The organism is Terrabacter tumescens (assembly GCF_014646815.1).
In the GTDB taxonomy this organism is placed as follows: Bacteria; Actinomycetota; Actinomycetes; order Actinomycetales; family Dermatophilaceae; genus Terrabacter; species Terrabacter tumescens.
Genome location: NZ_BMNZ01000012.1, coordinates 1 through 57,671, shown reverse-complemented (window position 1 = coordinate 57,671; position 57,671 = coordinate 1). Strand labels below are relative to the sequence as shown.

Here is a 57,671-nt window from a genome sequence, read left to right as displayed (position 1 = left end):
CCGAAGGCGATCTTGTTGCCGAGGATCGCCGGCAGCAGCTCGCCGCCGCCGTCGTAGGAGATGTACGAGACCTTGGTCGGGTCGATGCCGACCGCCTTGGCCAGCTGCATCGGCAGGAGGTGGTCGGGGCCGCCGGGGCTCGAGCCGCCGCCGACGTTGATCTTCGACGGGTCCTTCTTCCACGCGTCGACGAGGCTCTTGAGGTCCTTGTACGGCGAGTCCTTGGAGACGACGACGGCGCCGGCCTCCTCGATGAGCTTGGCGATCGGGGTGGTGTCGTTGAGGGTGGCCTTGCTCTTCTGCGTGTAGGCCGCGCCGACGACGCCGAGACCCATCTGCATGGCGAGCTTGCCGTTGCCCTTCTCGTTGACGACCCGCTGGAGGCCGACGGTGCCGCCGGCGCCCGGCAGGTTGAACACCTGCACGGAGCTGGTCACCTTCTGGCTCTCCATGACCTGGGCCACCGTCCGGGCCGTGGTGTCGTAGCCGCCACCGGGGCTGTTGGGGACCATGATCTGCAGGCCCGTCGCCGGGCCCGCAGCCGCGCCGGTGGAGGCGTCGTCCTTCTTGGCGGTCGCGCCGCACGCCGACAGGGCGAGGGTCCCGACGGCGGCCAGGGCGACGAGGGCGCCGATGCGCCGGCGGGTGGGGACTGCGCTGCTGGTGCCGGAGGTGCCGGGACGGGCAGTGTGGTGAGTACTCATCGTTGAGATCTCTTTCGCGTTCTTGGGCTGGAACGGCATGATCGTGCCCGCGTCCCGGAGCGGTGTCGCCGTTGTGTCACCAATGAAGGTTGAGTTCGTTGTGGTCAAGCAGAGCAGGCGCCGTTTCGGCCGATGGTTCGGCGGGCTGACCCTCACGGGGCAGCTGTTCGCCGTGCAGCTGCTCATTCTGCTCGGCGTGCTCGTGGCGGTCGCCCTCGTCTCGCTGTCGCAGTCGGAGGCGACGTTCACCCGCACGGAGGGGCGCCGGGTGTCGGCCGTCGCCGAGCAGCTCGCGAGCACCCCGATCGTGCGCACCGAGATGTCGCCCGGCGGGGTGCCCAACGTGCTGCCGAGCCTGGTGCAGTCGATCGTGACGCAGTACAACATCACCTCGATGAGCGTCGCCGACGCCGCCGAGGTCGTACGCGTGTCGTCGGACCCGACGCTCGAGCGGGCGCCGATGCCGCTCGGGTCGAGGGCGGTGGCCGACGGGGCGAGCTGGACGGGCGTCATGGAGCTCGGCGGCGAGCGGATGATCGTCGCGCAGAGCCCGCTGCTGTCGGTGCCCGACCCGAGGGTCAAGGAGCCGCAGCTGCCCGTGGGCACGCAGCTCGGCACCGTGATGATCGCAGTGCGTATGCCGTCTGCCTGGGATCGCCTGCTCGGCAACTCCTCGTACCTCCCGACCTATCTCGGCATCGCGCTGGTCCTGGGTGGCGTCGGGTCGTGGCTGCTCGCCCGACGGATCAAGCGGCAGACGCTGGGGCTCGAGCCGGCGGAGATCACCGGACTGGCGGAGAGTCGTGAGGCGATGCTCTTCGGGCTGGCCGAGGGAGTGGTGGCGCTGGACACGAACGAGCGGATCACGTTGGTCAACAACGTCGCCCAACGGCTGCTCGACCTGCCGGAGCACGCGGTGGGGATGCGCCTCGACGACCTGTCGATCGGCCCGCGTCTGCGTGACGTGCTGCGTGGTGTCACCGACGACGGAGCGGACGGGGTGCAGCGCGACCAGGTGGTGCTGCGCCGCGGACGGGTGCTCGTGATGAACCGCATGGAGGTCGCCAAGGACGGTCGGCCGCTCGGGTCGGTGACGACGCTGCGCGACCGGACCGAGCTCGCAGACCTCGAGCGCGAGATCGGCTCGTTCCGAAGCACGACGGAGCTGCTGCGAGCCCAGGCGCACGAGTTCGCCAACCAGCTGCACACCATCTCGGGGCTCATCCAGCTCGGGGAGTACGACGAGGTCGTGGCCTACGTCGACTCGGTGAGCGAGCACCGCGCGCAGCTCGACCTCACCGTCGCGCGGCGCATCCGCGACACGGCGGTGACCGCGCTCGTCATGGCCAAGGCCGCGCAGGCCACCGAGCGCCGGGTCGAGCTGCGGGTCTCGGACGACACGTCGCTCGGGCGCATCGGGGCGCGTGACTCCGCCGACGTCGCAGCGGTGGTCGGCAACCTCGTCGACAACGCCATCGACGCGGCGGCCTCGTCCGAGGGCGACGACAAGTGGGTGGAGCTGACGATCCGCCAGGACGCGAGCTCGCTCGAGGTGAGCGTCGTCGACTCGGGGCCGGGCATCGCGCCCGAGCTCGTCACCGAGGTCTTCACCCACGGCTACACCACCAAGGCCGCGCGTGCCGGCGAGCGCGGCATCGGGCTGGCGCTGACGCGCCTCATCTGCCAGCGTCGGGGCGGCGAGGTCGAGGTCGAGAACACCCCGACGGGTGCGAAGTTCGTCGCCCGGCTCACGGTCGAGGCGGGGTCGGGCGCCGGTACGGGTTCGACGGATGACTCGACCGACTCGCCGACTGATTCCGTTGCGGCCGTGGAGGAGAAGCGATGACCCGGGTGCTCGTCGTCGACGACGACTTCATGGTGGCGCGCATCCACCGCGGCTTCGTCGAGCGCGTCGCGGGCTTCGAGGTCATCGGCACCGCCCGCACGGGGGACGAGGCGCTCGCGCTCGTCGCCGAGCTGAAGCCCGATCTCGTGCTGCTCGACCTCTACCTGCCGGACGCCTTCGGGCTCGACGTCGTCGCGCGGCTGCGGGCGGCGGGCGAGACGTGCGACGCCCTCGTCATCACCGCGGCCAAGGAGGCCGACGCCGTGCGCGGAGCTCTGCGCCAGGGCGTCGTCGGCTACCTCCTCAAGCCGTTCGCCTTCGCCGACCTCGAGCAGCGCCTGCTGACGTATGCCGCCGAGCGGGCACGCGACCTCGGTGACGACCTGACACAGGCCGAGATCGACGCCGCCTTCACGTCGTCGCAGCCCGTCGGGCGAGGACCCGTCGCGGCGCTGCCGAAGGGACTCAGCGCCGAGACGGCCGAGGCCGTGGAGCGCGCGCTGCGGGAGTCCGGCGAGTCGCGCGAGACGCTGTCGGCGACGGAATGCGCTGAGGTCGTAGGGATCTCACGCGTTAGTGCGCGCCGCTACCTCGAGCACTTCGTCTCGTTCGGGCGGGCCGAGGTGACGCTCCGCTACGGCTCGACCGGTCGCCCGGAGCGCCGCTACCGCTGGCTCTGAACCCGGCCACCAGCGTGACTGCGCGGGTCTCGGGGAGGGGGCACACGGCATACGCCACAGGGAGATTCGTGGAGAAGTGCGGCCCGCCGACCTCAGGGGAAGGTCGGCGGGCCGCTGCGGACGGCCGACCACAGGGGAAGATCGGCGGGCCGCGTCGCAGGCACCCTCGGGTGCAGCTCGGGGTGGGCGGTCAGCCCAGATGGGCGGCGTCGAGCGCCGACTGGAGGCTCTGCTGGTAGGCCTCGCTCGTGTAGGTGGCGCCGCTGACGACGTCGATCTTGGCCGACTGAGCAGCGAGGGCCTCGCGGCGCAGCGTTGGCGCGGCGCCGGCGCTGATCGACACCGACGTGCCGGAGCTGTCGGTCAGCTGCAGCGCGTGGACGTTGGTGATCTTCGTGCCCGTGAAGCTGACCCGGACCTGGACGGAGCCGTACTGCGTGCCGACGACGGCGCCGTCGACCGTGCCCGAGCGGGGCGCCGCGGCGGGAGCCTTGGAGGCCTTGCCGCCGGACGAACTCTTGGAGCTGCCCTTGCTGCTCGTGCTCGTCGAGCTGCCGGACGGCTGGGGCGGGGCGGCTGCGACGGGCGTGCCGGCCTTGGCGCCGGACAGGACGTGGACGCCGGTGACGGCGGCGTGCTTGGGCGTCAGGCCCGAGGCCCAGGACGCGCCGATGGTGACGACGCCGGCCAGGCCGACGAGGGCGGTCGTTGCCTTCCTCACCAGGAGAACCTCTCGTCGTGGATGTGGGACTTGGGGATGCCGCCCTCGAGGAGGCTGCGGTGGACGAGGTTCATCCAGCCGCCGGGGCCGCAGAGGTAGGCCTCGTGGCGGCGCAGGTCGGGGACGAGCTCGGCGAGCCGCTCGGCGTCGGGGACGGGCTGACCGCCGGAGTGGCCGAGGGAGTGGTCGGGCGGCAGCCACGAACCGTTGACGGGCGGGCCGACGAGCAGGAGCAGCTTGTGGCCACCGACATTCGTCAGGTGCTCGAGCTCGTCACGCAGGGCCAGCTGCGACACGTCGTTGGCGCGGTAGACGACGGTGACGTCGCCGGGGCCGGCGTGGCCGTGGCGCACGAGCTCCTCGAGGATCGAGCGGACCGGAGTGACCCCGATGCCGGCGGCGAGGAGCAGGACGCGACGGCGGACGCGCTGGCGGGAGGTGAAGGCGCCGTAGGGGCCCTCGAAGAGCACGCGGGTGCCGGGGCGCAGGTGGGCCAGGCGGCTCGAGTGGTCGCCGAGCTCGCGGACCGTGATGCGCAGGTGGCGGCCGTCGGGCGCGCTCGAGATCGACCACGGGTGCGCGGTCGCGAGCAGGCGCGGGCTGACGAAGCGCCAGTTGAGGTACTGCCCCGCGCGGACCGGGAGCTTGTCGAGGTGGCGGCCCTTCATCCACACCGACCACACGCCGGGGGCCTCCTCGACGAGGTCGGTGACGCGCAGCTGGTGACGCAGGCTGCGGGCGACGGGGACGAGCAGGCGCCACCAGAGGACGCTGGCCGCGACGAGCACGAAGAGGGTCCACCAGTAGGTCCGAACCCACTGCGACGCAGTGAATTCCGACCCGATCGAGAGCTCGTGCGGCACGGCGAGGACGACGGCGGCATACGAGGTCAGGTGCACGAGGTGCCACCACTCGTAGGACAGGCGGCGTCGGGCGATGCTGACGGAGGTCACGGCGATGACGACGAGCAGGGCGGTCGCGATGAAGGCGAAGAGCAGGTCGCTGCCGCCGGTGAGCAGGCGGAAGCTCTCGACGACCGGGGCGAACGGGCCGTGCAGCTCGTCGCGGGCGGCGTAGCCGAGGACGATGGCCCCGACGTGCACGAGCACGAGCGGCACGGTGATGCGTCCGAGGATGCGGTGCGCCTTGAGCGCGCGGTCCATCCCGTAGACGCGGTCGATCCACGGCACGCGGGCGGCGAGGAGCAGCTGGATGAGCAGCAGGTCCATCGCGACGAGGCCGGTGAGGCGCCCGACGGCGATGAGCGTTGTGCTGCTCGGGCCGGCGACGAGGTCGTGGCTGCCGCCGCCGAGGAGGAACTGCGCCATGACGGCGAGCAGGCTCGCGATGGCGAGGGACTCGAGGAGGTCGCCCGTGCGGGCCTGCCAGCGGCGGAAGTCCGCGCCGGCACGCAGGGCTCGACGGACCCGGCTCGGGGTCCCACGGTGTGGTGCGATGGTGGTGCTCACATAGACGATGGTGCTCAGGTGATCTCAGAAAGTTATGAGACGTGCGAAGGAGAGTTGCGGCATGACCGTTCCGTCGCTGCGCCCGCGGCTGCTGCTCGTCGAGGACGACCCCGACCTGTCGCAGATGCTCGCCGAGCTGCTCGACGAGGAGGGGTATGCCGTGACGGCCGTTCGCGACGGACAGGCCGGCCTGCACCGTGGCCTGGTCGACGAGTGGGACGTGCTCGTCGTCGACCGTGGCCTGCCGGGGATCGAGGGCGTCGACCTGGTGACGCGGCTGCGCTCGCGGGGGATGGCGGCGCCGGTGCTCTTCCTCACCGCGCGGGGGACCGTGGCGGACCGGGTCGAGGGGCTCGACGCGGGGGCGCAGGACTACGTCGTCAAGCCGTTCGACGTCGAGGAGGTGCTCGCGCGGCTGCGGGCGCTGCTGCGGCCGGTGGGTGGGGCTGCGGGGGAGCTCGTCGTCGGGTCGCGACGGCTCGTCGTCGGGGAGCAGCGGCTCGTCGGTGACGACGGCGAGGTCATGCTCTCGGGGCGTGAGGCGCGGCTGCTGGAGGTGCTGGCGCGCCGCCCGACGCGGGTCTTCACGCGGGACGAGCTGCTCGATGCGGCCTTCGACAACGCCGACACGCTCGGTGCCGTCGACACGTACGTCTACTACCTGCGCCGCAAGCTCGGGAAGTCGGTCATCGACACGGTGCACGGCGTGGGTTACCGCCTCGGTGCCTCGTCGTGAGGTGGCCCTGGACGGATCGGTTTCGGGCTGAAGCGGATCCGCTGCGGCAGGCGTCGCGGTCGGTGGCGCTACGGGTCGGCGCGACGACGGCGCTCGTCGTGCTGCTCGCCATCATCGGCACTGCCGTGCTCTTCGACCGGCAGCAGCTGGGTGAGATCCGCGGGCGCACCGAGACGGCGGCGCGGACGGCCGACGACGTCGTCGACGCGCCGCCCGGCACGTGGCTGGTCAAGCTGACGGAGTCCGGTCACGAGGTGACCCGCTCGATGCCGGCCGACCTTGCTGCGGCCGCGCTGGGGGTCGGTCCCGACGTCACCGGGCAGACGAGCCTCACCGCCGACGGGCGGTCGTGGCCCGCGTGGGCCGACCAGCGCGACGGCGTCACGTACGTCGCCGTCTATGACATCCGGCTGCACACCGGTGAGGAGCAGCGGCTGCTCGTGTCGACGATCGCCGCGGGCGTGGTGGGCGTGCTGCTCGCCGCGCTGACAGGCCTGCTCGCGGGGCGCCGGGCCGTCCGGCCGCTCGGCGAGGCGATGGAGCTGCAGCGACAGTTCGTCGCCGACGCCTCGCACGAGCTGCGCACGCCTCTCGCCGTCATCAGCACGCGCGCGCAGCTGCTGCGCCGGCACGTCGCGGCCGATGCCGTCGGCGGGGGAGACGGGACGGTGGCCGCGCGCCGCCTGGCCGAGGTCGACCAGCTCGTCCACGACACCCAGGCCATGGCCGACGTCGTCTCGGACCTGCTGCTCTCGGCGCAGCTCGAGCACGTCGACGAGGTAGCCGAGCGGGTCGACCTAGGGGCGCTCGCGTCCGAGGTTGTTACATCGCTGAGGCCGTATGCCGCCGAGCGCGGCGTGACGCTCGTCGACGAGAGCGCTGGTGCTGCGGGTGGTGGCGGCTCGTGCGTCGTGGACGGCGTCGGTCCGAGCCTGCGACGGTCGGTGCTGGCTCTTGTCGACAACGCGATCTCGCACTCCGACAAGGGGTCCCAGGTGGAGGTGCGGTCGTCGATGGCGGGCGGCGAGGTGCGGGTCGACGTCGTCGACCACGGCCATGGCGTCGACGTCGAGGACGTCGAACGGCTGAGCCGGCGCTTCTCCCGCGGCGACGGGGCATCCGGCGGTCGACGCGTCGGCCTCGGGCTCGCGCTCGTGACCCAGATCGTCCGCTCGCACGGCGGCCGGCTCGGGGTCGCCGAGACGCCCGGTGGGGGAGCGACCTTCACCCTGCTCCTGCCGGCTGCCGTCGAGCGCTGAGGACCGCACGGGGCCAAGGGTCCTGGGCTCGACGGTGCGGAGACAGAAGAGCGGGCGCACCGTCAACTCGTGGTGCGCCCGCTCTCGGTTGACCGTCAGCTCATCGGAGACCGATGTTGACGTAGTAGGTCTGGCCGTCGTCGAGGCTCACACCCACCCGCCAGTAGCTGCCGGCCATGGTCTTGTCGGTCTTCCAGTTGTACTGGTACTGCGCGCCGTCCCAGCTGTACGTCCCGCCCACCGTCTCTGCGGCCGTGTAGGCCGACTCGTTGACCGCTGCGGACGTGGCCCCGCCCTTGACCGGGTTCAGCCACTTCGGAGCGCTGCCGGCCTGGATGACCTGACCAGCGGCGTTCTTGAGCTGGAACTTCATCGGGATGTTCTGGCCGGCGTTGAAGACGCTGGTGGCCAGGCCCGTCTGGTGCGCAGTGTCGTTGACCGGCTGGAGGAACAGCGTGGTGCCGTAGCCGTAGACCACCGTGTAGGTCGCCTTCACCGTTCCCACGTTGCCCGCCTTGTCGGTGGCCGTCGCCGTGTAGGTGAAGGTGCCCACGCCGTTGGCCATGCCGCCGGTCTTGGTGACCGTCGGTGAACCCACGACCCCGCTCGTCGCGTCCGTGGCGTTTGCCGTGGCAGCCGGGACGGCGCCGAGGGTGTACTTAGCTCCGTCCGTGACCCCGCCGATGGTGACGACTGGTGCGACGGTGTCGATGTTGATCCCGCCGACGGTGGTCGCGCCCTTGTTGCCGGCGTTGTCGACTGCCGTGCCCGTGGCCGTGTTCGTGCCCTGGGCCGAGAGCGTCACGTCGGGCTGGCAGTTGGCGATGCCGCTGACCGCGTCCTTGCAGTCGAAGTGCACGGTCACTGGAGCGTTGTACCAGCCAGCCGCGTTCGGGCTCGTGGTCGCCTTGCCGGTGATCGTCGGCGCCGTCTTGTCGACGAGGACCGTCACTGTCGTGGCCGTCTCGGCGTTGCCGGCCTTGTCGACGCTCCAGAAGGCGACCTGGTGGGTGCCCTCGCTGGTGACGCTGACCGTGTTGCCGGCCTGCTGCGCGCCGCCGTCGACCGTGTAGTACGTGCCCGCCACGCCCGACAGGTTGTCGGTCGCGCTGAGCTTCACCGTGACGTCGGCACTCTGCCAGTTGCTGGGTGCGGCGGCGTCTGTGCTCGGGGCGTGCCGGTCGATCTTGATGCCCTTGACCGTGGCGCTCGCCGTGTTGCCGGCCTTGTCGCTCACCGAGGCGCTGGTCGACAGGGCGTCGCCCTCGCTGGTGATCGTGCTGTTGGCCGGAGCGGCTCCGTCGATGCCCGAGAGGGCGTCGGCGGCGGTCCACGTCACGGTGACGTCGCCCCCGTACCAGCCGTTGTCGTTCGGGCCGCTGGTGGCGGCGCCGCTCAGGGTGGGGTCGGTCTTGTCGACGTTGATGCCGGTGATGGCGAAGGTGTCGCTGGGGTTGTCCGCGGCGTCGGTGGCGGTGCCACCGGCGCTCTGGTTCTCGCCCTCGCCCAGCGTCTTGGCGGCGGGGCAGGACAGGACGCCGGAAAGGCCGTCCTGGTCAGCGCAGGTGAACGTCGCGGTGACGTCCGCCTTGAACCAGCCCCTGGCGTTTGCCTCGGCCGACAGGCTGCCGGTGAGGGTGGGCTTGGACTTGTCGACGTTGACAGTGGTCTGGTCGGTGGCCGAGTTGCCAGCCTTGTCGGTGGCCTTGCCCTCGACCTTCTGCGCCACGCCCTCACCCTTGGTGACGGGGGCCGTGCAGCTGGCAATGCCGGATCCGCTGTCGGTGCAGGTGAAGGTCACCGTCACGTCGCTGTTGTTCCAGCTGCGCGAGTTGGCCGCCGGTGCCTGCTTGTGGCTGATACCGGGCGCCGTCTTGTCGATCTTGACGGTCACGTTCTGCTGCGCCTCGACGTTGCCGGCGACGTCCACGCTCCACACCTGGAGGGTGTGAACGCCCTCGGTGTCGATCCTGACGCTGGTGCCGGTACCGACGGGGTCCTTGTCGAGCTGGAAGTGCGTCGCGGCGACACCGGACAGGTTGTCCCCCGCGGTGAGCTTCACCGTGACGGCACTGTTGCTCCAGTCCGAGATGCCGGAGACCGTGGTGCTCGGGGCGTGGCGGTCGATCTGGACCGGGGCGCTCTTTGCGGAGGTCTCGTTGCCGGCGAGGTCACGGACCGAGGTGCCGGCAGTGAGGCCGGTTCCCTCACCGTCGATGGTGCTGTCGGCGGGGGCCACGCCGTCGAGGCCCGAGAGGGCATCTGCAGCGGTCCACCGGATCGTGACGTCGTCCTTGTACCAGCCGTCCGTGCCCGGGTTCGGCTCGGTGGTAGCAGCGCCGCTCAGCGTCGGCGCCGTCTTGTCGATGTTGATCGGCCCGACGGTGGTGCTGTCGCTGTTGCCCGCCGCGTCAGTCGCGGTGCCCTTGACGGACTGTGCCCTGCCCTCACCCAGAGTCACGGGAGAGGAGCAGTCCGCGATGCCCGAGCGATCGTCGTCGCAGCCGAAGCCGACGGTCACGTTCCCGGCATACCAGTCGTTGAGGTTCGCCTTTCGGTCAGGCGCACCGGTGATGGTGGGCTTGACGGTGTCGATGCTGACCGTGGCGTTGTCGACGTGCGTGTTGCCTGCGTTGTCGACAGCGGTGCCGGGGACTGCCTGGTCCTGGCCGTCGGTCGAGACCTTCGCGTCGTCCGGGCAGCTGGCCACTCCGGAGAGGTCGTCGTCGCACGTGTAGGCGACGGTTACCGGCGTCTTGTTCCAGCCCTTCACGTTCGGGGCCGGGGAGACGGTGTGGCCGATGGTCGGCTCGGTGAGGTCGATCTTGACCGTGGCGGACTTGGCCTCCTCGACGTTGCCAGCCTCGTCAACGCTCCAGTACTTCAGGGTGTGGATCCCCGCGGCGCTGATGGTCACAGACGTGCCCTTCAGGCCGTCGTGACCGTCGACCTGGTAGTAGGTCGCGTCGAGGCCCGAGAGCCCGTCGCTCCCGTCGAGACTCACCGTGACGGCGGTGTTGTTCCAGCCTGTCGGCGCGTTGGCGCCGGTGACCGGGGCGTGGCGGTCGATCTTGACCGCGGCGCTCGACGCCTTGGCCTCGTTGCCGGCCCGGTCCGTAACGCTTGCCGATGCGATGAGGGCCTTGCCCTCTCCGGTGATCAGCGTGTCTGCCGGGCTTGCGCCAGCCGGGATGCCGGACAGCTCGTCGGACGACGTCCACGCGACGCGGACGTCACCGCGGTACCAGCCTTTCGTGTTGGGGGAGGACGTCGGTTCGCCGCGCAGCGACGGTGCCGTCTTGTCGACCCGGATGTCGCTGACGGTTGCGGTGGCATCATTGCCGGCCGCGTCGACCGCGGTGCCCGTCACGGACTGGTCGTCGCCCTCACCCAGCGTGGAGTCGCCGGTGACGCTGTCGATGCCCGAGAGGGTGTCTCCGCCCTTGAAGTGCACCTTGACGTCGGTGTAGTTCCAGCCGAGGTCGTTGGCGTCCGGGGTCCGGGAGCCGGTGATGGTCGGCTTGGTCTTGTCCAGGCTCACCGTTGCCGGGTCGGTCGCGGTGTTGCCGGCCTCGTCCGTGGCGGTGCCGGTGACCGGCTGGTCCTTGCCCTCCTTGGTGACCGTCTGGGGAGCGGTGCAGCTGGCGATGCCCGACAGGTTCACCTGGTCGTCGCAGGTGAAGGTGACGGTGACGTCGAGGTTGTTCCAGCCGTTCTTGTTCGCCTCCGGGGAGAGCGTGTGGGTGATGGTCGGGTTGCTCTTGTCGATCTGAACCGTGACGGTCTTCGCCTTCTCGACGTTGCCCGCCTGGTCGGTGCTGAAGTAGGAGAGGGTGTGCGCCCCCTCGGAGTCCAGCTTGACGGTGGTGCCGGTCTGCTCGCTGCCGCCGTCGAGGCTGTAGTGCGTCGCGGCCACACCGGACAGGGCGTCGTGCGGCGTCAGGGTCACATCGACGCTGCTGTTGACCCAGCCGCTCGGGGCCGAGACGTCGGTGTTCGGCGCGGTCTTGTCGATCTTGACCGGGGCGCTCGTGGCCGACGTGGTGTTGCCGGCCCTGTCCGAGATGGTGGCGGAGACGGTCTGCCCCCTGCCCTCGGTCTCGATGACGGCGTTCGGGGGCACGTCGCCCGCGAGGCCCGAGAGGACGTCGTCGGCGGCCCAGACCTGGGTGACGCTCCGGTTGTACCAACCCTCGCCGTTCGGCAGCTCGGTCGGGGCGGCGCTCAGGTTCGGCGCCGTCTTGTCGATGTTGATGCCGCTGACTGTCGTGGCGGCCGTGTTGCCGGCGTTGTCGGTGGCGGTGCCCTCGACCGACTGGTCCGCGCCCTCGCCGAGGCGCTGCGGGCCGGTGACGGTCTCGATGCCGGACAGGCCGTCCTTGCCGTCGAAGGAGACGGTGACGTCGTCGTCGTACCAGTCGGCGGGGTTGGCAGCGCGATCCGGACCGCCCATGATGGTCGGGGCCGTCGTGTCGATGTTGACGGTGGCTGTCGCGGAAGTGCTATTGCCGGCGTTGTCGGTCGCCGTGCCCTTCGCCTGCTGCGCCTTGCCGTCGGTCGACATGTTCACCGGTGGCGTGCAGTCCTTGAGACCGGACAGGTCGGTCTGGTCCTCGCACGCGAAGCTGACCGCGACGCCGGTGTTGTTCCAGCCGTGGGTGTTCGGTCCCGGGGACTGGTTCGGCGTGATGCTGGGGGACGACAGGTCCACCTTGACGGTGAACGACCCGGCGTCCTCCTTGTTGCCGGCGTTGTCCACTGACCAGTAGCTCACCGTGTGCACGCCCTGGGCGCCGACGGTCACGCTGTTGCCCTTGGTGGGCGTCGGGGCGCCGTCGACCGCGTAGTAGGTGCTGTCGATGTCGGAGAGGTTGTCGCTGGCAGCGAGTCCGACGGTCACTGGGCCGTTCACCCAGCCGCCGGGCACGCCGGTCGCCTTGGTGCTCGGGGCGGTGCGGTCGATCTTGATGCCGTCGACGATGGCGTATGCCGTGTGGCCGGCCTGGTCGGTCACCGACGCGGAGGCGGAGCGGTTGGAGCCCTCGCCCGAGACGACCGTGTCGACGGGGCAGGCGACGACGCCGGACAGGTTGTCGTCACACGTCCAGTGGACGGTGACGTTCCCTGCGAACCAGCCGTTGGCGTTCGGCGTGCCGACGACCGTGCCGGTGATGGTCGGGGCTGTCTGGTCGACGTTGACCTTGCCTGTGGTGACCGAGGCGCTGTTGCCGGCGGTGTCGGTGGCGGTGGCAGTGGCCGTCTGGTTCGCGCCCTCGCCGAAGGTGTGCGCCTTGTCCTGGGTCTTGACGCCGGAGAGCGAGTCGCTCGCGGTGAAGGTCGCGGTGACGTCGTCGCCGTACCAGCCGTTGGCGTTCGGCGTCGGGAGGGCGTCGACGGTGATGGCGGGCTTGGTCTTGTCGATGCTGACCAGGGCCGGGTCGGTCGCGGAGTTGCCCGCGTTGTCCGTGGCGGTTCCCGTGACCTTCTGGGCCGCGCCCTCGGTGCTGACGGCCTGGGGCGTGGTGCAGCTCGCGATGCCGGAGACCGAGTCGGAGCAGGCGAAGGTCACCGTGACGTCGCTCTTGTTCCAGCCGTCGCCGTTCGCGGCCGGGTCCTGGGTGTGACCGATCGTCGGCGAGGTCTTGTCGATGCCGAAGCTGACCGTCTTCGTAGCCTCGGTGTTGCCGGCGACGTCGGTGCTCCAGAACTTCAGTGTGTGGTTGCCCTCGGCGGTGACCGGGACGCTGGTGCCGGCGGTCTGCGCGCCGCCGTCCAGCTGGTAGAAGGTCTTGTCGACGCCCGAGAGGCCGTCGTTGGCGACCAGGGTCAGCGTCACGTCGCTCTTGTTCCAGGCCGGCGGAGCCGTGACCGTGGTGTTCGGGGCCGTGCGGTCGATCTTGACCGCTGCGCTCTGCGCGTTCGTCGAGTTGCCGGCCTTGTCCGTCGCGGTGGCGCTCGCGGTCAGCGCAGCGCCCTCACCGGTGATGGTGCTGTTCGCCGGGTTGGTCGTGCCCGAGAGGGTGTCGGTCGCGGTCCACGCCACGGTGACGTCGCCCGTGTACCAGCCCTGACTGTTCGGGTCGGTCGTCGGCTTGCCCGAGAGGGTCGGTGCGACCTTGTCGATGTTGATACCGCCGACCGTCGTGCTCGCGGTGTTGTCGGCGTTGTCGGTGACCGTGCCGGTGACCGACTGGTTCGCGCCGTCCGGGCTCAGAGTGACGGGGGACGTCGAGGACTTCACGCCCGAGGTGGCGTCGCTCGGCGTGAACGAGACGGTGACGGGTGTGTTGTTCCAGCCGTTGGCGTTCGCAGCCGGCGTGCGGGAGCCGACGATGGTCGGGGCAGTCTTGTCGAGGTTGACCACGACGGAGCCCGAGCCGATGTTGCCGACGTTGTCAGTGACGGTGGTTGTCTTGGTGACGGTGCCGTCAGTGTTGACCGTATCCGTGGTGGGGCTGACGGCCTTGACGCCGGAGCCGTCGCCGTCTGAGCCGGTCCACGTCACCGTGACGTCGGCCTTGTTCCAGCCCGCGCCGTTGGGTGCCGGGGAGACCACCCCCGATGCTGTCGGGGCTGTGTTGTCGAGCGTGTAGGAGGCCGCCTGCACGCCGAAGTTCTCATTCTGGTTGGCAACGCACTTGCCCTGGCCGTTGACATTGCGCCACGCCTTCGTCGTGTAGGACACGACTCCGCTGCCCGTGCTCGCCGTCAGCCATGGATAGGCCGATCCGCTGAAAGTCCAGGTATTGCTGTTGCCGCCCGACTTGGTCGCGATGGTGTCACCGTTACCGTCGATGACGTCCACGCACCGCGTGTTCCCGTCGGTGTTGACCGTCAGCGTCAGGGCAGCGCCCTGCTTGGCGTAGACCGTGCCGTTGGGCGCGGTGTAGGTGCCGGCTCCGCCGCTGAAGCCGGCGGACGTGACGGACGCCGCCTGGGCGGCAACGCTCGACCCTGCGGCCAGGAGCGTGATGGTGGCAGCCGTGGCACTGAGCAGACGGCGTGAAGACATGGTGGTTCCTCCCCTTTGGACGTCGACCGACTTCGGCCCCCGCGAGTCGACGTGGCCAAACGTAAGGGGACGGGGAGAGGCGCGGAGACAAAAGCTTGAAATCCGAATTGCCGTGAAGATCGGAGTCCTCAATATCCTTTTTGGGTTTTTCATCAGCATTTCCCAAGGGGCAATTCGGACGTTTCGGACCGTTCATGGGGACGTCAGCCGTCTGGAGCGCTCGCGTGCTGGTCCGCGGGCGCTTCGTGTTTATGCATTTGAACGGAGCGGACCGGGAAGGGGCGATCCGCGTTTAGAAGGTCGAACGGGAAACGTCGGCATTTCGCGTCGACCGTTCCTATCGTTTTCGACATGACCTCCACGCAGCTGGCGACGCAGCGACCCGCCCACTGCCCGGCGTGGTGCGTGCAGCGACACGGCATACGCCAGGGTGAGGACGATGCCATCCACGTGAGCGGGGAGTTGCTCGTGAGGGGGACGTCGCTGCGGCTGTGCACGACGATCGACCCGGTGACGCTGCAGAGTGACGGTCCCTACGTCCTCGTGGGCGGCGAGGAGTACTCGCTGCACGAGGCGGACGCGCTCATCGACGCGCTGACCCAGCTCGTCGACGAGGGGTTCGGGCTCACTCGCCGCGCAGGAGCCTGAAGGCGCTCTCACGGTCCTTGACGCGCAGCTTCTTGAGCACGGACGACACGTGCACGCGCACGGTCGTAGCCGACAGGAAGAGGCGCTTGGACACCTCCTCGGTGGTGAGCCCCTGACCGAGGAGCTCCATGACCTCCCACTCGCGGGCGCTCAGCTTGGCGGCGGCCGTGCTGCGGCGGGCGAAGCGGCGCTTGGCCGGCGCGCGGAACTCGTCCATGATGCGCGCAACGAGCCTTGGTGGCATCGCGGCTTCGCCGTCGAGGACGCCACGGAGTTTGTCCGCCAAGGTCGCCGGGTCGGTGTCCTTGAGGAGGTAGCCGGACGCGCCGGCCCGCAGGGAGTCGAAGAGGTCGTCGTCCTCGGCGGACTGAGTGAGCATGACGACGACGACCTCGGGCGCGGCGCGGACGATGTCGCGCGCAGCCTGTATGCCGTTGCCGGGCATGTGGATGTCGAGCAGGGCAACGTCGGGGCGGCGCTCCACTGCGAGCCGTACGGCCTCATCGGCCGTCGCGCCCTCCCCGCAGATCTCGCAACCGCTGGCTTCGAGGGCCTCCCGGATGCGGCCTCGCATGCGCGCGTGGTCGTCGGCGAGGACGACGCGCAGGGTCACCAGGTCACCGCGACGGTGGTGCCACGGCCCGGTGCCGAGTCGATGCTGAAGGTGCCTCGCACCGAGGAGGCGCGCTCCTTCATGCTCGTCAGGCCGTAGCCATCAGCATGACGGCGCACCACGGTCGGGTCGAATCCCTCGCCCTCATCCTGGACGAGAAGCCGCCGCCGCGGTCCGTGACGGTCGAGACGCACCCGCACGCGGTCGGCGCGGCCGTGACGGATGGCGTTGGACACCGCCTCACGGGTGATCCGGATGAGAGCGTGCCGCTGGTCGGCGTCCGCGTGCACCGAGTCGTCGACCTCGACCTCGAGGCTCGCGTTGTAGCGGTCCGCGACCTGGCGGGCGGCGCGGTGCAGCACGAAGCCGAGGGGCTCGTCGCTGCTGCGGCCGAGTGCGTCGACGGCGGCGCGGGCCTCGTCGAGGGCGCGGTCGCACGCGGCCACGATGCGCTGGCGAGAGTTGGGGTCGCCGCTCAACGTTTGGGCTTCCGACCGGATGTAGCCGAGCTCCTGCACGACCCCGTCGTGCAGCTCGCGGGCGAGGCGGCGCCGGTCCTCGAGGACGGCGTCCTGCGCCTGCATCGACCAGTAGCGGCGGATCTCGCGGGCGGCGCCGACGAGGAGGACGGCATACGACGCGGTGCGCAGCAGGTCGCCGGTGTAGAGCCAGTCGCTGTAGAGCGAGGGGAAGAGCAGGTAGTTGAGGCGCGCGAAGGCGGCGAGCGCGAACGCCGGCCCCAGCCAGCGGATCAGCTCGTCACGCCCTTCGGCGCGCGGCCGCGAGGTGACGGCGAAGGCGACGGACGCGACTGCGAAGCACAGGGCCGTGACGGCGTGCGCGGCGAGCAGCCCGGCGTGCCCGGCGATGACCGGACGCTGGGCGGAGGCCGGAGGCGTCTGCGCCAGGGCGCGCGGCAACGAGTCGCCCAGCGCCCACGTCACCGCCACCCCGACGGCGACGGTGACCCACGGCAACAGCTTCAGCGGACGGCTCCATCGTCCTGCCGGTCGCCGGGCGCTCGTCATCGAAGCAGCAAGGACGAGGACCGCACCGACCACCCGAACAGCGACCGGGACCCACACGCCACCACGATCGTCGTCAGGACCGATCAGCCGCAGCACGAGCGTCAGGCCGATGCCGGCCAACCCGAGAAGGAGTAGCCCTGCGGCCAGGAGCAGGTCCTGCAAGCGCCCCGTGCGCGAGTAGCGGCCGAAGAGGAGGTAGGCGACCAGCAACGCGACGCCCGTGTCGAGGGAGTCGAGCACGAGGTGCAGATCGGGGCTGTGGTAAGCGAAGAGCAGGTACGGCGTGCCCACGATGGCTGCTGTGACGGTGACGCCGAGCGCCCAACCGAGGAGGGTCGGGAGTATGCGTGAGGAGGCCACCTCAAGACCTGGTCGACCGCGACCAGGCACCCCCAACTGCCCCATCCCCGGAGTGTAGAAGGAGCCTCTGCCTCAGATGCGTGAGTTGGCGGAATTAGATCGAAAACGGTAAAGAAGTGGCGCCGTCCGCGGTATTCTTCATGTTCGTAAGCGGACAAAAAGGATGCGATCCTTGCCACTGTTTCGGTGAAGAACCCGCCCTACAAGGCGCTCAAGGATCCATCAGCAAAAAGCGCGCTGAGGGTCGAACCGTCCTGCATCGCCATGGTGACCTCGCAACGGGACCAGCGTTTCGACTCAGCCGTCCTTGGTGATCGGGCCGGGGTTCTGGGCGTCGGAGAAGTGCCACGTCAGTTTGCCGTCACCGCGCTACCAGTCGTTGATGCCGTCCGGGTCGACAGGGCTGAGGTCATAGGCGATGACGCATCGATACGGCGGCGCCTCACCATCGAAGGAGCCTTGAACGCTCGGCGGGGCGCAACGAAGCGCTCAACGCATTCTTCTGCGAAGGCGAAACCAGTAGACATCCGGGATGTCTTGCCAGCCAGTTGGAAACTGCTAACTGACCGTCGTCAGTTCCGTTCGAATCGCGGTGCAACTCCCTCGCCATTTCATTGGCTCTTACAGTCCACCCACCCCGCAGCGCGAGGTACCACTGCTGTGCATTCATCGGATCCATGATGCTTGGAGACGTTGAGAAGACCATTGGGGTGCAGCCCCCGGAGCGTGTCGAATTGTGAAGCAGCGCGGCTGCAACCGGCGTCAGCCTCTGAGCAGCAGCAGTGTGGGCTTGGAGCCGAGCTGCTGGACTGCCTGAGGGGAGAGTGCCGGCCAAGGCGCTGATCAGGATGGCGCAAGCTCCCGCAACGGGACGTATGTTCGGACTGAAGCGCATGGCGGCCAGATTCCGTTTCGGCGTCGTGGCGAGCACGGCGATCAGCAGCGTGCAGGAGAAGAGCTCGAACCCTGCGAGGTACTTCCAAAAATAGTAGCTCGGAAAATTGCTGTGACGAATTTGAATATATGCCACGAGCGAGGCTGTGAGCATGCAAGACACGATGGCGTATAGAAGTAGATTAGTGCGTAGAAATCTTGCCTTGGCTCGGAATCTCTCAATTACTGGGGACCGCCCGTAGGTAATCGCAATGCTCGCGGCTGCCGCTATGACCGCTGTCGCAAGCAGGTTTGGCGCTTCGATTGCGCCGGGCGTTGCAAGATAGCTGAGCTGCTGACCCGCCACCATGCTTTTGGCTCGAAGGACCGCGAGCCCCGCCACGGCGGTGACCCCCAGTAGCGCGATGCCTCTCACCGGCTGCTTCGCGAGGGGCTTGAGGGGCATCGTGAGAATGGCGCTCGCGAATACGGGAAGCGACATCGTCAGGAGCAGGATCCATCCATGAGCAACGGCGACCGTTGTGCCGAGCATCGCGATGCCATGCACAGTTTGATTCATGCTCGTCCACTGGACTGCGATGAAGATCGAGCACGATGTCAGGACGCACGGGAGCCAGAAAGCCGTGAACCCGCTCAGGTGAAGGACCAGTCCCGGACCCAGGGAGAAGACCGAGATGAGAGCGACTGCCAGTGCCATCGTCGATGTCATGCGCCGGCGGGCGGCGGGGATGCTTGTGAGTCCAGCCACGAGGACCATCGATGCTGCGCCGACCACCACCAGGCATGCGTGCGAATAGAGCGACACGAGACTGGCGGAGTCAGAGGCGCTGCCCGGCCATAAGAGGGCAGAAACCGATGTAACGGTCGCGTGGAAGGCTTGAGGGTAGCCGGAGTAGGGCAATTGATCGCCTGGCGGCTTAGGAAGCATCTCTTGGGTGACGCCGTTATTCCATATAGATGCGAACATGGCATAGTGCTCGGAGTTATCCCAAGCCGGCAAGAGCGCAGCCAATTGGGAGGTGTTGTCCACCCGTAGATAAGCGAACGTGAGCACGGCCATGGACACAAGGGCAGCGACCGGCGGCAAGAGGTCGGGCCAGGCCGTGACGGGTAGCAGGCGACGCTTGGTGGAGCGTCTGGGGACAAGGGCCCAGACGAACCAACCAACGGCCGCTGCTGACACGACCGCAAGGACACCCGTCACTCGTCCCTCAGGGAGGGGGATCCACCACAACATGCAATTCCAGCCGAGTGCACAAGTGCCTAGCAGGAAGACTCGCTCTGAAAGTGTTCGGCCCACTGGCAGCGCTAAGAGCGCCAGGGCCGCAAGGAGGGCCGCGGCGAAGCCATCGATCATCCCTTGCGCTCGCGCGACGGTAACGAGTGTCCCAACGGCCAGCGCCGCAGTGCCCGCAAATGCGCCACGGCGGGCATTGGCCCGAACGGGAATGATCCGTAGCGGATCGTGCGCTCCGACTTCGTGCATCGCTGCCAGGCCCCTGTGTGTGTCGACGTCGAGCACTGCCCTGTGCCGGCCCTGTCCGCCGTGGCCCACCCGACGGCGACCGTCGGACAGTCTGCCTCGTGCGAGCCCCAGACGTCTCAGATTTCGCTTGATCCGTTTCGGGACGAATTAATGGTCCGTCCAGCAATGGTGGAACGTGCCTACGATTGTTCAAGCTCGGTGAGGACCAGTGCTCCGATGTGGCGCATGCCGCGGAGGACCGCCCAAACCGTGAGGTGGTCGAGTGTCGTGCCGGGCGCCGGGTCCCAGTTCGCGATGGCTGACCACGAGACCGTGCGCTCGCCGACGGTCACGGCGCCGACGTCGGCACGCACTCCTGCGTCCGTACCGGTCTTGTTCCAGAACGTCGTCGGCAGGTCGAGCGACGAGTGATGCGCGATTGGGTCCATGCCGCCCTGCTCGACAAGGGCAGACCCGACCATCGACTGGTCGACGTTGGCCGAGAGCCACTGTCGAACAAGGCGATCGGACTCCGGCCCCACGGCAGTGCCGTTCGACAGCTGGCTCATGAGCGCGCTCAGCTCGTCGGCGGTCCCAGTGGCAAGGGTTGGTGGGTGGCCGGTGCCCCGGACGTCGCGGACGCGGTCGTGCAGGGCGGTGGCACGCAGGCCGAGGGCGGTGGCTCGGGCGGCGACCTCGGCGAGCCCGACCCGCTGGAGCAGGACGTTCGTGGCGAGGTTGTCGGAGACGGCTCCGACCAGGGCAGCGACGTCGATGAGGGGCAGCGTCTCGACCGAGAGCGTGTGCCAGAGGCCGGAGTCGCCGACCCACAGGTCGACGGAACGAGTCAGCGGCTCGTCAGGGGACAGCTCCCCAGCCGCGATGAGTCGGGCCGTCTCGACGAGGAGCAGCACCTTGCCGACGGACGCCGTGCGCAACGGCAGGTCGGCACCCGACGAGGCAAGCGGCATACCTGATCCGTCACGGACGCACACCGACCAGGTGACCCCGCCGGCGTCCGGAAGCTCGAGCTCCATGTCAGGCAAGGGATCCGAGCCACTGGAGGAGCGCGGCGTTCACCTGGTCCGGTGCCTCCTCGGTGAGGAAGTGACCGGCGCCGGGGACCTTGACCTGGCGGTAGTCGCCGGGCACGAAGGCGCCTGAGCCGTGGTTGACGCCGGCGATGACGCAGCCGTCGTCGCTGCCTTGCAGCTGCAGTACCGGGACGCGGATGGCGCGTCGGATGCGGCGCATGAAGAGCGGGCCGTCGGGGCGCACCGAGGAGCGGCCGAACCAGCGGTAGTGCTCCGCGGCCGAGTGGGCCACGAAGGGGATCATCATGGCGTCGCCGTAGCGAGAGACGTCCTCGGCTGTCGGGAAGGTGCCGAACGGCGAGGCCCACGAGCGCAGCAGGTCCGCGACGTAGTCGTGGGACCTGGCCATCTCGCGCTCGGGGACGAACGGCTTCTGGAGCCCGCCGATCCATGCCGAGGCGCGACGCTGCTTGGGGTTGGACCACGTCGAGTGCCGCATGATCCGCGGGTGCGGCATCGACAGCGAGGCGACGGCACGAGTCACGTCCGGCCGGAAGGTGGGCATGCACCACGCGATCCAGCCGCCGAGCCCCTGGCCCATGACGACGGCATCCTTCTCACCGAGCGCGCGGATGATGCTCGCGGCGTCGAGGGTCGACATGTAGGTGTCGTAGCCGCGCGGCGGCTTGTCGCTGCCGCCGTAGCCACGCAGGTCCATGGCTGCGACGTGGTACCCAGCGTTCGCCAGGGCGACCATCTGGTGGCGCCACGCGTACCAGAACTGCGGGAAGCCGTGGAGCATGAGCACGAGCGGCCCGTCGCCCATCTCGGCGACATGGAAGCGGGCGCCGTTGGCGGAGACGTAGCGGTGCTCCCACGGTCCGTCGATGTTGACGAAGGCAGCGTCGACGGACATCGGGGAGGTTGAGGTCTTCGGTCAGGCGTCGCGCGACGGGTCCGGCGTGGTGACCGCCGTCGTCGACGGGAGGTCCTTGCGGTCCCACTCGGGACGCGGTGCGGGGACCGTGGTGCCCGGGTGCTCGGCCGCCGACTTGAGCGCGGCCACCGTCGTCTGAGCCTCGGAGATCGTCTTCTCCGGCGTCGGGTTGACGGTCTTCATCTTCTTGACACCGAGCATCGCGAGGACGCCGGCCACGAGAAGCATGAAGACGGTGACGATGAGGAAGCTGAGCCAGCGCGGCAGCCCCAGGGCCTGGATGCCCTCGGCGATCGTCGTGAAGATGAAGTAGACGGAGTAGAAGCCGATGACGGCCGCGCCTGCGAGCAGACCCCCGCCGACGCCCGCCTTCTTCACCTGCACCGAGACCTCAGCCTTGGCCAGGGCGATCTCGCTGCGAACCAGCGTCGAGATGTCCTGTGTCGCGGACGCGACCAGCTGGCCCAGTGTCCGCTCGTGCCGGGGATCCGTGCTCATCGGCTCACTTCCTCGGTGCTCGTTGGTGACTACGCGGTCGCGCCTGCCAGGTGCAACCCTACTGCGCAGTCCCTACCCGAACGCGCACGGCAGGCACCATCACGCCGGATCGAGTCATCGGTGACAGTCGCCTATGGGGGCCATGGAAGCAGGGCTGGCGCCGGGTCGAGGATGTAGAGATAGCGGATCCAGAACCATTGGGTCCACAGAGCCACCGCCGTCAGGACCGCGAAGACGATCAGACCGGTGCGCCTGTTCGTCCACGACAGCGGCAGGATCTGCACGGCGATGAGGAGGGGGGCCGCCAGCAACAGGTAGCGCAGGAGCCCCGGCGTCGGCGGGGTCACGAGGATGACGAAGACGATGTATGCCGCTCCCCAGACGCGCAGCTCGAGCGACAGGCCCAAGTGGCGGGCAGCGACCTCGGCCAAACACAGCGTGGCCGCGAGCACTGCGACGATCGTCAGCGCGCCACCGACACCGGCGATGCGCCCCACTCCGCCGATCCAGCCGAACTCGAAGGTGCCGAGCATCGATGCGGTTCGTGAGACTCCCGACAACGGCTCGTTCGTCTGATCTGACGCGGCACGCGTTGCCCCGAACAGGGCCGAGGCCAGCGCATTCCACAAGAACGGTGAAGCCACTGACGCCAACGCACACGCGGCTAGCAACACCTTGGAGGCCGGTCGGAACACCTCCGCGTCCCTGTTGCGCAGGCGTGCGAGGGCATGTGCCGCGAACACGAGGACCAGCGGCGCGGCGACGGGTCGGGTGAAGGCCAGCAGGAGTACGCCGGCAAATGCCGGTGCGTAGCGGTGCGCGAGGGTGAACCTGATGGTCAGCAGAAGGAAGACGAGCGCGGCCGGCTCGCTGTAGGCCAGCGTGAAAAGAGGCGCCGACACGAAGGTGTTGAGCGCGAGAGCTCCGGCCAACGCCATTGCCGTCCCCAAGGGGGCACGTAGGAGCGCATAGAGAAGCGCCGTCGCGATGCCGCCCAGAACGAGGTTGAGGACGACGGCTGCCGCGGGAAACCCGAGGCCGGTGAGGGCCATGACCAGACGGACCGACATCGGGAAGACAGGAGGAAAGGCCCACGTCCACGTGTCGTTAGCCGAATGCGACTCGGTGCCTGTCGGGTAGCCCTCCGTGGCGATGCGCTCGTACCACTGACCGTCCCAGTTCGCGAGGACGCCGCCCAGCCCGGGCGCGGCAGGCAGGGCCGTGTGGACGAAGTACTCGGACGGCTTTCCGCTGGGATTCGCAGGGCCGGTCGCCGACTGGGACTCGGACGCCAGCCATAGCTGCCCCAGATTGACGAGACGGAGTGCGAGATAGCCGAGAACGAGGGCGCTCCCGATGGCCCATCGATGGGCGTACGCGCGGGGCGTCGCGCGAAGTCCCGCGCTAACGTCACTCTGTCTCGCACGCATCCCGAGCAACATAGCGGCGACGACGAGGCGACGCGCGGCCTTCGACTACCTGTGCGACGACGTGTCGTCGGGCGCGACGGTCACTCGTTCGTCGCCGTTCTCCGCTCAGCTGCGCTCGTACACGTCGGGGATGCCGTCGTGATCCCGGTCCTCAGTTTCTCGGGCCGCGACGAGCCTGTAATGCCGGTTGCGGATCCGGAGCACGACGCTCGAGAGCATTGCGGCGATGAGACTGCCGCAGAGGACCGCGAGCTTGACGTGGTCGTCGCGCTCGGACCCGGTGCCGAAGGCGAGCTCACCGACGAGGAGGCTCACGGTGAAGCCGACACCGGCGAGCAGGGAGAGTCCCAGGACGTCGGTCCAGGTCAGGTCCTCGTCAAGCTCGGCACGGGTGAAGCGGGCGACCGCCCACGTGCCACCGAGGATGCCGACGGCCTTGCCGATCACGAGCCCGACGACGACACCGATCGCGGCAGGGTCGCGCAGGGCAGCGCCGAAGCCGCCGCCGACGACCGTGACACCGGCGGCGAAGAACGCAAAGACGGGCACCGCGAAGCCGGCGGAGAAGGGACGGATCTTGTGCTCGATCCGCTCGGCTAGCGAGTGCCGGTCCGGGTCGTCCTCGACCTCGCGGTTGACAGGCACGAGGAGGCCGAGCAGCACACCCGCGACCGTCGCGTGGACGCCGCTCGAGTGTACGAAGACCCAGGCGAGAAAGGCGGGAACGGCGAGGATGAACGGGTTGGTGATCTTCCGCTTGAGCAACAGGCGCCACGCGGCGAGCGGGACGACGGCCGCAAGCAGCCACAGGAGGCGGACGGTGTCGGTGTAGAAGATGGCGATGATGGTGATCGCGATGAGGTCGTCGACGACGGCCAGAGTCAGCAGGAACGAACGCAGCGCGCTTGGCAGGTGCGTGCCGATGACGGCGAGCACCGCCAGAGCGAAGGCGATGTCGGTGGCCGTCGGGATGGCCCAGCCACGCAGTATGCCGCTGACCTGGCTTGCGCTCTCGCCTTCGCTCATCAGCGTGGCCGTGACGACGAACAGGATCGCGGGTAGCGCGACGCCGCAGACCGCTGCCGCGATGGGCAGTGCCGCCTTGCGGCGGTCGGACAGGTCACCCGCGACGAACTCGCGCTTGAGCTCGATGCCGGCGACGAGGAAGAAGACGGCGAGCAGCCCGTCGGCCGCCCACGCCCCGAGCGAGAGGTCCAAGTGCAGGGCCTGAGGACCGATGACAGTGTCGCGCAGGGCTGCGTAACCGTCGCGCCACGGCGAGTTGGCCCAGACGAGTGCGATGACGGCGGCGGCGAGGAGGATGGCCCCGCCGACCGTCTCGGCCCGAAGCGCGTCAGCCACGAAGCGAGCCTCGCGCCAGGTGCCGCGGCCGAGGAGCCGATTGCCTGCGCTGTCTCGGGCCGATGTCGGCGGGGTCGCGGTGGGGTGCGGGTCGCTCACCTTCGGGGTCCCTTCAGGGGATGGGTCATGGGCCGCCGACCAGACTTCCCGGCACACCATGGCCACTCGCATCGTCGCCGTGAGCCGCCCTGATTCTAGCGAGAGGGCGGCGCAAGGCTCGGACGTGTCCCGGAAGCCGGACGTGGCGCGCGCGAGGTGTGGCGGTCGAACAGGGCTGACGGAGGTGATGCGGTGGCCGAAACGCCTTGCACCCCGGCCAAATCGGACTAATTAGACATCGGTGGATCCGACCGGTTGGCAGCCGTAGATTGTGGCTCGGGAGGGGGGCTCCCACATATGGGTGAGTGATCTTTGGGGGTTTGACGATGAACGACAAGCCAGCAGGTTGGTACTACGTCGGCGACGGCACGCTGCGCTACCGCGACGACTACGGGTGGACCGAGTACTACATGGACACCAAGGACCCACGCGCGCAGGACTGGCCGCCGCCGCAGCCCAAGACAATGCTGCAGCAGCTGCGTGAGGACGAGGCCGCTCGAACCACGGCCGCCCCTCATCGTGGTTCTCGTGTGTCCACGCTCTTCGGCCGGCGCCGCGCTCGGCACTGACCCCACTCGTCAGTACGGCCGTGTCGTCTGCTCGTGCGTTCGAATGGCGTGGGACACCAGCGATAGCAGAGCGACGAGGACCACTCCGGGGCCGGCGAGTAATCCGACGCCGGTCGCCAGTCCGATCTCGGCGTCAAGTGAGACAAGCCCGACCATGCATCCGGCGCCAAGGACCCAACACATGCCTGCCCAGGGTGCACGGCCAGCGGCGATGAGTCCAGTGCCGGCCACGGCCGCCGCCGTCGCCGCGACCGTGGAGAGCGCGAGTGCCAAGGCGATCACCAAACTCACGTCGGGCTTCCGCCCGTAGAAGAGCGGAAGTGCGATTGGAGCGCAAATCACAGCCAGCCCGGAGGCAACCCCGGAAACGATGGACACACCCCTCACGCCTCGCCGGAGGCCGCGCGAGAACTCGCCAAGCTCGCCCTGCGCCCAAGACCTGCTGAGTGACACGAGCGCAGGAGTGGTGAAGCCTCCCGCGAGCACCGACGCCAGTCGGAAGTAGCTACTGACCACGACGAACGCCCCAACGGTCGCCGGAGCACTCTCGCCTACTCGCCAGTCGATCACCAGCGGGGCGCCACTGAGGCAGACCTGGTAGCCGAGCGCGACGACGACGAAGGACAGCTGCTCGCCTCGCACATCCGTGCTTCGCTTCTGGGTGAGAGACACCTTCTGCCCACCAGGGTTGGCCATCGCGGCAAGGGCTCCCGCGAGCAGCGTAGGGACGCCAACCGCGCAGGCCATCAACCACGGCGCTGCCGATGGCAACGCCACTGCGGCCACGACGAAGGCAAGGCGCAGCAGCGCTTCAGCTCCGAAGAGAGCCGCATAGGTGCCGAGCCGACCCGAGCCGGCGACGTACCCGCGCGCTGCACTGGCGAGGGTCCAGCCCAGGATGCCGCTCACGACAGCAAAGGCCGTATGGGTGTAGGTCGCAGCGGTTGCAGACCATCCGGTCCACGCCATGGCGCCCACGCCGGCAACGACGCCCAGGACGAGCAAACGGAAGATCGGCACCTTGGTTTGCGCGGACAAGCCCGCGCTCACACGCCGAGCGACAAGCTGTTCGGTGGGCATGGCTAGGCCGTAGCCGAAGAGTGTTGTGGCCGTCCAGGCCAACGCGAATCCTGCGAAGGCCTGCGGCCCAAGTGAACGCGGCCCTGAGGCAAGCATCGCCACGACCGACAGCGCCACCGCGAGATTGCCCAGTGTCACCTCCGTGACACCGCGTTGCCGTGGTGACCGCTGGCGCATCACGAGCCTCCGACCCCCATCCTTCAGGCACCGACCGGAGCCCTGTGCGGTCACGATAGACCGGCAAGAAGGTCACCGACTCGAATTGCGCCTTGCGCCCGATACGCGTGTTCGTCGGGCGTCCGCTGGGTAGCATCACGCGGGTGACCGGACCTGATGCGCAAGACGCGGCGCCTGCCGACGCAGGCGTCGATCGACGCCGTGAGATCCGAGGCCAGATCGACAGTCTGCTCGACGAGTACTTCGACCTTGTCGAACCGATGCCGGCCGACACGTGTCCTCTCTCGGTTCCGCTCTACGGCGCCAGCGAGGTGCGCGGCGCGCTACTCACGCTGCTCGAGCAGAACGTCACGATGGGCGCGAAAGTCCGAGAGTTCGAGCGCGAGTTCGCCCAGTTCGTCGGCACCAAGCACGCGGTCATGGTCAACAGCGGATCATCCGCCAACCTGTTGGCACTCGCCGTGCTGTCCAACCCGTCGATGCCTGGCGCTCTCCGGCCTGGTGACGAGGTCATCGTCCCGGCTGTGACGTGGGCGACGACGATTGCGCCGATCCTCCAGCACGGCTGCATTCCCGTACTTGTAGACATCGACCCCCGGACGCTCAACCTTCGGCCCGAGGACCTCGCCAAGGCGCTGTCCAGTCGTACACGCGCGATCATGCCGGTGCACCTGCTCGGCAACCCGATCGACATGGCGCCACTCATGCAGTTCGCCCAAGAGCACGATCTCTGGGTCATCGAAGACACCTGCGAGTCGCTGGGTAGCTCGATCGACGGTCGCATGGTCGGCTCGTTCGGTCAGTGCGGCACCTACTCGTTCTATTTCTCTCACCACATCACGACCATCGAGGGAGGCATGCTCGTCACCGACGACGACCTCATCGCAGACCTCGCACGGTCGATGCGTGCCCATGGTTGGACGCGGGACATGGTCCAGCGCACGGAAGTCGAGTCGGCCAACCCATGGATCGACCCGCGATTCCTCTTCGTCAACGTTGGCTACAACCTCCGCCCCATGGAGCTGCAGGCGGCCTTCGGCTTGGTCCAGCTCAAGCGTCTCGAGTCGTTCAATGACAGCCGCCGGGCCAACGCGGAGTACCTCCTCAGCGCGATGTCCGGCCTGTCCGACCACCTCGAGTTCGTCACGGAACAACGAGGCGGTCGTAGCACGTGGTTCGGGTTCACCGTCATGGCTGAGAGTGGGGACGTCCGCCGCAGACTGAGTGCCCACCTCGAGGCGCGTGGTGTGGCGACCCGTCCGATCGTCGCAGGCAACCTTGCTGTGCAGCCGGCCTTCCGTGACAACCCGCATCGCACCGTCGGTCATCTGGCAGGTGCGACTCAGGTAGGTGAGAGGGGCCTCTTCGTCGGGAACCATCCCAACCTCAGCCGGGCCCAGCTCGACCACATCGTCGAGTCCTTCACGTCCTTCTTCGTCGACCCGCGCTGACCTGTGCCGACCAACGCCACGTCACCGCGGTCGATCCTTTGGCTTCACAGCCACTTCGAGTTGCCGACTGGTGGCACGAAATACATCTACGAGGTTGCCCGCCGCGTCGCGAAGGACCGACCGGTGACGATGTTGGTCGAGTCGGCCTCCCCCTTTTGGCGGGGAAGATATGCCGAGGCTGGTATCCCGCTGCACGAGGTCGGCGGTCTGACGTCCACAAGCCTCGCCTATTGGGCCCTTTTTCCTGCGCACCTGCGTCGTGACTTCGCGAAGGTGGACGACCTGGCGAATGATGCAGGCGTGATCGTCTCGAGCTTCTTTCCGATGCCATGGATCGCTGAGCGCGTGTCAGGGCGACGCGGGTTGCGGCACGTCTCGCTGTGTTTCGAACCATTTCCGTTCTTCCACGACCGTGAAGTCATCGGGATGTACCCACTCTGGAAGCGCACCCTGCTCAAGGGTCTTCGGTTGGCTTACGGGCATCTGGACCGTGCCGGAGTGACCGGTGCCGATGCGCTGGTGACACTCAACGAGTCGACTCGGCGCGAGATATCAAGGGCTTACGGCCGCTCAGACGCGACCCCCGCCTATGCAGGAGTGGACACGGATCTCTTTCGTCCGTACTCGGACGACGAGATCGCTCATTTGGTACAGCGTTTCGGAGCGGGCCCGTGGGTCATCCACTCGACCGACTTCTCGCCGATCAAACGCACAGATCTCGCTCTGCGCGCCTTCGCCGAGTGCGTGCAGCTCGACGAATCGGCCCGGCTCCTCATCACGAGCACACGTCAGGATCCGACTGCCGAGCAGCAGATGCGACGACTGACGGTGCAGCTCGGCATAGAGGAGCAGGTCGTCATGGCAGGGTTCTTGCCGTTCGAGGATCTTCCGCGGGTGTACTCGATGGGCACTGTTCTGCTCCAGACCGGCACCTCGGCCGGTTCCGGTGCGACCACCATGGCGCTCCCGGTCAAGGAGGCCCTGGCCTGTGGCACCGCCGTGGTCCGCAGCCGTGCAACCGAAGAGGACGTCGAGGACGGCGTGAGCGGCTACCTGGTCGACCCAACCAATAGCGTCGAAACCGGCGCGCGACTGGCCGAGCTGATCGCCGACCCTGGGCGGGCCACGGCCATGGGTCTTGCTGGCCGGGATCGGATCATGCGCGCCTACACCTGGCCGTCTGTAGTGAACGTCGTGCTCGCGGCGGTCGACGCATGACGCGACACGCCCTGGTGACGGGGGTCAGCGGCTTCACGGGTCGCCACCTCGCACGCCGCTTACTGGCGGATGGGTGGTCCGTCACCGGCACAGTGCGGTCGCGCTCTGCGGAAATGGACGGCGTCGAAGAACGGCAGATCGACGTGGACGACTGGCGCGGACTGCGGGCTCTGGTCGCGGAGGTGCGCCCTGACGTCGTCTACCACCTTGCCGCGGTCGTGGACACGGTGACGACGCCTGACCTCGCACGCCTCTATCGCACCAACACCATAGGCACCGCGGCCGTGCTCGACGCGGTTTCCCGGTCCGGGACTGCATCCCGTGTTCTCGTGGCGAGCTCCGCGTTCGCCTACGGTCGCGTCACTCACGGTGCGGACAAGATCCACGAGGACACCCCCTTGGCTCCGATCACGGCATACGGTGCTTCTAAGGCCGCGGCGGAGGCCATCTCACAGCAGTGGTGGCGGCAGACGGGTGTCGACCTCGTCGTCGCTCGGGGTTTCCAGCACACAGGGCCCGGACACGTCGGTGCGTATGCCCTTGCTGACTGGGCACGTCAGCTTGCGGCCGGCGCCACCACACTCGAGGTCGGCAACCTCGACGTGGTGCGTGACTACCTCGATGTCCGAGACGTGGCTGCGGCCTACCTTGAACTGGTTGAGGCGGGCAGACCGGGCGAGGTGTACAACGTCGGGAGTGGTATCGGCAGGAGCATGCGGCAGATGCTCGATGGCCTGGTGGAGGCGTTCGAGCGTGATGTCGCGATCCGAAGTGACGTCGGTCGGTTTCGTCCCAGTGACCAGCCGGTGTTCGTGGCCGACGTGGCGAAGCTGCGACGCGACACGCGATGGGTGCCGGAATACCCGATCGAGAAGACGCTTGCCGACCTTGCGCGTTCAGCACTGGACGGCGCAACCGCTCGGGGGAGTGACTGATTTGCACCATTGGCAGCCCTTCATCCTCGGTAGCATGACCGGGCGTCCGCGAGCCTGCGGACAGGGCCTCAGCTGCGCCATCCGGACGAAGGAAGACTTGTGACGAAACGTGCCCTGATCACCGGCATCACCGGGCAGGACGGCTCGTACCTCGCGGAGTTCCTGCTGGCCAAGGGCTACGAGGTCCACGGCCTGATCAGGCGGGCATCCACCTTCAACACGACCCGCATCGACCATCTCTACGTCGATCCGCACGAGTCCGAGGCCAAGCTATTCCTCCACTACGGGGACATCACAGATGGGTCTCGACTGGTCACGCTCCTCGCTCAAGTGCGACCGGACGAGGTCTACCACCTCGCAGCCCAGTCGCACGTGAGGGTCAGCTTCGACGAGCCGGAGTACACCGGCGACACCACCGGGCTGGGCACGATCCGCTTGCTCGAGGCGATCCGCATGATTGGTCTGCAGTGTCGCTTCTACCAGGCATCGAGCTCCGAGATGTTCGGGGCGGCAGCGCCGCCGCAGAACGAAGAGACGCCGTTCTACCCGCGTAGCCCCTACGGTGCCGCCAAGGTCTACAGCTACTGGGTCGCTCGTAACTACCGAGAGGCCTACGGCCTCTTTGCGGTGAACGGCATCCTCTTCAACCACGAGAGCCCGCGTCGGGGCGAGACCTTCGTGACCCGAAAGATCACTCGGTCGGTCGCTCGCATCAAGGCAGGCCTCGAGACCGAGCTCTACCTTGGTAACCTCGACGCCGTCCGCGACTGGGGTTACGCGCCGGAGTTCGTCGAGGCGATGTGGTTGATGCTCCAGCAGGACGATCCGCGCGACTACGTCGTCGCCACAGGCAGCGCCTACTCGGTGCGCGACTTCGTCCAGTTCGCCTTCGATCACGCGAGCCTCGACTGGGAGAAGCACGTTCGATTCGACGAGCGCTACCTCAGGCCGACGGAGGTGGATGCGCTCATCGGCGACTCGTCCGTCGCCAAGTCTGCCTTGGGTTGGCAGGCCGAGGTCCATACGCCGGATCTTGCTCGGATCATGGTCGATGCCGACCTCAAGGCACTTGAGACCGAAGGCTCCCCATGGGTGCATCGGGCTTGGGCTCATGACTGATCGCGGCGCCGTGCTCGCGGTGGTTCCGACCCTCGGTGAGCGCATCGACACCCTCGGACCGGCTCTCGCGAGTATCCGCAAACAAGAGGGAGTCGACGTACGCCTGGTCGTCGTCGTGCCCCCTGGGGCTCAGGATGCACGTCGCATCGCAGAGGAGCATGGCGCTGTCGTCGTTGACGATCCGAAGCGAGGCTTGTCAGCCGCGGTCAACGTCGGCATCGCCCAGGCGGACGGCGAGGCGTACTTCTCGTGGATCGGTGACGACGACGAGCTGCACCCTTACGGCCTGCGAACTCTGGTGGATCTCCTCGAGTCCGACCACGGAGCAGTTGTGGCGTTCGGTGCCTGCGACTACATGGACGACCGTGGAGAGATCTTTGCCGTGAGCAGCGCCGGCAAGTGGGCGCGGCGCGTGCTCGCGTGGGGCCCGGACCTCATCCCGCAGCCGGCATCCCTCACCAGGCTGTCTGCCATGAACGTCGTCGGGCCATACGACGAGAGCCTGAGGTTCGTCATGGACCTCGACATGTTCCTCCGACTGCGCGGACAGGGCCGCTACGTCACGACGCGAAGCCGGATCGCGAAGTATCGATGGCATCCGGACGCACTCACTGTCGCGAACCGTGATCTGTCCATCACGGAGGGCGACAGCGTCCGACGGCGGCACCTGCCGTCCGCAGTCAGGCCGTTGGCAGTGCTGTGGGAGCGGCCTGTTCGAGTTGCCATCAACGTCGTGTCCGACCAGCTTTCACGCCGCGCCCGCAAGAGGCGGCGCACGTGACTTCGGCTCTGATCTCTCTCGACAGGAGCGCCCCCTTCTACGTTGCAGGACATCGCGGCCTCGCTGGCGGTGCGGTCTGGCGTCACCTCGACGGCGCGGGCTTCACGAACCTCGTCGGGCGTCCCTCGTCGGACCTGGACCTTCGCGAACGCGACGACGTGTTCGCCTTCTTCGACAAGGAGCGGCCCCGCTATGTGGTCATGGCGGCCGCGCGCGTCGGTGGCATCCTGGCCAACAGCACCCGGCCGGTCGAATTCCTCTCCGACAACGTCCGCATCCAGGTCAACGTGCTCGATGCCGCTCACGCATACGACGTGGATCGCCTTCTCCTGCTTGGCTCCTCGTGCATCTATCCGAAGTTTGCCGAGCAGCCGATCAAGGAGTCCTCGCTCCTGACTGGGCTTCTCGAACCGACCAACGATGCCTACGCCATCGCGAAGATCGCCGGTGTCATGCACGTCCAGGCGATGCGACGCCAGTACGCCAGACGCTGGATCAGTGCCATGCCCACGAACCTCTACGGTCCGGGCGACAACTTCGACGTCGACTCGTCCCATGTGCTCGCTGCCCTGATCCGTCGCTTCGACGATGCCGTCCGCACAGGTGCCTCGACCGTGACCAACTGGGGTACGGGGGCCCCTCGTCGTGAGTTCCTCCATGTGGATGACCTCGCTTCGGCCGTGCTGCACGTCCTCGAGAACTATGACGACCCAGCCCCGATCAACATCGGCACCGGGAAGGACCTCACGATCCGCGAGCTGTCCGACCTGGTCGCACAGGTTGCCGGGTATACAGGCGCAGTCGAATGGGATGCCTCCAAGCCGGACGGCACCCCTCGCAAGCTGCTCGACGTGTCTCGACTGCAGGCGCTGGGGTGGCGACCTGGCGTCGAGCTGCGCGCCGGCGTGGAGCGGGCCTACGACTGGTATGCCGCTCACCGGGACTCCGCGCGCCGCTGATCATCTCGACCATTCGACCGGCATGGTGGGCCAGTCGAATCGCCTCAGTCGCTCTTCAACGTCTTCGCCTCGGTCTGATTCGACACACCCCGAGTCTCGGTGTCGAGGCGCAGCAGAGCGGCCTCCTCGGCGACGCGGAGCAACCGCTTCTCGAGGCGCCCCATCTCTGCGGTGAGCTGGATGAGGATGAGCAGCAGGCCGAGGAAGCCGATGAAGAAGAGCAGGTTGAGGGGCACGGCGACCCCGGTCACCTGGGCCGCCCAGTCGAGAGCACCGGGGGCTAGCGCCATCAGCGCCGTGATGACGCCGACGATCGTCCAGGTCACCGCGAAACGTCCTCGGATGTAGCGACGCCTGACCATCTCGAAGATGGTGAGGACGACCAGTGATGCCCCCGCGAGCGCGAGACCGAATCCGCCTGTCACTGCAGCACGCCGCCCGTGACCGGCTTGGCGCGAACCATGCCGAGGAAGACGGTCGCCACCGCGCGGCCGGCGTAGCCGATCGAGGAGACCGTTCCCTGGCTCGGTCGACCGCCGGCGCGCTGACGCATGACGACGCCGACCTCTCCGACCCGAAGGCCGGACCGACGTGCGAGGACGAGGGACTCGACTGTGTCGCCGAGGTACTCGCATGGGTAGTGGTGGGCGAACAGCTCGACAGCGGCCCTGGAGAAGGCACGGAAGCCCGACGTCGAGTCGGTGAGCGTGTTGCCGACGACGAGGCTCATGAGCCCGGCGACGAGGCGCATCGAGGTGCCCCGCATCCGGTGGACGTCGTAGCCGGCACCTGAACTGAAGCGGCTGCCGATGACGATGTCGACCTGAGACGTGGCATCAATGAGTTCTTGTGCCTGGGATGCGACGTGCTGACCGTCCGCGTCGATCTGGACGACGACGTCGTAGGCGTTCGCGGAGGCGTACCGGAAGCCGGTGCGCATGGCGCCCCCGACGCCCATGTTGAAGGGGTGGCGCGCTACCTTCACGGGGAAGCGTCGAGCGATGGCGGCCGTGGCATCCACCGAGCCGTCGTCAACGACGAGGACGTCCGCTGCCGGGAGGGCGTCGAGGACCTCGGTCAGCACCGCCGCGATGCATTCGGCCTCGTTGAAGGCGGGCATGACGACGAGGACTCGCGGCTCAGCCGTCGGCCCGCCGCCTCCCTGTGTCTGTTGTGTCATCCCTACCCCGTTGGTCGTGTGCGCCGCCCCCGGCGGATCCGTCCGCGCTCATGGTGCACCGGCCCTCTACTCCGTGTCCGGCAAACGGACATATCCGTGACACGCAATGGGTCAGGGATGTGCAAAGACCTGCCGATGTGACCCGTATCGCCTAGGCTCACGGCGTCTCCGGCTGGCACCGAGCCATGGCCATCGCGAGGCTCGAGTACGCGCTCGTCGGAGGGGACCACATGCGCGATGAACGACAGTCGCAGCTGACGCGACCCGAGGATCCGACCCGTGCGGAGGCCTCTGCACCGGCGCGACGCCTCGTCGATGGGGTGCGCGCCTGGCTCGGGCGGTGGTGGGTGCCGCTGGCCATCTTCGCGACATCTCGGATCGTTGACGCCGTGTTCCTGGCCATGGCGGCCGAGGACCAGGTAGCGCTTACCCGGACCCGCCTCGACTACTACGTGTACGAGCCGACCCCGTCCGACCCCGGCTACTCGGGCATCGTCTCCAACTGGGACGCCCAGTGGTACCGGCGGATCGCGACGGACGGCTATGAGCTGCCCGCCCCCGGCGGGAGCGCAGCTGACACACGTAATACCCTGTGGACGTGGGCGTTCCCGCCCGCCTACCCCATGATCGTGCGGCTCGTGATGATCGTGACGTCGCTGTCGTTCCCCGTGGCGGCGACGATCGTGAGCTGTCTGGCGGGCGCGAGTGCCATGGTGCTCATGTACCGCCTCGTGATCCGCACCGGCGGACCCTTCCTCGCCGGCGTCACGGTCCTCTTCTCATCGTTCTTCATCAGCGCCCCACTGCTGCAGATCGGATACAGCGAGGCGCTCGCGCTGCTCTTCCTCATGGCCGCCCTGAACTTCATGGTGGATCGCCACTATCTGTGGGCCACGGCTGCTGTGCTCGCGCTGTCGATGACTCGCCTCGTCACCCTGCCCTTCCTTCTCGTGGTGGTCGTTCACGGCTACCTGCGATACCGGTCGGAGGGTGGCTTCTGGCGTGCCAAGCCAACGGAGGCTGCGTCGCTGGCGCTGGTCGGAGTGATGAGCGTCTTCGGTCTCTTCTCGTGGATGCTCGTCGCCTCAGCCTTCATCGGCATGGAGGCCGGGACGGCCAGGAGTGTCGGCTACAGAAGCTTCTACTTGGGCTGGTTCGAGGAGGCTTACAGACTCTTTGGCCCGCTCGGACCTGTCCTGATTGCGATCTTCCTTGTGCTTCTCGCCCTCATCATGATGGGCCGCACGGCGAGAGCATGGTCTCCAGAGCTCCGAACGTGGTCAGTCGCATATCCGGCGTTTCTCATGGCGACCACACCGATCCTTCCGGCTGTCCTGCGCTACCTGTTGTTGACGCCTACCCTGCCAGTGCTCTTGGCCGGGACGCCACGTCAGCCGACGAGGCGCGCTCTTGCCTGGGTCGCGGTCGTTCTGGTGGTCCTGCTGCTGTGCCAGCGTTGGTATGCCGCGAACATCATCGTCGTGTGGACGACCGAGCTGCGGCCCGCGCCCTGACTAGCGTGTGAGCAAGTGGTAAGCCCCGACGACGGTCGCGGACCTGAAGCCGGCCGAGCGCGCCACCTCCTCCTGGGGCGACCCCGGCAAGGCGACGACGACATCGGAAGCGGCGAGCCCGCGTGCCGCTCCCTGGGAGTCGCCGGCCATGAAGGCGAGGTATGCCGTCTGGTCGGCATGCGCGAAGGCGTCCAGCGGGTTGCTTGCCCACACCCGGGCGCCGGCCACCGCCAGGGACTCCGCCAGTGGTTCCGGGGCCAGCACGGTACGGCCGGCGGACATCTCGGTGATCCTCGCCGCTTCCATGTCCGCGGCACGGAATGACGGAGCGCGTGCCGCCAGGAGGGCGGCTGCGCCCAGGAGTCCGACTACGGGAAGGACCATCAGGGTCCATCGCGACCGAGCCGGCGGCGGCTGCGGGTCCTTGAAGGGCGTTCTCACCCGGGTGGCGGCCGGCACCGCGAGGAAGAGCAAGAGCCAGATGCCGTGTCGCGCGGACGACAGCGTTGCGACGACGAGGCCCAGTGCGGCGGCGTACTCCCACCAGGGGAGCCGGCGACCCAGGGCGAGCACCGCGAGGGCTGTGGCGGAGATGAGAAGCAGCACGTCGAACGGGTTGGCCAGGCTCAGACGACTCCACATCCCGGAGTCGTCGCTCGTGGCGGCGCCACCGAGGACGCCGAGGTAGTAGCGGGGAGCGTCGAGCAGTCCCGGATTGAGGCAGATTGCCGCCAAGGACGCGACTCCTACGCCGACCGCCGTCCTGGGTGACATGCGGAGTCGGGACACGGTCAGGTAGCAACCGAGCACTGCGACCCCGGCCAGCACGGCGCCGTGCAGGTTTCCCCAGAAGGCGACTAGGGGCACCGCCCACCAGATGGCGTTCGTCGGACGGTCGTGCTGACGACGGATGAGGACCAAGAGGAGGGCGTAAGGGACGAGAGAGAGCAACTGCGCACGGGCAATGAACAGGGCGGTGACGGCTCCGAGCGACACCGCGACGATCACGGCTGCCGTCGCCACTGGCGTGGCTCGTCGCCATGTCGCGTCGGCCGCCAGGATGGCGAGAGTGACTGTCACCGCCACGATCTGCGCCACGACGGGGCCAAGGCTGCCGGCTGCGTGGATCACGGAGAACGTCATCTGGCCGAGGACCGTCGTATTGACCCAGTTGGTGGAAGGCGCCGCCGCAAAAGGGATTCCAGTCGGGATCGATCCACGTCGTCGAATGTGATCACCCATGGCGGACAGCCATAGAGCGTCTGATCCGACGACAGTGATGGCGCTGGCGAGCACGGCCACGACGGTCAGCACGCCGGCCACGACCGCGGATCCCGGCGGCCAAGCCTTGCGGCTTCCCGCTTCGATGCCCGCTGCTGCCACGACTCGCCCCTGCTCTCTTGATGTGCTCTGACCTGACCCCGACCGAGATGGATCCCTCGTTGCAACGCTCTCACTGAGGGCGGTCCGAAACGCGCACTTTGGGAAGGTGTTGTGAAGTTCAAGCATTTTCAGGACACGGTGTGTCGCGGCACCTAATCTTCCCTCAGCGGGGGGCACATTCGGGTGGCCCTGCATCACTGGGAGGAACCCTTCACCATGACCAAGATTGCTGCCAAGGTCCAGACCAAGGTCCAGACCATGCTCGACCGCGAGCGTGGCGCGACCGCCGTGGAGTACGGCCTGATGGTTGCCCTGATCGCTGTCGTGATCATCGCTGCCGTCACCCTGCTCGGCAACAAGCTCTCGACGACGTTCAACAACGTCGCCGCGCAGGTCTGAGCACGCACCACGGGTGCGAGGCCGGGGGTACGGCTTCGCACCCGTGACTCGCTCGTGGAGGGGTCCTACGAGCTCCAACTCACACAGTTCGGGCGTAGTGCCTCATCACCAGGGAGAAGTTGACATGACCAAGCTCGTTGCCAAGATCCAGAGTCGCCTCGCATCCGAGCGCGGCGCTACCGCCGTCGAGTACGGCCTGATGGTTGCCTTGATCGCGGTCGTGATCATCGCTGCCGTCACCCTGCTCGGCAACAACCTGTCCACGACGTTCAACAACGTCGCGTCCCAGGTCTGATACTTCGTAGGACGTCCACGCCGGGGGGCGCTGGGCGACACTGCACAACTTTTGGGGAGGGCGATCCGGCATGGCCAGAACTGATCGCGGCGCATCCGCCGTGGAGTTCGCGATCGTCCTTCCTGTGCTGTTCCTCGTCATCGCAGGGATCGTCGACTTCGGTCGGTACTTCTTCACCCAGATTCAGGTCACGAACGCATCGCGTGAAGGTGTACGTGCTGCCGTCGTGCTTATGAACCCGTCCGCAGCTGACATGACGGCGATCACGCAGCGCGCCCTGGCCGGGGCTGCCGGGGTGCCCGGGGCGGCGGTGCCGGGCGTCGTCACTTGTGCCTCGGGTGCCACTACGAATGCCTCGGTCACCGTAACCGCGCCATTCAACTGGATCGTCATGGGCCCGGCGATCCGGCTTGTCGGAGGCAACTGGTCTCTTTCAGGCCCGGTCTCGGCGACAGGAGTCATGCGATGCGGTGGGTAGGGCCAAATGCCAGTCACGGACGCAACGTTCGTGAGCACGGTGCCGTAGCGGTCATCGTCAGTGTGCTCGTGGCGGCCGGCGTGGTCATGGGATCGTTGGCGATCAGTGTAGATATCGGCCAGATCATGTCAGAGCGTCGGCAATTGCAGAATGGTGCAGACGCAGCTGCGATGGCCTTGGCGGCCATGTGCGCTGAAAGCGGCAACGCCAGCTGTGCGGCAGACTCAGCCAGTTCTTACAACCCTGCGGCGACCGCGGTGAAACCGTTGGCGAACTTCAATGCGAAGGATGGCCTGAGCTCGATCGCAAGCATCTGCGCCGCGAACGTTGCAGGCTTCACCGACACCTGCGCGCCGGCCGCTGCGGATGCCGGGAACCTCGGAAAGTGCAATCCTCTCCCGACCGGCTTCAACGCTGCGATCAAGTATGTCGAGGTTAGGACGCGCACTCAGACAAGTTCGGGCAGCACTGTTTTGACCCCGTTCGCTCAAGCTCTCGTTGGCGGAGGTTCGTCCGGCACCACTGTCTCATCTTGCGCACGCGCGGCTTGGGGCCCTCCTTCCAGCACCGGAAACACACTCCCCCTTGTCGTGGGCAACTGCGAGTGGCTCAAGATGACGGCGAACGGCACCAAGTACGCGCCCGGCCCGCCGTACTCGCCAGCCCCGGGCACCTCAACGACATTGTTGCCTACCGTAATCAAGACAGGCGGATACGTTGTTGGGATCCAAGCTCACGCTGACGCCAACAACGTGGATCCCGCCTGCCGCAAGGCCAACGGTGAGTACTATCCAGGCGGTTTCGGCTGGCTTTCGGAGACGGACTGCGTCGCGTCCATCGCCGCAGACGCAACAGTCAACGGCGAGACCGGTGCAGCGGTACCAAACGGCTGCAAGACCGCGAGCAACCTCAACCAATGGGTGGGGCGCGAGGTCTTCATTCCCATCGCCATTTCCGATACTGGATCCGGGACGAGCGGCGTCTACCAGCTGGACGGCGTCGCGTCGTTCTTCCTAGCTGGCTACTCGAGCCTGCCGTCCGGCGGTACCTACGCCGTTTACAAAGACGAGTTGAACGTGTGCTCGTCCAAGTGCATCTGGGGCTGGTTCACATCTGGCCTCTTACCCGTCGGATCGTCCGTGGGGACGGGGACATCGAAGGGCTCCAACATCGTCGTCCCTGTTGGATGACACGAAACGCTTCACCTGAAACTTCTCTGGGGGGATCTCCGTATGAACCGTCGCATTCTCGCTATCGTCGTGGCGTTGGCTCTGGCCATCGGCGGTGGGGCGCTCGTCATCATGTACGCCCGGAACGCCGACGCCCGTGCGATCGCCGGGGAGTCCCCGTCTCCGGTGTGGGTAGCGCAGGGTCCGATCCGCTCCGGAACGAGCCTCAAGGACGCGCAGCGCACTGGGCTCATCGCCCAGACCGCTGTGGCCGCGAAGGCCTTGCCGGTGGGCGCGCTCCAGGAGATCAACGCCGACAACAACGCGCTGCTTGCCCTGACCGACATCGCGCCGGGAGAGTACCTGCTCGCCGCTCGGTTCGGTACGACACTGCCGGGCGTCAAGGCGATCGATATTCCAAGCGGAATGCTCGCCATCTCCTTCACACTCTCGGAACCGGCGCGCGTCGGCAAGTTCGTCACCCCCGGGTCGCACATCGCGCTTTACCAGACGTACACGATCAAGGACCTGACAGACACTCCTCAGGCGAAGGTCATCAATGCCGAAGGGGTGAAGGGCACCAGTCTGCTGGTCCCGGATGTGCTTGTCATCGCCATGGGCGACGCTCCCCTCTCCGGTCAGGCGGCTCAACCACCGGTCGAGGGCCAGCCGGTGACAGCCGCCGGCGCCAGCGGCGGCTACCTCATCACTCTTGCGGTGAAGCCCGCCGACGCCCCCCTCCTCATCCACGCCATCAAGAACCGTGACCTCTATGCAGCCCTGCGCGGCTCTGACGTCAAGCTCGACCCCTCCGCCGAGGTCACGGACCTTCAGCTACGAGACGCGGTGACCACGCCATGACAATCCTGTGGGACTACGACCCAGCTGCCGTCGACACGTACCGCTTCGCGCTCGGCGGTGACGCTGTCCACCTCAACTCGGCACCCCGCGTGAGCCGGGCCCTCGAGGAAGACCGCAACCAGTCGCTCGTGGTCATCGGGCCCGACATCGACCTTGACTCCGCCTGCGACCTAGCCGAGCGTGAGCGCGTAGATCGTCCCGAGCTTGGCGTCATCCTGCTCCGCCACCGCCTCGACGTCACCGCCCTCGCGCAGGCCCTGCGCAGCGGTGTTCGCGAAGTCGTCCAGGCCGACGACCAGACTGCCCTTGCGGATGCGGTCCGTCGCTCGCTGGCGCTCACACAGCAGCTGAGCGGTCATGGCACCCAGGTAGGGGGCCGCGACGGCAAGATCGTCACCGTCTTCAGCGCCAAGGGCGGCGTGGGCAAGACGACGATGTCGACCAACCTCGCCGTCTACCTCGCCTCGACCGGGGCGAAGACACTGCTCGTCGACCTCGACCTGATGTTCGGCGACGTCGCGATCAGCCTGCAGCTCCAGCCGCACGGATCGGTGCGTGATGTCGTTGCCATGAGTGGTCACCTCGATGACCAAGGCGTTCAGTCCGTCGTCACACGTCACGAGGAGAGTGGGCTCGACGTCATCGCCGCGCCGGCCGACCCGGCAGACGCCGATCGAGTGCCGTCCCACGTCGTCATCGAGCTGCTTCGGGTGGCTCGAGGCCAGTACGACTACGTGCTGGTCGACACCCCGCCGTCCTTCACGGAGCACGTCCTCGCGGCCTTCGATGTCAGTGACCTCACGATCCTGATCGCAACGCTGGACATCCCGGCGGTGAAGAACCTCCGCATCGCGATCAACACGTTGGACACCTTGGGCGCCTCCAAGGAGTCGCGGACCATCGTGCTCAATCGAGCGGACGCCAAGGTCGGGCTCAAGCCCGACGATGTCGAAGCGGCGCTCAAAGCGCCGATCTCGGCCAACGTGCCCAACAGTCTGACGGTGCCTGCCTCGGTCAACCGTGGTGTCGCTCTGGTCCTCGACGATCCACGGAACCCCGTGTCACTGGCCATCCGCGACCTCGCGGACAACGAGATCCGACGGCGCTTCGGCGAGGAACTTCAGAACGGCGCCAAGCGCAGCTTCAGCTTGTTCGGAGGTAAGAAGTGAGCAACCTCGCCGACCGTCTCGAGCGCGCCCGTCAGTCGAGCCAGATCAACGAACCGGCCACCACCAATGGCGGGCAGGTTCGTATCGTCAACGGTGCCGTGCCCGTTCGTCGCCGCGGCGTCGACCCGTTCGCCGGCGTCAAGGAGCGTGTGCACCAGGCGCTCGTCGCGTCGCTTGGCCCCCGCCTGTACGACCCGAACCTCAGCGAAGGCGAACTCGCCGCGCAGGTGCGCACGACGCTGCAGGAGGTCATCGACTCCGAGCAGACGCCGCTGTCGCACTCCGACCGCACTCGCATCGCGCAGGATGTCTCCGACGACATCCTCGGACACGGTCCCTTGGAGCCTTACCTGCGTGACGCAGAGGTCTCGGAGATCATGGTCAACGGTGCCGAGGACATCTACATCGAACGCGCCGGCAAGATCTACCCCGTCGACGCAAGGTTCTCCGACGAGACGCACCTACGACGCACGATCGACAAGATCGTGGGACGGGTCGGTCGTCGTGTGGACGAGTCGAGCCCGATGGTGGATGCGCGACTGCCCGACGGCTCCCGTGTCAACGCCGTCGTGCCGCCCATCGCGCTCGACGGCTCGATGCTGACGATCCGAAAGTTCTCCGCCGATCCCTTCACCGCCACGGACCTCATCTCGTTCGGCACGTTCACGCCCAACGTTCGCGATTTCCTGGACGCCTGCGTCAAGGGCCGCCGCAACATCATCATCAGCGGCGGTACCGGCTCGGGCAAGACGACGACCCTCAACGTCATCAGCTCCTTCCTGCCGCACGACGAACGCATCGTCACCATCGAGGACGCCGCCGAGCTCCAGCTCCAGCAGCAGCACGTCCTTCGTCTCGAGGCCCGTCCGGCCAACATCGAAGGCCGCGGACTTGTCTCCATCCGTGAGCTCGTCAAGAACACGCTGCGTATGCGTCCTGACCGCATCATCGTGGGTGAGATCCGTGACGGCGCAGCGCTCGACATGCTTCAAGCCATGAACACCGGCCACGACGGCTCGATCACCACAGTCCACGCCAACACCCCCCGAGACAGCCTCGCGCGCCTCGAGACCATGGTCCTCATGGCAGGAGTCGACCTGCCCGTCCGTGCCATCCGCGAACAGGTGGCCGGGGCCGTCGACCTGATCGTGCAGCAGTCGCGCCTCAAGGACGGGTCGCGCCGCATCGTTGCAATCTCCGAGGTGGTCGGCATGGAGTCCGACGTCATCACGCTTCAGGACATCTTCACCTTCAACTACGGCGCGGGGCGCGACGAGAACGGACGGTTCCTCGGCACCCTCATGCCCACTGGCATCCGTCCGAAGTTCACGTCCGACCTCGCCGACGTTGGTGTCGAGCTTCCCGTCAACCTCTTCTCGAGGTCGATGCAGTGAGCGTCACGCGCCGACTCGCCACCGGTCTGGCCGCCTCGTTGGTCAGCCTGGCTCTTGTGCCCGTCAACGCTGCACTGGCAGCCGACGTGTCGGTCGGTCTGAGCAACGTCAGGGCGACCTCGGCTGGGTCGACATCAACCCTTACGGGCGTCATCACCTTGCGCAGCAAGGTGGACCTTCAGGTGGACCCGGCGTCCCTCAAGGTGAAGATTGACGACGAGGATTTCTCGACCACGGTCAAGCAGGCCGCCAAGCTGGACCGCCGCGCCATGCTCGTGATCGACACGAGCGGCTCGATGGGTGCGCAGGGCATGGCGACGGTGCGCAAGGCCTCTTCCACCTACCTCAAGACGGTGCCGGCTGACGTCAAGGTCGGCGTCGCCTCCTTCGCCAACACGGCTGGCGTCGACCTTGCGCCTACGCTCGACCGAGCCGCCGCTCAGCGTGTCATCAACGGTCTCGACTCACGTGGTGACACAAGTCTCTATGCAGGTATGCAAAGTGCCGCAGCCGTTCTCGCCGGCACGGGAGACCGCAGCATAGTGCTCCTGAGCGACGGTGCCGACACCATGGCAACGGACAAGGCCAAGGCGCTCAGGGACGCGGTCACCAAGATCAAGGCGGGTGGGATCCGTGTTGATGTGGTGCGGTTCAAGACGAACGATCCGGACGCGACTGGTGCGTTGCGCTCGTTTGCGGAGGCCAACGGCGGCACCGTCGTGTCAGCGGACAACACAGCCGGCGTCTCTGCGGCTTTCAAGGCCTCTGCCCAGGCACTCAACCGGCAGGTGCAGTTCTCGACGGCCATCCCCAAGACGCTCTCCGGTGCGCACAGCTACACGGTGACCGGCATGGCTGGCACCACTGGCTTCCAGTTCAGTCGTCAGGTCACGTTTGGCGCGCAGGCAACCGCCCCAGCCCCGACCGGGAGTGCACCGGCCGGTCCGGCAACGGCGGCGCCGCCTCAGGTTGCTGGCGTGCGCCTCGGCACTTTGGCCGTGACCGACAGGACGCCCTACATCGCTGCTGGACTGTTGGCCCTCGCGCTCTTCGTCGTTCTGTCGACGTCTCTCATGCCGACACTCCAGACCAAGCGCGAGCGTCGCATGGCCTCGATAGACAACTATGTGGTGGGTGACTCGGTCGCAATGTCTCGTCAGGAGATGAAGGCGGCGCAGAGCACTATCATGGCGCAACTGCTCGACATGGGCGACCGCGTCATGAAGGACCGAAAGTCCACGAGCAAGACGATGGCGCTGATCGAACGGGCAGACCTGCCTTTCCGAGCGGGGGAATGGCTCGTCCTACGCGTCGTCGCCGTGATCGTCGGGGCAGCCGTCGGCTTGGTCTTGGCCGGACAGGCCAAGTTCGTCGGACTGATCGTTGGTGCCGTCTTCGGCCTCGTCTTAATGCCCGCCGGACTTCGCTTCGCTGCATCTCGACGCGCGAGCAAGTTCGAGGCGCAATTGCCCCAGATCCTGCTGCTGGTTTCAACGAGCCTTCGGAGCGGATTCGGCCTTCCCCAAGCGCTCGAGGCTGTGGCGCGCGATGCGGCGGAGCCGGCCGGTAAAGAGTTCAGTCGGGCTTTGGCCGAGACCCGGATCGGGACGGACATCAGCGATGCCCTCGAGCGCGTCGGACATCGGATGGAGAGCACCTCGATGCACTGGACGGTGATGGCCATCCGGATCCAGCGCGAGGTGGGTGGCAACCTGGCGGAGACGCTCCGCACCACAGCCGGAACTCTTCGCGAACGCGAGGCGCTCCATCGCCAGGTGAAGACGCTGTCAGCCGAGGGCCGCCTCTCCGCCTACATCCTCATCGCCCTACCGATCTTCCTGTTCTTCTACATGCTTCGCGTGAACTACGAGTACGTCGCTCTGCTCTGGACGACGACACCCGGCCTCTTCATGAGCATCAGTGGGCTCGTCGCTCTCGGTATCGGCATCGTCTGGATGCGCCAAGTCGTCAACATCGAGGTGTGACGTGAACGTGAACCCTGTCTATGTCGCTGCGGGACTGATTGCCGTGGGGCTCATGGTGGCTGTCCTCAGTGTCGGCTTCAGCGGTGGTGAGCCGAGGGGTGTCGCCAAGTCCTTGATGCTCATCGAGAACACGGTCGACCGTAGGAGCGTCGTCACGACCGAACTGGCCGCCAAGGATCGACTTGTGGCTCCCATCCTCGAGCGGACCAAGGGCTTGGCTCGTGCACTCTCGCCAGCAGGCGCCGACGATCGCTACACGATGATGCTCGACCAAGCTGGAAACCCTGCGGGGTGGACTGTGGAGCGAATTCTCGGGGTCAAGGGTGCAGGTCTGCTGCTCGGAACAATCTTGGGCGCGTTCTACGGACAGTTCCAGCTCCCCAATGCACTTCTTTACGCCCTGATTGGTGGCGTTGCTCTCTTCTTCCTTCCCGACCTGCTCATCAAGAACGTGGCGTTGCGCCGCCAAGAGCAGACGAGCAAGAGTCTTGCTGACGCCCTGGACATGCTGAGCGTGTGCGTGGAAGCAGGTCAAGGCTTCGACGCCGCTCTGCTCCAGGTCGCCAGGAACGTCGAGGGCCCCATCTCCGGCGAGTTCGCTCGCGTCCTGTCAGAGATCCAGATCGGCAAGTCGCGTGGTGAGGCGTTCAGCTCGATGGGTGACCGAGTGACGCTTCCGGAAGTGAAGAACTTCATCACTGCGCTCGTGCAGGCTGACCGCCTCGGTCTGCCCATCGCCGGCGTCCTCAGGGAGCAGACGGTCAACATGCGCCTCGTCCGTCGTCAGAAGGCGGAGGAGAAGGCGCAGAAGGTCACGATCAAGATCCTCTTCCCTCTGATGTTCTGCATTCTTCCGGCGCTGTTCATCGTCATCATCGGTCCTGGTGGCATTCGCATGATGGACGCCCTGTAAGCGCATGATCTGAACATGGCTGTCGCCAGTCGCACGAAGGTGTATGCCATCGTCCCGAGCCCGCGTTCGCCGGCGGACGTCATAGGTTGGCTACTCCCCGGGCTCGTCCTGCTTCTCTTCTGTCTCAAACCGCTTGGACCTCTCAAGGACCCTGACGCGTTTTGGCACATCGCGGCCGGCAAGCACCTCATGCAGACGGGGGAGTTCGTGCTCGATGACCCCTTTGGGGCTGCGACTGAGAAGGTCTGGATCCTCAACCAGTGGCTGCCCGAGGTGCTCATGCACTGGGCGCACACGGCATACGGCCTTCCCGGAGTGGCGTGGCTGCTCAGCCTTGCGTCATTGCTCGTGGGGGTCGCCGTGTATGCGGCCTGCCGACGTCGGTCGTCGGCCCTCGTCAGCGCCTTGGTGCTAGCCGTCACCTTCGTCGCCCTGAGCGGAAGCCTCTCTCCCAGGCCCCAGCTCGTGACCTTCGCGCTTGCCGCCATCGCGAGCAGCGCCTGGCTTCTGACTCGCGAGGACGGGCGTGCCCGTTGGTGGCTCGTGCCGCTGACGTGGCTCTGGGCCTGTAGCCATGGCATGTGGTTCATGGGTCCTGTCATCGGCGGACTCGTCGTGGTCGGCATGCTCCTCGAGCGACGCGTCTCCGCGCGGCAGGCAGCGCGTCTCGCTCTGGTGCCGGCGCTGTCGGTGGTTGTTGCCGCCCTGACGCCGGTGGGGCCGCGCCTGTTCACCTCACCCTTCCAGGTGAGCGGAGTGACCGGGATGATCAGCGAGTGGCAGCCGCCGGGCCTCACCGACCCGGGACTGCTCGCCGCGCTGGGGCTCGTGCTGGTAGTGGTCGTCGACCAGGTCGGGCGCCGCAGAGCCGATTGGACCGTCGTCCTGCTCACCGTGCTGGCTCTAGTGCTCGCGGTCACGTGGTCGAGGACCACCGGCCTGGCCGCGGTCGTGCTGGCGCCGCTGGCCGCCATGGCCATCCAACGCGTGACCCGTCAGGAGGCCCCTCGCATCCCTCTCCGCGAACGGGTGGCAGTGCTGGTCGCCGTAGTCGTCAGCTTGGTGCTGGCAGGTTTACTCGCCCCGGCGACTGCTGCCTCGCCGGCGATCGGGCCCAACGGGCTCGATGCCGGCCTCGCCCGGGTGCCCACCGGAACCGTCGTCTGCAACGAGCAGTCCGACGGCGGCTGGCTCATGCTCCAGCACCCTGGGCTTCGTCCCACCATGGACACGAGAGTCGAGCTCTACAACGTGGAGCGCATCAGGGCGTACCTCGGCTTCGTCGCGGCCGACCCGGGTTGGCAGGACTACGCCGACCAGGTCGGCTGCGTGTATGCCGTCCTCGGGGCCAACGCGGCCGTCGTCCCGGCGATGCGCGCCACGGGTGACTGGCAGCTGGTCGACCAGGCAGGCGGTTACGCGCTGCTCAGGTCTCGCGGATGACCAACGGTGACAGGAGCGCTGACCTCGACCGTGCCGGGGTTGACGTCCCGACGGGTGGTAGGGCAACGGAATCGAGCGTCCCCGAGCGGTCGGTGGCAGAAGTCGGCCGACTGGCGCTCTGGATTGCACTGGCGCCGACCCTGTGGATCCTCTTCGGCAGCCGGCTCGCATCCTTCGGCATGGACTCGGCCCACGCGTACTGGAACGTCTGGAGGGTCGGCCCGTACACGCTCCCACCCGGGTCGGTGGACGCCTTCAACTACACCCCGGCCTTCGCCCAGGCGATCTACCCGTTGACGCTGCTGCCGTGGCCGGTCTTCCTCACCGTCTGGTCACTGTTGCTCGCAGCAGCGCTGACCTGGCTGCTGTGGCCCGTGGCGCCCCGGTGGCGCTGGCTGCTGCTCGCCTACGTCGCGCCTCCCGCATTGCTCATCGGCAACATCGAAGCCTTCCTCGCCGTCGCCGCCGTCGTCGGTCTTCGGCACCCGACGGCTTGGGCCTTTCCTCTGCTGACCAAGGTGACCCCCGGCCTCGGGCCGGTGTGGTTCGGTGCGCGGCGGGAGTGGCGACACGCGTCGGTCGCCGCGCTCGGTACCGGGGCAATCGTGTTCGTGTCGTATGCCGTCTCGCCGGAGCTGTGGCACCGCTGGTGGGAGTTCGTGATCGGGTCGCCGACGCCGCCGACCCAGACGGGATACCCACCGCTCGCGCTGCGGCTGGCCGTGGCCGTGGCCGTGCTGGTTTGGGGGGCGCTGCGTGGTCGTCAGAGAGTGATCGTCGTCGCCATGGTGCTGGCCATGCCGCTCTGGTCGAGCGGGATCCTGGTGCTCCTGGCCGCGCTACCGAGACTCGGGGCCCGTCACGTGGACAGTGGATCGAAAAGGCTCTGACTGTCCGTTTTGACTGTCTTGTTAGTATTTGAATCTCTATTAATGTCAGACGTTTTCGCGTTTGCGTGAACGGTATCGACGCCTTCGGCACGCTTGCCCCATGGCATCGAGGGGGAGGGTCGAAGCGGCCTCCCTCGGCATGCGTCTGGCCGGGCACGACAACGCTCTCAACGCCATCCGTCTGCTGCTCGCCGTCTTCGTCGTCATCGACCACTCCTACAAGGCAGCCACCGGGCGTCCAGGCCCGTGGGTCCACATGGGCGACTTCGCGGTCGAGGGGTTCTTCGCCATTTCGGGATACCTCATCGCGGGGAGCCGGAGCCGGATGTCGATGGGATCGTTTCTCTGGCGTAGGGCTCTTCGACTCATGCCCGCCTACTGGGCCCTCCTGTTCTTCACCGCCCTGGTCGTCGCTCCGCTCTCGACCGAGCTGACGCGCAGCTCTTACGACTGGGCGAGCGGGGCAGGCTACGTCGTGAACAACTCACTGCTCTTCACGACGCAGATGGGCATCGGCGGCACGCCGGAAGGCGTTGCCTATTTCGGGCTTTGGAACGCCTCGACGTGGAGCCTTCCGTTCGAGGCGGCCGCCTACGTCATGTTCGGTCTCCTCCTGGCGATGCCGGGATTCGGTCGACGTCCGGCAGCCGTGGCCTGCGTCGCTCTCAGCGCCGCCACGGCGGCCCAGCACGCCACGGGCCTCGGCGTGAACGTCACCCCGGATCTGACCCGACTGTGGTCGTTCTTCGCCGCGGGCGTGCTGCTCTGGTCGCTCCGGGACCGGCTGCCGATGTCCCTCACGGCAGGCGCGGGGGCTTGCACTCTCGTGCTTGGCACCCTCCTGCTCGACCGCGCGACGTACTTCGCGATCGCACCGGTCGCTGTCACATTCCTGCTTCTCTGGCTGGGCGCCCGTTTGCCCGTCCGGGTCGGCGCGAGGAACGACATCTCCTATGGCGTCTACCTCTTCGCGTTCCCCCTCCAGCAGCTCATGGCTGTGGCCGGTGTGCCTTCGGCCGTGGGGCTGGAGTGGTTCGCTGTCCTGTCCGTCGCGGTGACGGTGCCGGTTGCCTGGGCTTCGTGGCTGCTCATCGAGCAACCGGCGATGCGGTTGCGGCGCCTCATTCCAACCACACCCGGACCAGCGCCATCGGTTGGAGCCCCAGGCCCGGTGGCGTGGGCTTGTCTGGGGACAGCCGTCAACGGTCACGCAGAGCGGTCCTCCGGGATCGACCCGACATCCGAGTGTGCCGCAAGCGCGCGCCAATCCCCCCAAATGTCCCCGAAGGGACGGTCCGAGCGGGGATGATCGCTCGGTGACGAGCGACACGACGAGCAGGGCTGCGCCCGCCGATCTGGGCAAGGGCTCGGACCTGCGTCCTGTCGTCGGCCACGACCAGGACGACGATCGGACAATCAAGGGTCGGAAGGGGCCATTGCCTCTGCGAGTGCTTCAAGCGCTTCCGGGCCTCATCATCCTGATTGCCCTGGTCCAGCTCGCGCGACCTATCGGCGACCCCGACACCTTCTGGCACCTCGCCGCCGGCGATCGACTCCGCCAGACGTGGATCTTCAACGGGCCCGACCCGTGGAGCACGATGTCGACCCAGCCGTGGCGCCTTCACGAATGGCTCCCGGAGCTGCTCATGAGCGTGACCCAACAGCTGCTCGGGATGCCCGGGGTTGCGTGGTTGCTGCCTCTCGGAGGGGCGGTCATTGGGCTCACCCTGTGGCGCGCCACCCGTCCGCGCGCGTCGCTGCTCGCCTCGGCGGCCGTCACCTCAGTCGCGTTCGTGGCGATGAGCCAGAGCCTGTCGTTGCGACCGCATCTGCTGTCCTTCGCCTTCGCCGTGGCCTTCACGGCGGCCTGGCTCCGCTCCGCTGCGGATGCACGTCCCCGCTGGTGGCTCATCCCGGTCACCTGGGTCTGGGCGTGCACGCACGGGATGTGGTTCTTCGGCGTCGTCATCGGCGTCGTCGCCCTGGCCGGCATCGCTCTCGACCGCGCAGTCACCCGTCGGCAGTGGCTGCGCCTGGCGCTCGTGCCGCTCGGCTCGCTCGCGGCCGCGGCCATCACGCCGACCGGGCCGTCCCTGCTGCTGTCGCCATTCGCCGTCAACGAGACGACCCAGTACATCGAGGAGTGGATGCCGCCCTCGATCCGACAGCCCGGCTTCATCGCGTTCCTCGTCCTCGCAGGCACCGTGGTGCTCGTCTGGGCTCGGTCGCGGGAGCGGGCTCGCTGGACGGACATCCTGCTCGTCGGCCTCGCGATCGGGCTGGCGCTGCTCTACAGCCGGACCGTGGCGGTCGGTGCCGCCGTCATCGCGCCGGTGGCGGCCGCGACCATCCAGGGCCTGCTCCCTCGTGACCGTGAACCGGTGACCCGCCGAGAGGTCGGCCTAACCCTCGGCCTCACCGCGCTGGGCCTGCTCGTCGCCGCGCTCCTGCTGCCCTCCAGGGCTGCCGTCCCGACGTGGGGTGCCAACGACCTCGACGTGCCGCTCGCCGCCCTGCCGCAGGACACCGTCGTGTGCAACAGCTACGGCGTCGGCGGCTGGCTCATCTGGCGTCACCCCAACGTGCGCCCGACGATCGACGGGCGGACCGAGATCTACGCCACCGGGCACGTCAAGGAGCACGTCGACTTCGAGCGTGCTGCACCCGGTTGGCAGGCCTATGTGAGCAAGACGGGCTGCACGTACGCCCTGCTGGCGAAGGACCAGCCCGTCGTGGAGGCGCTCTCGAAACAGGCCCAGTGGACGGTCGTCCAACGCGGCTCCGAGTACGTCCTGCTGCGAGCGCCTCTCTGACCGGCCCCTACTCGTAGCGCAGGTGGCGGAGGTAGCGCTCGGGTGCCTCGAGGAAGCGGCGATGGTGCTCGACGAGGTCGAGGTCGTCCCACGCGCGCTCGTGAATGCCGTCCTCGTCGAACTCGAGGATCGTCGCGCCGGGCAGGCTCGCGACGACCGGTGAGTGCGTCGCGATGAGCACCTGCACGCCGGGCTGCGACACGAGCTGGATCATAGCGCCGACGAGCGCGAGCTGGGCGTTGAACGACAGCCCAGCCTCGGGCTCGTCCATGACGAAGAAGCCCTCGCTGTCGAAGCGCTTGCTGCCCAGCATCGCGAGGAACGACTCACCGTGGCTCAGCTCGTGGAAGCGGGTCTCGCCGCGCGGCGACGGGTTGTCCTCGAGATAGGTGAAGAGGCCGTGCATCGTCTCGGCCCGCAGGAAGTAGCCCCAGCGTGCCGCACCGGCACCCCGCACCAGCGAGATCGACTCGGCCAGAGGCGATTCCGAGACCCGTGTCGAGTGGCGAGCACCCGTCGAGCCACCTTCCGGCGAGAGGCCGTATGCCGTCGCGACCGCCTCGACGAACGTCGACTTCCCCGTCCCGTTCTCACCGACGACGACGGTGGCCTGCGAGAGCTCGAGACCGTGCTCGAGGACGTGCGCGACCGGGGCGAGCGTCGCGGGCCACTGCCCGGGGGCCAGGGTCGCGTCGTCGGACCGGCGTACGCGCCGGACCGGCAGTGGCGCCATCCAGTCGTCCCCCATGGGCCGACTCTACGAGAAGGGTGTGGCGGGCGGGAGGAGGCGGACGGCATACGCCATCGGTTTGATCCGAGGGGACGGGCGCGGTGGACACCGACGGCGCCAGCGCCGCCCGCCCACCGGCTCAGTCGTTGTCCTGCAGGCTCGCCCACCACGCTGCCGCAGCGGCGCGCCCGCTGCGCCCGGACTGCTCGTAGACCGAGCTGAGGTGCTTGCGCACCGTCCGCTCCGCGATGCCGAGCTGCCGGGCGATGCGCACGTTCGTCCAGCCGGCGGCGGCCAGGGCCAGCACCTCGGCCTCGCGGCGCGTCGGACGGTAGTCGGCACACAGCGCGGCCGGCCCGGCGATCCCCACGGGTGCTGCCCCCTCGCCCTCCTGTCGCAGCACGGCCGTCGTCGCGTCGAGCGCGGCACGGAAGGCCAGCGCAGCGGCGAGCGGGCGTTGGATGAGCTCGAGTGCCTCCACGTCCTCGTCGCCGAAGTCGGACGACGAGCGGTGCGCGCCGATGAACATCACCTCCGTCGGCGACGCGTGCAGCAGCATCGCCATGGGGTAGCGCCCGTCGAGGTAGCCGTGCATGCGCTCGTAGACCTCGGTGTGCCAGAAGTCCTTGATGACGACGAGGTCGCTGACGCGCACGGCCTCGGTGGGCGACAGCGCCATGAGGGCCGGGTGCTGGTCGGCCACCTCGGCCGCGAGCCCCGCGAGCTCGTCCGAGACCGGCCCCGAGCCGGCGGTCTCCACCGAGATCCCGACGGAGGCCCCCGAACGGTCGATCCGCGTGACGCCGACACCGGCCTCGGCCCGCAGGGCCCCCAAGACCGCCGGCAGCCACGGCGCCAAGGACTCGCCACGGGCAGCGGCGACCGCGAGGTCACGCGCGGTGGCTGCCGCGAGCCGGCGACGGTCCGACACCTCAACCCCTCCTGCGGGAGGTCCGACGGCCCCCACGCGTCCTTCTTCGTGCACGGTCCTGTTACGGTGACGGTCGCGGCGCCCGTCAAGGTGTCCGAAGAGGCACTAATGCCGCGAAGCCCTCGCTCATCACAATGGCACGAACGGCGGCCGTCAGGGGAGGTTGTGACGCGCAGCTCGATCTCGACGTCCAGACCACGCGTGGTGGACGACGGTCAGGGGAGGAGCACCGATGAGGCATCGAGCGCGCATCGCAACGGCGGCCTGCCCGTTGCTCGGGGTGGGAGGTCTAGCAGCCCCGGCGAGGGCGTCGGACGCCGACGGCGCCGACGAACCGCCGGGGCTGCAGGGCCGCATGACACACGGCCGACACCCGACGGCATACGCCATCGAGGGCGTATGCCGTCAGCGCGCCGGCGCTGCCCGGCTCAGTCGCGGGGGCGCTTGGTGTACGGCTTCTTCGTGCCGCCACCGCGTGGGCCGCGGTCCTCGCTCAGCTCGATGAGCTGACCCGAGATGCGCGTCGTGCGCAGCTTGTCCATCGTGCCCGGGGGGAGCGTGGCGGGGAGCTCGACGAGCGAGTGGTCGGCGCGGATGTCGATGTGCCCGAAGTCGTTCCGGCCGAGACCGCCCTCGTTGGCCAGGGCGCCGACGATCTGTCGCGGCTCGACCCGATGCCGCCGGCCGACCGCGATGCGGTAGGTCGCCATGGGGCCGGAGGTGCCGCGTCGCAGGCCTCGGTCGGCTCGGTCTCCGCGGTCGCTGCGGCCGCGCGAGCCGCGGTCGTCGCGTCGGTCGTCACGCCGGTCACGGGGGCCGCGGTCGTCGACCGTCCTTGCGGGACGGGCCTGCTCGGGATCGAGGAGCATCGGCTCGTCACCCTGGAGCACGACCGCCAGCGCTGCCGCGACGTCGGCCTCGGGCACGTTGTGCTCGTTGACGTAGTGCGCGATGACGTCGCGGAAGACGTCGATCTTGTCGCCCGAGAGCGCCGCCGTGATGGCGTCGTCGAAGCGGGTCAGGCGCGTCGCGTTGATGTCCTCGACGCTCGGCATCGTCATCGGCACGAGCGACTGGCGGGTCGCCTTCTCGATCGCCTTGAGCAGGTGGCGCTCTCGCGGGGTGACGAACGAGATCGCGTCACCGCTGCGCCCGGCGCGACCGGTGCGGCCGATGCGGTGGACGTAGGACTCCGTGTCGGTCGGGATGTCGTAGTTGACGACGTGGCTGATGCGCTCGACGTCGAGGCCGCGGGCCGCGACGTCGGTGGCGACGAGGATGTCGAGCTTGCCCGACTTCAGCTGGTCGACAGTGCGCTCGCGCTGGTTCTGCGCGATGTCACCGTTGATCGCCATCGCCGAGAAGCCTCGCGCCCGAAGCTTCTCCGCGAGCGTCTCGGTCTCGTTCTTGGTGCGGACGAAGACGATCATCCCCTCGAAGTTCTCGACCTCGAGGATGCGGGTCAGGGCGTCGACCTTCTGCGGGTAGCTGACCGTGAGGTAGCGCTGCGTGATGTTCGGCGCCGTCGACGTCGTGGACTTGACGGTGATCTCGACCGGGTCCTGGAGGTACTTCTTCGAGATGCGCCGGATCTGCGAGGGCATCGTCGCGGAGAAGAGCGCGACGTGCTTGTCGTCCGGGGTGTCGGCGAGGATCGTCTCGACGTCGTCGGCGAAGCCCATCTTGAGCATCTCGTCGGCCTCGTCGAGCACGAGGAAGCGCAGCTCGCTGAGGTCGAGCGTGCCCTTCTCGAGGTGGTCCATGATGCGGCCCGGGGTGCCGACGACGATGTGCACGCCGCGGCGCAGCGCGCTCAGCTGCACGCCGTAGGCCTGGCCACCGTAGACGGGCAGCACGTGCACGCCCTTGAGGTGGGCGGCATACCGCTCGAACGCCTCGCAGACCTGCAGGGCGAGCTCGCGGGTCGGCGCGAGGACCAGCGCCTGCGGCGACTTCTGCTTGAGGTCGAGCCGGCTGAGGATCGGCAGTGCGAAGGCGGCCGTCTTGCCGGTGCCGGTCTGCGCGAGGCCGACGACGTGGCGCCCCTCGAGCAGGGCGGGGATCGTCGCGGCCTGGATCGGCGAGGGGTGCTCGTAGCCGACGTCGCGCAGCGCCTTGAGCACCTTGTCGTCGAGACCGAGGTCGGCGAACGAGACGCGATCGGGCTCCGGCGGGGCCTCCCCGGCCGACGACGCCTCCTCGGGTGACTCGTTGACGGGGGACTCCACACTCGGCTCGCTCACCACTCGACGGTAGTGGGTCCGGGCGCTCCCGGTACAACGCCGTGCCCCACGCCTGACGAAGACGGGCGACACGCCTTCGTGCTCGCCGGCGAGGAGGGGGCGTATGCCGTGCGCTCCCCGCGTCTGCGGCCGGCCACCCGACCCGGGTGCGGTGCGATTTACGCGGGAATGAGATCACCCCGGAGGATCCGCCCCATCCGTCCTGAATGCCGAACCTGCGAATTGCTCTACAGGTAATGGTGTTCGGAAATCGGCCCGAAGATTTCCCGTTCTTCAACCGCCCGTGAACCATCGAGATATGTTGACTCCGCGAGGACGACGGAGCGCGACTGGGGGGGCCAGGAGGCACCGGATCCTCGACTTCGGGGGCGTCACGGACCGGGTGAAGCAGCCTGCCCAAGTCCGGGCGTGAGACTTACCCGTGGGGGGTTCCGATGTACCTGCAAGACTCCGCTGCCGAGGCAAAAGATGCGCTCGTCAGCTCACTTCCGCTAGTTGGCGCCGGGGCGGTCTCGTCGCCGGCCACGACTCCGTCCGAGACCGTTCGAGCCCTGTGCCACGACCTGCGGCAGCCACTCACGGCGCTGCGTCTCATGGCGACCGACACGGGTGAACGGTCCAGTGAGGAGAAGATGACGGCACTCCTCGAAGAGGTGAACTGGCTGGCCACGTTGGTCGACCTGGTTCTGGGCAGCCCCGCTGACATGGGCCCCTCGGACGCGGACCTCGCCGCCGTCGTGAGGCACGCGATCACCCTCGCCGCGGCTGGCGCGTGCTGCGCACCGTCGCTGGAGGTCCTCGACCCGGTCCGCGTCCAGGGCCGTGGGCCGGCGCTCGAGCGGGCGGTGCTGTGCCTGCTGGACAACGCCATCCGTGCCGCAGGTCAAGGCGGCCACGTGACCGTCGTGGTCTCGCAGCACGGTGGGCTCGGTCGAGTGGTGATCAGCGACGACGGTCCGGGACTCGGCCGTCTGGCGCCTCAGCACTCCCTGGGCCTGACGACGGTGCGTGCGATCCTGGCGGACTGTCAGGGCGGATTCTCCCTGCGGAACGGCGACCATGGCGGGGCAGTCGTGACGATGGAGGTCCCTCGCGTCGCCTGGACGGTGGCGTCGTGAGGATCGTCGTCTCCGACGACCACCGCGTGCTGCTCGACTCCCTCAGCGCGTCGCTGACCGCGCGAGGTCACGACGTCGTAGCGGCCACGGTGACCGCCGAGGCAGCGCTCGACGCGGTCGGCACCCACGACCCCGACGTGTGCCTGCTGGACTACTGCTACCCCGAGGGCACCTGCGATGTCGTGCTTCGTCGGATGACCGAGCTGCACCCTCGGACACGGGTCGTCGTCCTGTCGGCGACCCTGGAGCCCCACGTCGTCGCTGCCGTGCTGGGTGCGGGCGCCACGGGTTTCGTGAGCAAGTCCAGGACCATCCAGGACATCTGCGAGGCCATGGATCGCGCCGTCCAGGGTCACGTGACCGTCGACCCGCAGCTGCTCCGGCAGGCGTTCGCGGCGCCCGTCAGCAAGGGACCGCTGTGGTCGGCGCGCTTCCTCACCGAACGTGAGTGGGACGTCCTCAGATGCATCACTCGCGGCTTGACCACCAAACAGATCGCCTCAGAGCTCGGGATCAGGCACGCCACCGCCAGGACTCACGTGCAGCACCTGCTCTCGAAGCTGGGCGTCCACTCGCGACTGGAGGCGGCGGCCCTGATCTCCGCGCACGGGGACACCGAGACCTGGCCCCAGCGCCTGCGAGGGTGACGCTGGGGCAGGTCGTCCGACGGTCAGTCAGGTCCTTACCTCACGGGGCGGCGGGCCCCGCCGTGATGCGGACGTCGTCGGTCGTCGCGTCCAGCGTGTTGTTGCTCGCCATGCTGCCCACGCGCACCACGGCAACGCTTCGAGTGGCCGCACCCAGTGACGGCGCCGAGGCGAAGGGGGCCTCGAAAGCAGAGCCCTGAGGCGCGAGGTAACCCTCGAGCGCGATCGTGCCGTCGGTGTTCGTGCGCTGGTGGAGACGAAGCCGGTAGGCGGTGCGAGGGGCGAGCCTCGGACCCGGGGACCCGACGGTCGTGTTGTAGTTGCGCAGCAGGAGGGTGCCGTCGGGCCGCAGCCAGAACGAGCCAGTTGTCACCGTGCCAGATCCTGTCGCGTTGAGGGACTGCACGATGCGCGTGTCCGACGTCGGCAGGGTGTCGACCCTCAACGTCAGGTCGACCCAGTGCTCGGGCGAGGCGGCGAAGCGCTGCTCGAGGAAGGCCGCCGACGTGACGCCTCGCGCGAAGCGGGCCGAGGCGACGCCCGCCACCGGGGTGGTGGTGTTGAGCTGCACCGGGCCATCGACGTATGACGCGCCGTTGGCGCCGGTGAGGCTGCGCTGCTCGAACGTCATGTTCGCTACCGCCGAGCCGGCGGTCGACGAGGCCGTGCCGGTCGGCGTTGCCGTTGCCGTTGCCGTAGTGGTCGCTGTCGACGTGGGCGTGGAGGTGCTGGTGGGGGTGGGGGTGGCAGAGGGGCTGACGGCGCGGAAGCGGGTCCAGGGGATGGTGCCGAGGATGGTGCGGTTGATGGTGGTGTCCCAGCCGGCGGAGGTGCGGTCCTGGAGGTAGATCTTGGCGGAGCCGGAGTTGTCGACGAGGTACATGCCGTACTGCTGCAGGGCGCGGGCGATGGGCAGGGCTGTGGTGGTGACGCCGAGGTTGGTCAGGTCGGTGGCGGTCAGGGTGGGGTCGAGCTGGAGGCGGGTGCCTTCGGGCAGGTCGGTGCCGGTGGTGCCTTTGCCGTCGGACTTGG

General features: G+C 67.9%; 48 protein-coding genes (1 of these 48 running past the window's edge). 28 read left to right on the top strand and 20 right to left on the bottom strand.

The features are described 5' to 3' along the window. Positions 1-704 carry the 5' portion of a Bug family tripartite tricarboxylate transporter substrate binding protein gene (locus tag IEY30_RS20920; protein ID WP_081920691.1) on the bottom strand. It extends 361 nt beyond the left edge of the window, so the window shows 704 of its 1,065 coding nt (coding positions 1-704); the start codon lies at positions 702-704; its stop codon lies beyond the left edge, outside the window. 100 nt (positions 705-804) lie between these two features. Between IEY30_RS20920 and IEY30_RS20915 the strand changes: the two genes are divergently transcribed. Beyond that, entirely contained in the window at positions 805-2,550 is a 1,746-nt protein-coding gene (locus IEY30_RS20915) for a sensor histidine kinase (protein WP_229675131.1), read from the top strand. Then, positions 2,547-3,230 carry a response regulator gene (locus tag IEY30_RS20910; RefSeq protein ID WP_030203540.1) on the top strand — a complete coding sequence of 228 codons (684 nt, stop codon included), beginning with the start codon at positions 2,547-2,549 and terminating at the stop codon, positions 3,228-3,230. Before IEY30_RS20915 ends, IEY30_RS20910 begins: the two co-directional genes overlap by 4 nt. A 190-nt stretch (positions 3,231-3,420) precedes the next feature. On the opposite strand, the gene IEY30_RS20905 is transcribed toward IEY30_RS20910, so the two are convergent. Together IEY30_RS20905 and IEY30_RS20900 are read right to left on the bottom strand one after the other, a co-directional pair. Next, complete coding sequence (locus IEY30_RS20905; RefSeq protein WP_030203537.1) at positions 3,421-3,951, bottom strand: FMN-binding protein; 531 nt, start codon at positions 3,949-3,951, stop codon at positions 3,421-3,423. After that, on the bottom strand, positions 3,948-5,420 hold the full coding sequence (locus IEY30_RS20900; RefSeq protein WP_030203534.1) for a ferredoxin reductase family protein: 1,473 nt from the start codon (positions 5,418-5,420) through the stop codon (positions 3,948-3,950). Before IEY30_RS20900 ends, IEY30_RS20905 begins: the two co-directional genes overlap by 4 nt. A 61-nt stretch (positions 5,421-5,481) precedes the next feature. Here IEY30_RS20900 and IEY30_RS20895 point away from each other — a divergent pair, with 61 nt between their 5' ends. Both IEY30_RS20895 and IEY30_RS20890 read left to right on the top strand, forming a co-directional pair. After that, positions 5,482-6,156, top strand: a complete 675-nt coding sequence (locus IEY30_RS20895) for a response regulator transcription factor (RefSeq protein WP_030203532.1) — start codon at positions 5,482-5,484, stop codon at positions 6,154-6,156. Between the two features lie 62 nt (positions 6,157-6,218). Beyond that, complete coding sequence (locus IEY30_RS20890) at positions 6,219-7,415, top strand: sensor histidine kinase (RefSeq protein ID WP_229675130.1); 1,197 nt, start codon at positions 6,219-6,221, stop codon at positions 7,413-7,415. Positions 7,416-7,515: 100 nt separating this feature from the next. On the opposite strand, the gene IEY30_RS20885 is transcribed toward IEY30_RS20890, so the two are convergent. Beyond that, positions 7,516-14,427 carry an OmpL47-type beta-barrel domain-containing protein gene (locus IEY30_RS20885; protein WP_030203526.1) on the bottom strand — a complete coding sequence of 2,304 codons (6,912 nt, stop codon included), beginning with the start codon at positions 14,425-14,427 and terminating at the stop codon, positions 7,516-7,518. A 351-nt stretch (positions 14,428-14,778) separates the two neighbouring features. Between IEY30_RS20885 and IEY30_RS20880 the strand changes: the two genes are divergently transcribed. Continuing rightward, entirely contained in the window at positions 14,779-15,075 is a 297-nt protein-coding gene (locus tag IEY30_RS20880) for a DUF6907 domain-containing protein (RefSeq protein ID WP_030203524.1), read from the top strand. On the opposite strand, the gene IEY30_RS20875 is transcribed toward IEY30_RS20880, so the two are convergent. From IEY30_RS20875 to nhaA, 8 genes are all read right to left on the bottom strand, one after another. Continuing rightward, positions 15,053-15,688 (bottom strand): response regulator, encoded by a 636-nt coding sequence (locus tag IEY30_RS20875; protein ID WP_030203522.1) that lies wholly within the window; start codon positions 15,686-15,688, stop codon positions 15,053-15,055. The genes IEY30_RS20880 and IEY30_RS20875 overlap by 23 nt on opposite strands. Beyond that, complete coding sequence (locus IEY30_RS20870) at positions 15,685-17,076, bottom strand: sensor histidine kinase (protein ID WP_052359072.1); 1,392 nt, start codon at positions 17,074-17,076, stop codon at positions 15,685-15,687. The genes IEY30_RS20875 and IEY30_RS20870 overlap by 4 nt, the downstream gene beginning before the upstream one ends. Before the next feature lie 442 nt (positions 17,077-17,518). Further along, positions 17,519-19,030, bottom strand: coding sequence for a hypothetical protein (locus tag IEY30_RS20865; RefSeq protein ID WP_156035506.1), 1,512 nt, complete (start codon positions 19,028-19,030; stop codon positions 17,519-17,521). Between the two features lie 605 nt (positions 19,031-19,635). After that, positions 19,636-20,472: a serine hydrolase gene (locus IEY30_RS20860; protein WP_043417446.1), complete on the bottom strand. Its 837-nt coding sequence runs from the start codon at positions 20,470-20,472 to the stop codon at positions 19,636-19,638. 1 nt (position 20,473) lies between these two features. Next, positions 20,474-21,385: an alpha/beta fold hydrolase gene (locus tag IEY30_RS20855; protein WP_030203512.1), complete on the bottom strand. Its 912-nt coding sequence runs from the start codon at positions 21,383-21,385 to the stop codon at positions 20,474-20,476. Between the two features lie 21 nt (positions 21,386-21,406). Next, on the bottom strand, positions 21,407-21,904 hold the full coding sequence (locus tag IEY30_RS20850; protein WP_043417445.1) for a phage holin family protein: 498 nt from the start codon (positions 21,902-21,904) through the stop codon (positions 21,407-21,409). 131 nt (positions 21,905-22,035) lie between these two features. Beyond that, positions 22,036-23,334, bottom strand: coding sequence for a hypothetical protein (locus IEY30_RS20845; protein ID WP_156035505.1), 1,299 nt, complete (start codon positions 23,332-23,334; stop codon positions 22,036-22,038). 105 nt (positions 23,335-23,439) lie between these two features. Then, positions 23,440-24,795 carry a Na+/H+ antiporter NhaA gene (nhaA, locus tag IEY30_RS20840; protein WP_030203502.1) on the bottom strand — a complete coding sequence of 452 codons (1,356 nt, stop codon included), beginning with the start codon at positions 24,793-24,795 and terminating at the stop codon, positions 23,440-23,442. A gap of 326 nt (positions 24,796-25,121) precedes the next feature. On the opposite strand from nhaA, the gene IEY30_RS20835 reads away from it, so the two are divergent. After that, a complete protein-coding gene (locus IEY30_RS20835) occupies positions 25,122-25,364 on the top strand; it encodes a hypothetical protein (RefSeq protein ID WP_030203499.1) in 243 nt (80 codons plus the stop codon). 9 nt (positions 25,365-25,373) lie between these two features. Here the strand turns inward: IEY30_RS20835 and IEY30_RS20830 are convergent, their stop codons facing one another. After that, positions 25,374-26,582, bottom strand: coding sequence for a lipopolysaccharide biosynthesis protein (locus IEY30_RS20830; protein WP_156035504.1), 1,209 nt, complete (start codon positions 26,580-26,582; stop codon positions 25,374-25,376). 131 nt (positions 26,583-26,713) lie between these two features. Between IEY30_RS20830 and IEY30_RS20825 the strand changes: the two genes are divergently transcribed. From IEY30_RS20825 to IEY30_RS20800, 6 genes are all read left to right on the top strand, one after another. Next, positions 26,714-28,072: a DegT/DnrJ/EryC1/StrS family aminotransferase gene (locus tag IEY30_RS20825; RefSeq protein WP_156035503.1), complete on the top strand. Its 1,359-nt coding sequence runs from the start codon at positions 26,714-26,716 to the stop codon at positions 28,070-28,072. 129 nt (positions 28,073-28,201) lie between these two features. Further along, the gene (locus IEY30_RS20820; protein ID WP_373286747.1) at positions 28,202-29,290 is read left to right on the top strand and encodes a glycosyltransferase; all 1,089 of its coding nucleotides are present in this window, start codon (positions 28,202-28,204) and stop codon (positions 29,288-29,290) included. Further along, positions 29,287-30,225: an NAD-dependent epimerase/dehydratase family protein gene (locus IEY30_RS20815; protein WP_052359068.1), complete on the top strand. Its 939-nt coding sequence runs from the start codon at positions 29,287-29,289 to the stop codon at positions 30,223-30,225. Before IEY30_RS20820 ends, IEY30_RS20815 begins: the two co-directional genes overlap by 4 nt. A gap of 99 nt (positions 30,226-30,324) precedes the next feature. Further along, positions 30,325-31,344 carry a GDP-mannose 4,6-dehydratase gene (gene gmd / locus IEY30_RS20810; protein ID WP_030203480.1) on the top strand — a complete coding sequence of 340 codons (1,020 nt, stop codon included), beginning with the start codon at positions 30,325-30,327 and terminating at the stop codon, positions 31,342-31,344. Beyond that, on the top strand, positions 31,337-32,125 hold the full coding sequence (locus IEY30_RS20805) for a glycosyltransferase (protein WP_162181038.1): 789 nt from the start codon (positions 31,337-31,339) through the stop codon (positions 32,123-32,125). Before gmd ends, IEY30_RS20805 begins: the two co-directional genes overlap by 8 nt. Further along, a complete protein-coding gene (locus IEY30_RS20800; RefSeq protein WP_030203475.1) occupies positions 32,122-33,084 on the top strand; it encodes a GDP-L-fucose synthase family protein in 963 nt (320 codons plus the stop codon). The genes IEY30_RS20805 and IEY30_RS20800 overlap by 4 nt, the downstream gene beginning before the upstream one ends. Positions 33,085-33,128: 44 nt before the next feature. Here IEY30_RS20800 and IEY30_RS20795 read toward each other — a convergent pair whose 3' ends face one another. After that, positions 33,129-33,509: a DUF2304 domain-containing protein gene (locus IEY30_RS20795; protein ID WP_052359066.1), complete on the bottom strand. Its 381-nt coding sequence runs from the start codon at positions 33,507-33,509 to the stop codon at positions 33,129-33,131. Further along, positions 33,506-34,264, bottom strand: a complete 759-nt coding sequence (locus IEY30_RS20790; protein WP_052359064.1) for a glycosyltransferase family 2 protein — start codon at positions 34,262-34,264, stop codon at positions 33,506-33,508. The genes IEY30_RS20795 and IEY30_RS20790 overlap by 4 nt, the downstream gene beginning before the upstream one ends. A 185-nt stretch (positions 34,265-34,449) precedes the next feature. Here IEY30_RS20790 and IEY30_RS20785 point away from each other — a divergent pair, with 185 nt between their 5' ends. Continuing rightward, positions 34,450-35,778 (top strand): putative hexosyltransferase, encoded by a 1,329-nt coding sequence (locus tag IEY30_RS20785; RefSeq protein ID WP_030203469.1) that lies wholly within the window; start codon positions 34,450-34,452, stop codon positions 35,776-35,778. On the opposite strand, the gene IEY30_RS20780 is transcribed toward IEY30_RS20785, so the two are convergent. Continuing rightward, positions 35,779-37,161 (bottom strand): hypothetical protein, encoded by a 1,383-nt coding sequence (locus IEY30_RS20780; protein WP_156035501.1) that lies wholly within the window; start codon positions 37,159-37,161, stop codon positions 35,779-35,781. 216 nt (positions 37,162-37,377) lie between these two features. On the opposite strand from IEY30_RS20780, the gene IEY30_RS20775 reads away from it, so the two are divergent. From IEY30_RS20775 to IEY30_RS20715, 13 genes are all read left to right on the top strand, one after another. Then, positions 37,378-37,560, top strand: coding sequence for a Flp family type IVb pilin (locus IEY30_RS20775; RefSeq protein WP_030203466.1), 183 nt, complete (start codon positions 37,378-37,380; stop codon positions 37,558-37,560). Positions 37,561-37,684: 124 nt separating this feature from the next. Continuing rightward, positions 37,685-37,855, top strand: a complete 171-nt coding sequence (locus tag IEY30_RS20770; RefSeq protein WP_030203464.1) for a Flp family type IVb pilin — start codon at positions 37,685-37,687, stop codon at positions 37,853-37,855. A 70-nt stretch (positions 37,856-37,925) separates the two neighbouring features. Then, positions 37,926-38,333 (top strand): TadE/TadG family type IV pilus assembly protein, encoded by a 408-nt coding sequence (locus IEY30_RS20765; protein ID WP_081920684.1) that lies wholly within the window; start codon positions 37,926-37,928, stop codon positions 38,331-38,333. Continuing rightward, on the top strand, positions 38,321-39,523 hold the full coding sequence (locus IEY30_RS20760) for a pilus assembly protein TadG-related protein (RefSeq protein WP_156035500.1): 1,203 nt from the start codon (positions 38,321-38,323) through the stop codon (positions 39,521-39,523). Before IEY30_RS20765 ends, IEY30_RS20760 begins: the two co-directional genes overlap by 13 nt. Positions 39,524-39,565: 42 nt before the next feature. Further along, positions 39,566-40,363 carry a Flp pilus assembly protein CpaB gene (cpaB, locus tag IEY30_RS20755; RefSeq protein ID WP_030203460.1) on the top strand — a complete coding sequence of 266 codons (798 nt, stop codon included), beginning with the start codon at positions 39,566-39,568 and terminating at the stop codon, positions 40,361-40,363. Between the two features lie 89 nt (positions 40,364-40,452). After that, complete coding sequence (locus tag IEY30_RS20750) at positions 40,453-41,532, top strand: CpaE/TadZ family protein (protein WP_229675129.1); 1,080 nt, start codon at positions 40,453-40,455, stop codon at positions 41,530-41,532. Continuing rightward, positions 41,529-42,926, top strand: coding sequence for a TadA family conjugal transfer-associated ATPase (locus IEY30_RS20745; RefSeq protein WP_030203456.1), 1,398 nt, complete (start codon positions 41,529-41,531; stop codon positions 42,924-42,926). The genes IEY30_RS20750 and IEY30_RS20745 overlap by 4 nt, the downstream gene beginning before the upstream one ends. After that, complete coding sequence (locus IEY30_RS20740; RefSeq protein WP_030203454.1) at positions 42,923-44,911, top strand: type II secretion system F family protein; 1,989 nt, start codon at positions 42,923-42,925, stop codon at positions 44,909-44,911. Before IEY30_RS20745 ends, IEY30_RS20740 begins: the two co-directional genes overlap by 4 nt. Position 44,912: 1 nt before the next feature. Continuing rightward, a complete protein-coding gene (locus IEY30_RS20735) occupies positions 44,913-45,824 on the top strand; it encodes a type II secretion system F family protein (RefSeq protein WP_030203440.1) in 912 nt (303 codons plus the stop codon). A gap of 15 nt (positions 45,825-45,839) precedes the next feature. Then, entirely contained in the window at positions 45,840-47,267 is a 1,428-nt protein-coding gene (locus IEY30_RS20730) for a hypothetical protein (RefSeq protein ID WP_030203437.1), read from the top strand. A gap of 92 nt (positions 47,268-47,359) precedes the next feature. Then, positions 47,360-48,157, top strand: coding sequence for a glycosyltransferase 87 family protein (locus tag IEY30_RS20725; RefSeq protein ID WP_162181036.1), 798 nt, complete (start codon positions 47,360-47,362; stop codon positions 48,155-48,157). Between the two features lie 100 nt (positions 48,158-48,257). Then, positions 48,258-49,466: an acyltransferase family protein gene (locus tag IEY30_RS20720; protein ID WP_030203430.1), complete on the top strand. Its 1,209-nt coding sequence runs from the start codon at positions 48,258-48,260 to the stop codon at positions 49,464-49,466. A gap of 7 nt (positions 49,467-49,473) precedes the next feature. Next, the gene (locus IEY30_RS20715; RefSeq protein WP_156035499.1) at positions 49,474-50,970 is read left to right on the top strand and encodes a glycosyltransferase family protein; all 1,497 of its coding nucleotides are present in this window, start codon (positions 49,474-49,476) and stop codon (positions 50,968-50,970) included. A gap of 7 nt (positions 50,971-50,977) precedes the next feature. Here IEY30_RS20715 and IEY30_RS20710 read toward each other — a convergent pair whose 3' ends face one another. From IEY30_RS20710 to IEY30_RS20700, 3 genes are all read right to left on the bottom strand, one after another. Then, the gene (locus IEY30_RS20710) at positions 50,978-51,718 is read right to left on the bottom strand and encodes an AAA family ATPase (RefSeq protein ID WP_030203424.1); all 741 of its coding nucleotides are present in this window, start codon (positions 51,716-51,718) and stop codon (positions 50,978-50,980) included. Positions 51,719-51,839: 121 nt separating this feature from the next. Next, entirely contained in the window at positions 51,840-52,631 is a 792-nt protein-coding gene (locus tag IEY30_RS20705) for a LuxR C-terminal-related transcriptional regulator (protein ID WP_043417442.1), read from the bottom strand. Between the two features lie 428 nt (positions 52,632-53,059). Beyond that, positions 53,060-54,874 carry a DEAD/DEAH box helicase gene (locus IEY30_RS20700; protein ID WP_229675128.1) on the bottom strand — a complete coding sequence of 605 codons (1,815 nt, stop codon included), beginning with the start codon at positions 54,872-54,874 and terminating at the stop codon, positions 53,060-53,062. Positions 54,875-55,506: 632 nt separating this feature from the next. On the opposite strand from IEY30_RS20700, the gene IEY30_RS20695 reads away from it, so the two are divergent. Together IEY30_RS20695 and IEY30_RS20690 are read left to right on the top strand one after the other, a co-directional pair. Next, positions 55,507-55,992 (top strand): sensor histidine kinase, encoded by a 486-nt coding sequence (locus tag IEY30_RS20695; RefSeq protein ID WP_156035498.1) that lies wholly within the window; start codon positions 55,507-55,509, stop codon positions 55,990-55,992. After that, on the top strand, positions 55,989-56,639 hold the full coding sequence (locus tag IEY30_RS20690; protein ID WP_052359059.1) for a LuxR C-terminal-related transcriptional regulator: 651 nt from the start codon (positions 55,989-55,991) through the stop codon (positions 56,637-56,639). Before IEY30_RS20695 ends, IEY30_RS20690 begins: the two co-directional genes overlap by 4 nt. Positions 56,640-56,679: 40 nt before the next feature. Here IEY30_RS20690 and IEY30_RS20685 read toward each other — a convergent pair. Then, positions 56,680-57,671 (bottom strand): hypothetical protein (locus IEY30_RS20685; RefSeq protein WP_229675127.1); only part of this gene is annotated, 992 nt, incomplete at its 5' end.

What these genes read in the sequence shown, in the direction of transcription:
- IEY30_RS20910 (WP_030203540.1), top strand. Translation starts at nt 2,547, where the DNA reads ATGACCCGGGTGCTCGTCGTCGACGACGACTTCATGGTGGCGCGCATC.
- IEY30_RS20895 (WP_030203532.1), top strand. Translation starts at nt 5,482, where the DNA reads ATGACCGTTCCGTCGCTGCGCCCGCGGCTGCTGCTCGTCGAGGACGAC.
- IEY30_RS20885 (WP_030203526.1), bottom strand. Translation starts at nt 14,427, where the DNA reads ATGTCTTCACGCCGTCTGCTCAGTGCCACGGCTGCCACCATCACGCTC.
- IEY30_RS20880 (WP_030203524.1), top strand. Translation starts at nt 14,779, where the DNA reads ATGACCTCCACGCAGCTGGCGACGCAGCGACCCGCCCACTGCCCGGCG.
- IEY30_RS20865 (WP_156035506.1), bottom strand. Translation starts at nt 19,030, where the DNA reads ATGGCCGTGCTCACGTTCGCTTATCTACGGGTGGACAACACCTCCCAA.
- IEY30_RS20860 (WP_043417446.1), bottom strand. Translation starts at nt 20,472, where the DNA reads ATGGAGCTCGAGCTTCCGGACGCCGGCGGGGTCACCTGGTCGGTGTGC.
- IEY30_RS20855 (WP_030203512.1), bottom strand. Translation starts at nt 21,385, where the DNA reads ATGTCCGTCGACGCTGCCTTCGTCAACATCGACGGACCGTGGGAGCAC.
- IEY30_RS20850 (WP_043417445.1), bottom strand. Translation starts at nt 21,904, where the DNA reads ATGAGCACGGATCCCCGGCACGAGCGGACACTGGGCCAGCTGGTCGCG.
- IEY30_RS20845 (WP_156035505.1), bottom strand. Translation starts at nt 23,334, where the DNA reads ATGCGTGCGAGACAGAGTGACGTTAGCGCGGGACTTCGCGCGACGCCC.
- IEY30_RS20835 (WP_030203499.1), top strand. Translation starts at nt 25,122, where the DNA reads ATGAACGACAAGCCAGCAGGTTGGTACTACGTCGGCGACGGCACGCTG.
- IEY30_RS20820 (WP_373286747.1), top strand. Translation starts at nt 28,202, where the DNA reads ATGTTGGTCGAGTCGGCCTCCCCCTTTTGGCGGGGAAGATATGCCGAG.
- IEY30_RS20815 (WP_052359068.1), top strand. Translation starts at nt 29,287, where the DNA reads ATGACGCGACACGCCCTGGTGACGGGGGTCAGCGGCTTCACGGGTCGC.
- IEY30_RS20805 (WP_162181038.1), top strand. Translation starts at nt 31,337, where the DNA reads ATGACTGATCGCGGCGCCGTGCTCGCGGTGGTTCCGACCCTCGGTGAG.
- IEY30_RS20790 (WP_052359064.1), bottom strand. Translation starts at nt 34,264, where the DNA reads ATGACACAACAGACACAGGGAGGCGGCGGGCCGACGGCTGAGCCGCGA.
- IEY30_RS20785 (WP_030203469.1), top strand. Translation starts at nt 34,450, where the DNA reads ATGGCCATCGCGAGGCTCGAGTACGCGCTCGTCGGAGGGGACCACATG.
- IEY30_RS20775 (WP_030203466.1), top strand. Translation starts at nt 37,378, where the DNA reads ATGACCAAGATTGCTGCCAAGGTCCAGACCAAGGTCCAGACCATGCTC.
- IEY30_RS20770 (WP_030203464.1), top strand. Translation starts at nt 37,685, where the DNA reads ATGACCAAGCTCGTTGCCAAGATCCAGAGTCGCCTCGCATCCGAGCGC.
- IEY30_RS20765 (WP_081920684.1), top strand. Translation starts at nt 37,926, where the DNA reads ATGGCCAGAACTGATCGCGGCGCATCCGCCGTGGAGTTCGCGATCGTC.
- IEY30_RS20760 (WP_156035500.1), top strand. Translation starts at nt 38,321, where the DNA reads ATGCGGTGGGTAGGGCCAAATGCCAGTCACGGACGCAACGTTCGTGAG.
- cpaB (WP_030203460.1), top strand. Translation starts at nt 39,566, where the DNA reads ATGAACCGTCGCATTCTCGCTATCGTCGTGGCGTTGGCTCTGGCCATC.
- IEY30_RS20730 (WP_030203437.1), top strand. Translation starts at nt 45,840, where the DNA reads ATGGCTGTCGCCAGTCGCACGAAGGTGTATGCCATCGTCCCGAGCCCG.
- IEY30_RS20720 (WP_030203430.1), top strand. Translation starts at nt 48,258, where the DNA reads ATGGCATCGAGGGGGAGGGTCGAAGCGGCCTCCCTCGGCATGCGTCTG.
- IEY30_RS20710 (WP_030203424.1), bottom strand. Translation starts at nt 51,718, where the DNA reads ATGGGGGACGACTGGATGGCGCCACTGCCGGTCCGGCGCGTACGCCGG.
- IEY30_RS20695 (WP_156035498.1), top strand. Translation starts at nt 55,507, where the DNA reads ATGACGGCACTCCTCGAAGAGGTGAACTGGCTGGCCACGTTGGTCGAC.